Annotated in this window: 56 protein-coding genes and 2 tRNA genes (2 of these 58 running past the window's edge); 32 read left to right on the forward strand and 26 right to left on the reverse strand. The window is 61.5% G+C overall.

The features are described from left to right. Window positions 1-37, forward strand: partial view of an SHOCT domain-containing protein gene (locus V5N12_RS03255; protein WP_332897721.1) — the 3' portion only. 371 nt of this gene lie to the left of the window's left edge; the window shows 37 of its 408 coding nt (coding positions 372-408); its start codon lies off the left edge, out of view; the stop codon is at window positions 35-37. Here V5N12_RS03255 and V5N12_RS03260 read toward each other — a convergent pair whose 3' ends face one another. After that, window positions 38-997 (reverse strand): transcriptional regulator, encoded by a 960-nt coding sequence (locus V5N12_RS03260; RefSeq protein ID WP_332897722.1) that lies wholly within the window; start codon window positions 995-997, stop codon window positions 38-40. Between the two features lie 148 nt (window positions 998-1,145). On the opposite strand from V5N12_RS03260, the gene V5N12_RS03265 reads away from it, so the two are divergent. Further along, complete coding sequence (locus V5N12_RS03265) at window positions 1,146-2,408, forward strand: tRNA(Ile)(2)-agmatinylcytidine synthase (protein WP_332897723.1); 1,263 nt, start codon at window positions 1,146-1,148, stop codon at window positions 2,406-2,408. A 166-nt stretch (window positions 2,409-2,574) separates the two neighbouring features. After that, the gene (locus tag V5N12_RS03270) at window positions 2,575-2,808 is read left to right on the forward strand and encodes a DUF7511 domain-containing protein (RefSeq protein WP_332897724.1); all 234 of its coding nucleotides are present in this window, start codon (window positions 2,575-2,577) and stop codon (window positions 2,806-2,808) included. Between the two features lie 355 nt (window positions 2,809-3,163). Here the strand turns inward: V5N12_RS03270 and V5N12_RS03275 are convergent, their stop codons facing one another. Genes V5N12_RS03275 through V5N12_RS03285 form a run of 3 tightly spaced genes read right to left on the reverse strand, consistent with a single transcriptional unit; the run spans window position 3,164 to window position 5,941 of the window. Next, the gene (locus tag V5N12_RS03275) at window positions 3,164-3,856 is read right to left on the reverse strand and encodes a hypothetical protein (protein ID WP_332897725.1); all 693 of its coding nucleotides are present in this window, start codon (window positions 3,854-3,856) and stop codon (window positions 3,164-3,166) included. 46 nt (window positions 3,857-3,902) lie between these two features. Continuing rightward, window positions 3,903-4,985, reverse strand: coding sequence for a pyridoxal-phosphate dependent enzyme (locus V5N12_RS03280; RefSeq protein WP_332897726.1), 1,083 nt, complete (start codon window positions 4,983-4,985; stop codon window positions 3,903-3,905). Continuing rightward, complete coding sequence (locus V5N12_RS03285; protein ID WP_332897727.1) at window positions 4,985-5,941, reverse strand: succinylglutamate desuccinylase/aspartoacylase family protein; 957 nt, start codon at window positions 5,939-5,941, stop codon at window positions 4,985-4,987. The genes V5N12_RS03280 and V5N12_RS03285 overlap by 1 nt, the downstream gene beginning before the upstream one ends. An 87-nt stretch (window positions 5,942-6,028) precedes the next feature. On the opposite strand from V5N12_RS03285, the gene V5N12_RS03290 reads away from it, so the two are divergent. Next, window positions 6,029-6,286, forward strand: coding sequence for a DUF7536 family protein (locus tag V5N12_RS03290; RefSeq protein ID WP_332897728.1), 258 nt, complete (start codon window positions 6,029-6,031; stop codon window positions 6,284-6,286). On the opposite strand, the gene V5N12_RS03295 is transcribed toward V5N12_RS03290, so the two are convergent. Beyond that, window positions 6,262-7,491 carry a potassium channel family protein gene (locus V5N12_RS03295; protein ID WP_332897729.1) on the reverse strand — a complete coding sequence of 410 codons (1,230 nt, stop codon included), beginning with the start codon at window positions 7,489-7,491 and terminating at the stop codon, window positions 6,262-6,264. The two genes, V5N12_RS03290 and V5N12_RS03295, sit on opposite strands and share 25 nt — an antisense overlap. A 103-nt stretch (window positions 7,492-7,594) precedes the next feature. Here V5N12_RS03295 and citZ point away from each other — a divergent pair, with 103 nt between their 5' ends. The 3 genes from citZ (at window position 7,595) to ilvA (ending at window position 10,678) form a co-directional block, all read left to right on the forward strand. Further along, the gene (citZ, locus tag V5N12_RS03300) at window positions 7,595-8,737 is read left to right on the forward strand and encodes a citrate synthase (RefSeq protein ID WP_332897730.1); all 1,143 of its coding nucleotides are present in this window, start codon (window positions 7,595-7,597) and stop codon (window positions 8,735-8,737) included. Between the two features lie 60 nt (window positions 8,738-8,797). Next, complete coding sequence (locus tag V5N12_RS03305; RefSeq protein ID WP_332897731.1) at window positions 8,798-9,190, forward strand: gamma-glutamylcyclotransferase family protein; 393 nt, start codon at window positions 8,798-8,800, stop codon at window positions 9,188-9,190. Window positions 9,191-9,466: 276 nt separating this feature from the next. Next, window positions 9,467-10,678, forward strand: coding sequence for a threonine ammonia-lyase (gene ilvA / locus V5N12_RS03310; protein ID WP_332897732.1), 1,212 nt, complete (start codon window positions 9,467-9,469; stop codon window positions 10,676-10,678). Here ilvA and V5N12_RS03315 read toward each other — a convergent pair. Both V5N12_RS03315 and V5N12_RS03320 read right to left on the reverse strand, forming a co-directional pair. Further along, the gene (locus tag V5N12_RS03315) at window positions 10,654-11,616 is read right to left on the reverse strand and encodes a patatin-like phospholipase family protein (protein ID WP_332897733.1); all 963 of its coding nucleotides are present in this window, start codon (window positions 11,614-11,616) and stop codon (window positions 10,654-10,656) included. The two genes, ilvA and V5N12_RS03315, sit on opposite strands and share 25 nt — an antisense overlap. Beyond that, window positions 11,609-12,469: an SDR family NAD(P)-dependent oxidoreductase gene (locus V5N12_RS03320; RefSeq protein WP_332897734.1), complete on the reverse strand. Its 861-nt coding sequence runs from the start codon at window positions 12,467-12,469 to the stop codon at window positions 11,609-11,611. Before V5N12_RS03320 ends, V5N12_RS03315 begins: the two co-directional genes overlap by 8 nt. Before the next feature lie 94 nt (window positions 12,470-12,563). Here V5N12_RS03320 and V5N12_RS03325 point away from each other — a divergent pair, with 94 nt between their 5' ends. The 6 genes from V5N12_RS03325 to thsB all read left to right on the forward strand — a co-directional run bounded on the left by V5N12_RS03325 (window position 12,564) and on the right by thsB (window position 16,502). Continuing rightward, on the forward strand, window positions 12,564-12,944 hold the full coding sequence (locus tag V5N12_RS03325; protein ID WP_332897735.1) for a Rid family detoxifying hydrolase: 381 nt from the start codon (window positions 12,564-12,566) through the stop codon (window positions 12,942-12,944). A gap of 10 nt (window positions 12,945-12,954) precedes the next feature. After that, the gene (locus tag V5N12_RS03330) at window positions 12,955-13,161 is read left to right on the forward strand and encodes a hypothetical protein (protein WP_332897736.1); all 207 of its coding nucleotides are present in this window, start codon (window positions 12,955-12,957) and stop codon (window positions 13,159-13,161) included. A 29-nt stretch (window positions 13,162-13,190) separates the two neighbouring features. After that, window positions 13,191-13,272: transfer RNA gene (locus tag V5N12_RS03335), tRNA-Ser, on the forward strand. A gap of 514 nt (window positions 13,273-13,786) precedes the next feature. Next, complete coding sequence (locus V5N12_RS03340) at window positions 13,787-14,242, forward strand: hypothetical protein (RefSeq protein ID WP_332897737.1); 456 nt, start codon at window positions 13,787-13,789, stop codon at window positions 14,240-14,242. Window positions 14,243-14,287: 45 nt separating this feature from the next. Next, window positions 14,288-14,641: a DUF5518 domain-containing protein gene (locus V5N12_RS03345; RefSeq protein ID WP_332897738.1), complete on the forward strand. Its 354-nt coding sequence runs from the start codon at window positions 14,288-14,290 to the stop codon at window positions 14,639-14,641. A gap of 190 nt (window positions 14,642-14,831) precedes the next feature. Further along, window positions 14,832-16,502 carry a thermosome subunit beta gene (thsB, locus tag V5N12_RS03350; RefSeq protein ID WP_442904923.1) on the forward strand — a complete coding sequence of 557 codons (1,671 nt, stop codon included), beginning with the start codon at window positions 14,832-14,834 and terminating at the stop codon, window positions 16,500-16,502. Window positions 16,503-16,556: 54 nt separating this feature from the next. Here the strand turns inward: thsB and V5N12_RS03355 are convergent, their stop codons facing one another. Together V5N12_RS03355 and V5N12_RS03360 are read right to left on the reverse strand one after the other, a co-directional pair. Continuing rightward, the gene (locus V5N12_RS03355; protein ID WP_332897739.1) at window positions 16,557-18,110 is read right to left on the reverse strand and encodes a hypothetical protein; all 1,554 of its coding nucleotides are present in this window, start codon (window positions 18,108-18,110) and stop codon (window positions 16,557-16,559) included. Next, window positions 18,111-19,019: a DUF7537 family lipoprotein gene (locus tag V5N12_RS03360; protein WP_332897740.1), complete on the reverse strand. Its 909-nt coding sequence runs from the start codon at window positions 19,017-19,019 to the stop codon at window positions 18,111-18,113. Between the two features lie 132 nt (window positions 19,020-19,151). On the opposite strand from V5N12_RS03360, the gene V5N12_RS03365 reads away from it, so the two are divergent. Next, entirely contained in the window at window positions 19,152-20,147 is a 996-nt protein-coding gene (locus tag V5N12_RS03365) for an ornithine cyclodeaminase family protein (RefSeq protein ID WP_332897741.1), read from the forward strand. Window positions 20,148-20,162: 15 nt separating this feature from the next. Here V5N12_RS03365 and V5N12_RS03370 read toward each other — a convergent pair whose 3' ends face one another. The 9 genes from V5N12_RS03370 to lipA form a co-directional block, all read right to left on the reverse strand. Beyond that, on the reverse strand, window positions 20,163-20,459 hold the full coding sequence (locus V5N12_RS03370) for a DUF7535 family protein (protein ID WP_332897742.1): 297 nt from the start codon (window positions 20,457-20,459) through the stop codon (window positions 20,163-20,165). A 57-nt stretch (window positions 20,460-20,516) separates the two neighbouring features. Further along, window positions 20,517-23,345, reverse strand: coding sequence for a leucine--tRNA ligase (gene leuS / locus V5N12_RS03375; RefSeq protein ID WP_332897743.1), 2,829 nt, complete (start codon window positions 23,343-23,345; stop codon window positions 20,517-20,519). Window positions 23,346-23,450: 105 nt separating this feature from the next. After that, complete coding sequence (locus tag V5N12_RS03380) at window positions 23,451-23,876, reverse strand: Hsp20/alpha crystallin family protein (protein ID WP_332897744.1); 426 nt, start codon at window positions 23,874-23,876, stop codon at window positions 23,451-23,453. Window positions 23,877-23,956: 80 nt separating this feature from the next. Beyond that, entirely contained in the window at window positions 23,957-24,397 is a 441-nt protein-coding gene (locus V5N12_RS03385) for a hypothetical protein (RefSeq protein ID WP_332897745.1), read from the reverse strand. A gap of 82 nt (window positions 24,398-24,479) precedes the next feature. Continuing rightward, window positions 24,480-25,904, reverse strand: a complete 1,425-nt coding sequence (gene lpdA / locus V5N12_RS03390) for a dihydrolipoyl dehydrogenase (protein WP_332897746.1) — start codon at window positions 25,902-25,904, stop codon at window positions 24,480-24,482. Continuing rightward, window positions 25,904-27,382 (reverse strand): dihydrolipoamide acetyltransferase family protein, encoded by a 1,479-nt coding sequence (locus V5N12_RS03395; RefSeq protein ID WP_332897747.1) that lies wholly within the window; start codon window positions 27,380-27,382, stop codon window positions 25,904-25,906. The genes lpdA and V5N12_RS03395 overlap by 1 nt, the downstream gene beginning before the upstream one ends. Window position 27,383: 1 nt before the next feature. After that, entirely contained in the window at window positions 27,384-28,370 is a 987-nt protein-coding gene (locus V5N12_RS03400; protein ID WP_332897748.1) for an alpha-ketoacid dehydrogenase subunit beta, read from the reverse strand. Then, window positions 28,371-29,477, reverse strand: coding sequence for a pyruvate dehydrogenase (acetyl-transferring) E1 component subunit alpha (gene pdhA, locus V5N12_RS03405; RefSeq protein WP_332897749.1), 1,107 nt, complete (start codon window positions 29,475-29,477; stop codon window positions 28,371-28,373). A 263-nt stretch (window positions 29,478-29,740) separates the two neighbouring features. Next, window positions 29,741-30,679: a lipoyl synthase gene (gene lipA, locus V5N12_RS03410; RefSeq protein WP_332897750.1), complete on the reverse strand. Its 939-nt coding sequence runs from the start codon at window positions 30,677-30,679 to the stop codon at window positions 29,741-29,743. Between the two features lie 191 nt (window positions 30,680-30,870). On the opposite strand from lipA, the gene V5N12_RS03415 reads away from it, so the two are divergent. The 8 genes from V5N12_RS03415 (at window position 30,871) to pheT (ending at window position 41,841) form a co-directional block, all read left to right on the forward strand. Further along, window positions 30,871-32,292, forward strand: coding sequence for an MATE family efflux transporter (locus V5N12_RS03415; protein ID WP_332897751.1), 1,422 nt, complete (start codon window positions 30,871-30,873; stop codon window positions 32,290-32,292). 84 nt (window positions 32,293-32,376) lie between these two features. After that, a complete protein-coding gene (locus V5N12_RS03420) occupies window positions 32,377-34,719 on the forward strand; it encodes a DEAD/DEAH box helicase (RefSeq protein WP_332897752.1) in 2,343 nt (780 codons plus the stop codon). 69 nt (window positions 34,720-34,788) lie between these two features. Further along, complete coding sequence (locus tag V5N12_RS03425) at window positions 34,789-34,986, forward strand: hypothetical protein (protein WP_332897753.1); 198 nt, start codon at window positions 34,789-34,791, stop codon at window positions 34,984-34,986. A 45-nt stretch (window positions 34,987-35,031) separates the two neighbouring features. Then, window positions 35,032-35,751: a DUF91 domain-containing protein gene (locus V5N12_RS03430; RefSeq protein ID WP_332897754.1), complete on the forward strand. Its 720-nt coding sequence runs from the start codon at window positions 35,032-35,034 to the stop codon at window positions 35,749-35,751. 37 nt (window positions 35,752-35,788) lie between these two features. Beyond that, window positions 35,789-36,817, forward strand: a complete 1,029-nt coding sequence (gene endA, locus V5N12_RS03435) for a tRNA-intron lyase (protein ID WP_332897755.1) — start codon at window positions 35,789-35,791, stop codon at window positions 36,815-36,817. Continuing rightward, complete coding sequence (locus V5N12_RS03440) at window positions 36,814-38,346, forward strand: tryptophan--tRNA ligase (protein WP_332897756.1); 1,533 nt, start codon at window positions 36,814-36,816, stop codon at window positions 38,344-38,346. Before endA ends, V5N12_RS03440 begins: the two co-directional genes overlap by 4 nt. A 262-nt stretch (window positions 38,347-38,608) precedes the next feature. Further along, entirely contained in the window at window positions 38,609-40,114 is a 1,506-nt protein-coding gene (gene pheS / locus V5N12_RS03445; protein ID WP_332897757.1) for a phenylalanine--tRNA ligase subunit alpha, read from the forward strand. Further along, a complete protein-coding gene (gene pheT, locus V5N12_RS03450; RefSeq protein WP_332897758.1) occupies window positions 40,114-41,841 on the forward strand; it encodes a phenylalanine--tRNA ligase subunit beta in 1,728 nt (575 codons plus the stop codon). Before pheS ends, pheT begins: the two co-directional genes overlap by 1 nt. On the opposite strand, the gene V5N12_RS03455 is transcribed toward pheT, so the two are convergent. Beyond that, window positions 41,833-42,888: a quinone-dependent dihydroorotate dehydrogenase gene (locus V5N12_RS03455; protein ID WP_332897759.1), complete on the reverse strand. Its 1,056-nt coding sequence runs from the start codon at window positions 42,886-42,888 to the stop codon at window positions 41,833-41,835. The genes pheT and V5N12_RS03455 overlap by 9 nt on opposite strands. 212 nt (window positions 42,889-43,100) lie before the next feature. Between V5N12_RS03455 and V5N12_RS03460 the strand changes: the two genes are divergently transcribed. Then, the gene (locus tag V5N12_RS03460; protein ID WP_332900068.1) at window positions 43,101-43,472 is read left to right on the forward strand and encodes a Rieske (2Fe-2S) protein; all 372 of its coding nucleotides are present in this window, start codon (window positions 43,101-43,103) and stop codon (window positions 43,470-43,472) included. Here the strand turns inward: V5N12_RS03460 and V5N12_RS03465 are convergent. After that, window positions 43,469-43,738, reverse strand: coding sequence for a DUF2250 domain-containing protein (locus V5N12_RS03465; RefSeq protein WP_332897760.1), 270 nt, complete (start codon window positions 43,736-43,738; stop codon window positions 43,469-43,471). The two genes, V5N12_RS03460 and V5N12_RS03465, sit on opposite strands and share 4 nt — an antisense overlap. A 192-nt stretch (window positions 43,739-43,930) precedes the next feature. Between V5N12_RS03465 and V5N12_RS03470 the strand changes: the two genes are divergently transcribed. After that, entirely contained in the window at window positions 43,931-44,779 is an 849-nt protein-coding gene (locus tag V5N12_RS03470; RefSeq protein WP_332897761.1) for a hypothetical protein, read from the forward strand. Window positions 44,780-44,785: 6 nt separating this feature from the next. Here V5N12_RS03470 and V5N12_RS03475 read toward each other — a convergent pair whose 3' ends face one another. From V5N12_RS03475 to V5N12_RS03490, 4 genes are all read right to left on the reverse strand, one after another. Then, a complete protein-coding gene (locus V5N12_RS03475) occupies window positions 44,786-44,983 on the reverse strand; it encodes a hypothetical protein (protein ID WP_332897762.1) in 198 nt (65 codons plus the stop codon). Window positions 44,984-45,403: 420 nt separating this feature from the next. Further along, window positions 45,404-45,477 (reverse strand) — tRNA-Lys (locus V5N12_RS03480). A 58-nt stretch (window positions 45,478-45,535) separates the two neighbouring features. Continuing rightward, on the reverse strand, window positions 45,536-46,210 hold the full coding sequence (locus V5N12_RS03485) for a DUF7119 family protein (RefSeq protein ID WP_332897763.1): 675 nt from the start codon (window positions 46,208-46,210) through the stop codon (window positions 45,536-45,538). Window positions 46,211-46,289: 79 nt separating this feature from the next. Beyond that, a complete protein-coding gene (locus V5N12_RS03490; protein ID WP_332897764.1) occupies window positions 46,290-46,436 on the reverse strand; it encodes a hypothetical protein in 147 nt (48 codons plus the stop codon). A gap of 292 nt (window positions 46,437-46,728) precedes the next feature. Here V5N12_RS03490 and V5N12_RS03495 point away from each other — a divergent pair, with 292 nt between their 5' ends. The 3 genes from V5N12_RS03495 to V5N12_RS03505 all read left to right on the forward strand — a co-directional run bounded on the left by V5N12_RS03495 (window position 46,729) and on the right by V5N12_RS03505 (window position 49,167). Continuing rightward, the gene (locus V5N12_RS03495; protein ID WP_332897765.1) at window positions 46,729-47,055 is read left to right on the forward strand and encodes a hypothetical protein; all 327 of its coding nucleotides are present in this window, start codon (window positions 46,729-46,731) and stop codon (window positions 47,053-47,055) included. An 88-nt stretch (window positions 47,056-47,143) separates the two neighbouring features. After that, the gene (locus V5N12_RS03500) at window positions 47,144-48,892 is read left to right on the forward strand and encodes a nitrite/sulfite reductase (RefSeq protein ID WP_332897766.1); all 1,749 of its coding nucleotides are present in this window, start codon (window positions 47,144-47,146) and stop codon (window positions 48,890-48,892) included. Further along, window positions 48,892-49,167, forward strand: a complete 276-nt coding sequence (locus V5N12_RS03505) for a DUF6360 family protein (RefSeq protein WP_332897767.1) — start codon at window positions 48,892-48,894, stop codon at window positions 49,165-49,167. Before V5N12_RS03500 ends, V5N12_RS03505 begins: the two co-directional genes overlap by 1 nt. On the opposite strand, the gene V5N12_RS03510 is transcribed toward V5N12_RS03505, so the two are convergent. Beyond that, entirely contained in the window at window positions 49,164-49,553 is a 390-nt protein-coding gene (locus V5N12_RS03510; RefSeq protein ID WP_332897768.1) for a hypothetical protein, read from the reverse strand. The genes V5N12_RS03505 and V5N12_RS03510 overlap by 4 nt on opposite strands. 39 nt (window positions 49,554-49,592) lie before the next feature. After that, window positions 49,593-50,438 (reverse strand): aldo/keto reductase, encoded by an 846-nt coding sequence (locus tag V5N12_RS03515; protein ID WP_332897769.1) that lies wholly within the window; start codon window positions 50,436-50,438, stop codon window positions 49,593-49,595. Window positions 50,439-50,643: 205 nt separating this feature from the next. Here V5N12_RS03515 and V5N12_RS03520 point away from each other — a divergent pair, with 205 nt between their 5' ends. From V5N12_RS03520 to V5N12_RS03540, 5 genes are all read left to right on the forward strand, one after another. After that, window positions 50,644-52,248 carry a Na+/H+ antiporter NhaC family protein gene (locus tag V5N12_RS03520; RefSeq protein WP_332897770.1) on the forward strand — a complete coding sequence of 535 codons (1,605 nt, stop codon included), beginning with the start codon at window positions 50,644-50,646 and terminating at the stop codon, window positions 52,246-52,248. 134 nt (window positions 52,249-52,382) lie between these two features. Next, window positions 52,383-52,877 carry an Lrp/AsnC family transcriptional regulator gene (locus tag V5N12_RS03525; RefSeq protein WP_332897771.1) on the forward strand — a complete coding sequence of 165 codons (495 nt, stop codon included), beginning with the start codon at window positions 52,383-52,385 and terminating at the stop codon, window positions 52,875-52,877. A 189-nt stretch (window positions 52,878-53,066) separates the two neighbouring features. After that, the gene (locus V5N12_RS03530) at window positions 53,067-53,945 is read left to right on the forward strand and encodes a branched-chain amino acid ABC transporter permease (RefSeq protein ID WP_332897772.1); all 879 of its coding nucleotides are present in this window, start codon (window positions 53,067-53,069) and stop codon (window positions 53,943-53,945) included. Next, on the forward strand, window positions 53,942-54,973 hold the full coding sequence (locus V5N12_RS03535; protein ID WP_332897773.1) for a branched-chain amino acid ABC transporter permease: 1,032 nt from the start codon (window positions 53,942-53,944) through the stop codon (window positions 54,971-54,973). Before V5N12_RS03530 ends, V5N12_RS03535 begins: the two co-directional genes overlap by 4 nt. Then, window positions 54,970-55,399, forward strand: partial view of an ABC transporter ATP-binding protein gene (locus V5N12_RS03540; protein ID WP_332897774.1) — the 5' portion only. Its footprint extends 281 nt past the window's final position; the window shows 430 of its 711 coding nt (coding positions 1-430); the start codon lies at window positions 54,970-54,972; its stop codon lies off the right edge, out of view. The genes V5N12_RS03535 and V5N12_RS03540 overlap by 4 nt, the downstream gene beginning before the upstream one ends.

Raw genomic sequence — 55,399 nt, forward strand, 5'->3', positions numbered from 1 at the left:
AGACCGGGCCGCTGTCCGCGACCGGCTGAAAGAGTAGTTAGGCCTCAGAGCCAGAGCGTTTCGTGCGCTCGTAGATGAGGTCACGCAGGTCGTCGGGGTCGTCGATGCGCTCGATTTCTTGCTGTTCGATGATGGCCGTGTGTTTGACCGAATCGCGCTTTGCGCGGTCGACGACGTACACAGACCGGGTCTGGGTGACTTCACCGAGCGAACTCATGATGCGAGCGCGCTTCTCTGCGGTTTTCGTGAACGCAGAATGTCCGGTGAGGACGCGGTCTTCGCGGTTGTCCGTCTCGCTTACGGCCTTGAACGGGGCGCGGGCGGTCGGATGGACTTGGAAGCCAACCCGCGTGAGCGCGCTCACGAAGTGCGCGTCGTCGGGGTCTACGGACTCCTCTGCCTGCCGTTCCTCCTTCGCCAGCTCCTCTGCGAGCATCTCGACGGGTGTCGTGAGCGGCTGGTTGAACAGCTCCTCTAAGTGGGCGGCCACTTCGACGCTCGCATTCATGCCGTCTTCGTATTTCGACACCGTCCGTCGTGAGACGCCGAGTTCGGTGGCAAGCTGTCCGAGGCTCCACCCGCGCTCTTCGCGGGCGTCTGCGAGCACTTCCTCGTCGATGTTCACGTAGAGGCCGCCGGGGGCGGCGTAGATGAGCGGTGGGACACCTTCGACGAAGAAGTCCATCGCGGTGTCGGGGCTGATGACGGGGACGCCGTGGCGGAAGTAGACGACGCCCGGTTTCAAGTCTTCGTCGCGGGTTCGGAGGCCGAGGACGAGCGGTGTCGCGTCCAAGAACCGTCCGAGGCGGCGCATCTCGATGCCTGTGTGTGCGTCTAAGGCGTCGATGTTGCCGAGAATCTTGACCAGAATGAGGTCATCGTGCCGGCGGGCCGCCACGTCGAAGCTTTTCGGACGGATGGCACACCGGTCGCTCACCGTAAAGCCCGCATCGGCGAGCATTGCGGTCACGTTCTCGACCAGTGCTGACCGTGACATGGACTATAATAAGCTAGTCCTGCCATATATGCGTTGTGCCACCCGAAAACCCGCGCCTTCGGTCGATTCACCCGGTCTGTGGGGATAGATTCATATATTCAATCGTCGGGTCGAAACCGGGAAATTCGAGCGCCGGTAACCCCCTCGCGTGACGCTCGTTGGCCTCGACGACACCGATTCGAGAGAACGCGGGATGTGTACGACCTACGCCGCCGCCCGCATCGCCGCCCGCATCCGCGAGGCCGACGGGCACGTCGCTCGTCTCCTCCTCATCCGGCTGAACCCAGCCGTGAAACACAAAACACGCGGCAACGCCGCGCTCTGTATTCACACCGACTGTGCCCCCGAGACGGCCTTCGAGATTGCGCGAGAGGAAATTGAAGCGTCTGCAGAAACCGCAGACCCGCGCACGAATCCGGGGCTCGTGGTGTCTCCGACGGACACTGTCTCCGACGCCGTCACCCAGTTCGCTCGTGACGCCGTCACGGAGTTTCACGACATCGCAGACGCCCGCGAACTCATCGCGCAAGAAGGGTTTCTCGCTGCTGACTGGAAGCGCGGGCGCGGCCTCATCGGCGCGCTTGCCGCTGTCGGCGCGTGGGACGCCTTCTCTGAGTGGACCTACGAATACATCTCCTATCGCCCCCGCGAGCGGTGGGGAACCGAGCGCGACATCGACTACGACTCGGTGTTTGTGGCCGCGGAGACGGGCTATCCCGCAGTTTGGGACACGGTTGACGAAGTCGAAGGACAAGCCGTCTGTGTACCCCACACGCCCGGTCCCATCCTCCACGGGATTCGTGGCGACGACCCGGGGGCCGTCCGAGAGGTTGCTCACGCCATCGAGAGCGAACCCGTCGAGCAAACCGCGCTGTTCGTGACGAACCAGGGCACCGACGCACACCTCAAGCAGGGTACGATTTCTACTGCAAAAAACGGCCACGCGTACCGGCTTTCGGGTCGTGTCGCCACCCCACCGGAAACGCGGGAAGGGGGGCACGTTTTCTTCGAGATTGAATCCGACGGAGCGCGCCTCCAGTGTGCGGCGTTCGAGCCGACAAAGCGGTTCCGCGACCGCGTGCGCGCCCTCCGCGTCGGCGACGACCTCGTGGTGTGTGGCGAACTCAGCCGAGGCACGCTGAAACTCGAAAAGTTCGCCGTTCGCGGGTTGAAGACGACCGCGCTCGAAACCCCCGAATGCCCGACGTGTGGTTGCCGAATGAAGTCTGCAGGCGCAGATCAAGGCTATCGCTGTCGGGACTGTTCCACGAGCGCGCCGGGGAAGGTAGAAGTGTCGGTCGCGCGCAGCATCGAGCGCGGGTGGTACGAGGTGCCGCCGTGTGCACGGAGACATATCGCGAAACCGTTAGTTCGTGGTAGGTTCGAGTGGGAAACTCACGCAGAGCGCTGACGGCCTGCGTTTTTTGGTGTCTCTTTCACTGTATTGCAGACCGTTTCAGACCGTTCTCGTCTTTAGAACGGAATTAACGGTCTGCTTAGTCGGTGTATAGGTATGGTGGGAGGGCCACTTGGCTTTGGTACGCGTCGATGACCCGACGTGAACGGAGACCCCAACCATGAGCGGAAACGAATACGATCTCAGCAAGTCCGGATGGTCGAACGGCGCGAAAGCCCAGTCGTTTACCTCGCGCAACCGCTGGCCAGAGTTCGACCTCGATTACACGATTGAGTCGAACGGCCCACGCGAAGAGTGCACCGTGTACCCACGCGAGGCGAGCGAAGACGCGCTGATGACGCAATGGATTACGGCGTCCGAGGGGTCTTTCGTTGACCTAACGGACGCTCGCTGAGAGTTCCCCGGCTTCGGCCCTTCCCCCACGCCCGGCTCCCACGTCGGGCACACGCCGGAATCCCCTACCGGTTGCATCGCCCCGGCCGCGCCCCCACGCGGCTGTGAACTACCCAACGCGCACCCTACTGCGCTGCACCAAACCGCGTGCCGCGGTTTCGCGACGGCGTCGCCAAACGCCGTCGCTGTCTGCCATGCCACTGCACTGCTGGCGCGCTCGCCACCGCTCACCACGGTGGCGAGACGCCCGATCGTCCCCTTGGTCGGGCCTCGGCGGCTGCCACCGCCGCCACGGCCGTTCCATCCGTGGTTCGCGCCAGCAGGTACACACCTACACTTCCTGAGCAATAGCGTACTCACCAGTTTTCCGGGAGCCTGCGATAGGTTCGCCAGAGCAAACTGAAACCAGCGACGACCAATAGCAGGGAAACGAGGGCTTCAACCGAGTCACCAGAACTCGATTCTGCGCGACCCGTCCCCGCGAGCATGACGTAGCCGTCGTCCGTGCGGATGATATGATTCGCCGCCGGGAGCGACTCATCGGTTTTCAGGCTTCCGACGAGCAATGCATACCGCCCTCGAAGCGACAACTCATTGGGTTCGATAGCTGTCTCCTCGATAACTGTCCGTGCAGAGACGGGACGAAGGGTGACGGTTGCGGTACTCCCGGATAGCTCCACGCGTCGCTCGTAGTACGGCGTGTCACCACCGGCGTGATGGACGAATCGGTCGCGTGTATCCATGCCTCCCCACTCAAGATCGAATTCACGCGCTCCAGTTTCCAGTCGTTCGCGCTCGTAGGCACACAGCGGCGTCATCTGTGGTGCTGAGCACTCGACTTCGGGGAGTTCGCTGTCAGGTCTCGACTCGCCGACGGTGATTCGACCGTCGTCCGTACTCACTGGCTTGACCTCGTAGGTCGTGCTCGTCAAGTCGAGATTGAACACGCCGATGTAGAGGGGATTCGCCACGAGTAGCGCGCCGAGAAACAGCCGGAGAGTAATCGACTGTCGGGCCGAGGGCGACCAGCCGCGTGCGAGGACGCTCATACCGCTGCTTCTCAGGAGGCGAAAATAGCTATTCGCTTGTCATCTCTCACTGCATCTTCAGCCCGCTCCCCGTGAGCGGGACGACCACGTCGTCGCCGTCGTCGATAACGCCACGCGCACGGTAGACAGCGAGTGCGGCCGTCGCGCTCGCGCTTGTCGGTTCGACGTAGAAACCCGCGCGGTGGAGGCGGTCGAGTTCGGCGTTCGTCTCTTCGGCTTCGACGGCAATCGCGTCGCCGCCGGTGGCTTCGATTGCGGCGAGCAACTGGTCTTTGCGGGCGGGGTCGCGTATCTGAATCCCGTCTGCAACGTCGTTTTTGGCGTCTGTCGGGCCGTGACGTTCGTCTGCAATCGGGGCGAATCCGGCGGCCTGCGCGCCCAATAAACGTGGCATTTCAGTCGTCCAGCCCGCTTCAAGCAGGGCTTTAAAGCCGCGATACGCGCCCAAAAACAGCGTCCCGTGGCCGAGTGGTAACACGACCGCATCGGGCACGTCCCAGTCGCGCTGGGCGGCGAGTTCGAAAGCGACGGTTTGCGTTCCGGCGAAGAAGGCGGGGTTCCACGCGTGGCTCGCGTACCAGCCCTCGCCGCGTTCTGCCGCCTCGATGCAGGCGTCGGTGACGGCTTGTCGGTCGCCTTCGATGGGGACGACGGTCGCCCCGGCGCGTTCGATGGCACGGCGCTTTGCGGGTTTCACCGCTGCAGGGACGTAGATTTCCGCGTCGATGCCCGCGCGGGCGGCGTAGGTGGCGATTGCCGCGCCCGCGTTCCCCGAGGAGTCTTCGATGACGGTTTCGACGCCCAGTTGACTGGCCCACGAGAGCGTCGTCGTCGCGCCTCGGTCTTTGAAACTCCCCGTCGGAAAGACGTACTCAAGTTTGAACTGGGCGTTCCACTCTGCGGCATCCACGAGCGGCGTCCACCCCTCCCCGAGCGTGACCCGCGGCTCCATCGGCAGAAACTCCGAGAACGTCCAGAGGCCAGGGCGCGTATCGAGCGCAACCGGGTCGGGTGCAGGGCCGTCGGGCAACGGTCGGTCGGCAAAATCGAGGGCGTGGCCGCACGCACAGCGCCACGGCTCGTCAGGACTCGATTCGTAGGTTCGACCACAGAACGTGCAGGCGTACATCAGATTTCGTCGATATCGACGCCGACCGAGCAGACGTACTCGCCGGTTGCAACCTGCGGAAGGCGGCGGGTTCGCCAGAAGATGCCGTCGGTGTCGGCGTCGATGGTGTCCTTTTCGGTGCCGAACACGTCGGTGACGCGAAACAGCGTGTCGCCCGCTCGCACTCGGTCGCCGAGGTCTTTCTCGAAGCTCACGAGACCGCCGGAGGGCGCGCCAAACTGGCGAAAGCCACGCGCACGGGTCTGGGGCTCGATGTCCACGTCGCCGTCTAAGAAGCCGTAGTAGCGAAGCACGTTGTAGATGCCGCGGACGCCGAGGCCGATGCTCTGTTCGTCCCAGCCAACCGCGCCGCCGAGTTCGGGGTCGATGGTCGGGATGCCCTTATCGGGCGCAGCACGGGCGAGTTGGCCGTTCGGCCCTTTCTGGTCCAAAATGTGGCCACAGCCGAACACGCGGGCGAGTTCGAGGCACTCGTCGTGCATGTGGTGGCGACGGCCACAGCGGACGCGGGTTTCGTTTATCATCCGGCTGGTCGAGCCCTGGTGGAGGTCGAGCACATAGTCGGCGCGGCTCGCGATTTCGAAGGTGGCGGCGGCAATTCGCTCCGAGGAGGTGCCGTTTTTGTCACCGGGGTACGCCCGGTTCATCTTCGTGTCGTCGATTGGGTTTCTGTGCTGTGCGACCTGAAAACCGTGATAGTTGACGATGCCGACGAGGAGAATCGTGCCAGCGAGTTCGGTCGGGTCGAGCTGTGGAACGAGCGTTTTCAACACGCCAACGCCGTTCAGTTCGTCGCCGTCACTCGCCGCCTGAATATAGAGCGTGCTCCCCTCGGAAGCCCCGTTTATCACGGCGACAGGGAGCCGAAGCGGGCTGCCGTCGCGGAGTTCGCCAACGGCTAACCGACCGACGTCCATCTCACCGGGAGCGGCCTCTGCCGTGCCGAGGGTCGTCATTACCCCTAGACGGCAACCCCACGCTCTTTAGATGTTCGGTATGCGGGAAACCAACGTGGTTTTTGCTCTCGCACCCAAACTCCGTGTGTGACTGACGAACCGTCCCGCTCGCCGCGTGCGAACATGGTTGCCGCGCTCAACGTGCCACAGAACGCACGGCGTGGCTTTGGCTTCGCTCTCCTCGCCACGCTCGCCATCTTCGTGTTTTTCGTCCTTCTGCCGGGAACGTTCCGCTCGCCGCTGTTTTACCTCGCGTTAGGATTCGTCCTCGCCACGTCGCTCGGCGCGTTCGCCACGGTGATTCTAACACTCATCTCCGCCTACAGGCTGTCGAGAGAGTCCTGACCGGCGAGTTGCGCGAGGCGTTCTGCCCCAGTTCGCGTACCCTTTGCGATGAGCACGTCACCGACGTGGAGCGCCGTGAGCGGCCCCGGCGAGACGACCCACTCGTCAGGGACGCCGCGAGCGTCGTGGGTTTTGTTCCGGCGGTGGACGGCAATCACGCGCATTCCCGTCTCGGTTTTCACCATCTTATCGCGCAGCGTCACGCCGTCTAAGTCGCTTCCCTCGCCCACCGTCAGGCGGATGATGACCTCGTCGCTTTCGAGGACGGCCTGTTCGACCACGGGGTGGGTGCCAAGGCCGCGCAGGACGCCCTCGCTGATTTCGAGCGCGGCGTCGCTGATGACTTCCGTCGAGCGCGCGAGGTGGACGAGCCCGCGCAACTGGACGGGGTCGTCGACGCGACTGGCCGCCTGCAACACCCACGCCTCGAAGCGCGATTGGAGCGCGTCCACTTCGGCTTCTAATTCGACGACTTCCTCTGCGACTTCTGCGCTGTCGAAGAGCACGGAGCCGTAGGCTAAGTCCACGGCGAGTTCGGCCATGTTCTTCATCAGCACAATGGAGTCGACCGCGCGCTCTAAGTCCTCGATGCCGGGTTCCGGCGGGTTCGGTGGGACGTAGGCGCGGCCGCTCGCTTGCTCGTACACCCGTGAGACGCCGTCTTCCGGTCCGCGCAGCAACATCACGTCACCGGCTTCGAGTTTCGTTTCGTGGTCGGGATTCAGCAGCCAGTTGCCGCTGCGCCGGAGCGCGATGATGCGCACGCCGGTTTCGGTCTCGATGTTCTCACGGCCGAGCGATTTCCCGTCGAGTGCGGACTGGTCGGTGATGGTCACGCGCACGAGGGTTTCGACGGCCTCTGGAATCGCCGCCCGCATCGCGTCGGGCAACCCAATATCTTCTAAGACGATTTTGGCGATATCGCCCGCCGCGTCGCTGATTTTCTCGGCTGCGCCGACGACGCCGAGGACGGGCGCGAGCGCCTCTGCGTCTTCGGGGCTGCGTGCGGCCATGAGCAGGCTCATGCGCGCTTGCATCTGGAGAACGTCCATGCGTTCTTCTAAGACGAGCACCTCCTCTGCGACCTCGTCGCTGCCGAGCAACACCGCCGAGTAGGAGAGGTCGATGAGCAGTTCAGCGATGTCTTTCATTTCTGCTAAAACCTGCTTTACGCTGACCGGCTCATAGCCGACCTCATCGGACATACACGGCAGTTTACTGGCACCGGCAAAAAACGTTGCCCGGAGCCCGCGGCAGTATGCGGACGAACAATAATGTTTTTCCCGGCAGGTAAGCTAGTGTCACGGTATGTCTGACGAGCTCAAGAAAGGGCTAGAAGGTGTGCTTGTTGCAGAGTCGTCACTTTCGTTTATTGACGGCGACGCTGGCAAGCTCGTCTACCGTGGCTATACAATCGAGGATCTCGCTCGAAATACAAGCTACGAAGAAGTACTCTACCTCCTCTGGCACGGTGAGCTGCCGACAGAGGACGAACTCGCCGAGTTCGCTGACGCGATGGCCACCGAACGCGAGGTCACAGACGGCCTGCTCGCCGAGGTTCGGGAACTCGCAGAGCAGGACGAAGAGCCAATGGCGGCCCTCAGAACGCTCGTCTCCGCACTCTCCGCCTACGACCCCGACGCAAACGCCGACGTTGACCCGACCGACATTGACGCAAACCTCCGCAAGGCGCGACGCATCACTGCGAAGATTCCGACGCTCCTCGCGGCGTACACGCGCATCCGCAACGGGAACGACCCCGTTGCCCCGCGCCAAGACCTCTCGCACGCGGCGAACTTCCTCTACATGCTGAACGACGAGGAGCCAAACGACGTCTTAGAAGACGTGTTCGACCAGGCGCTCGTGCTCCACGCAGACCACGGCCTGAACGCCTCGACGTTCTCTGCGATGGTGACGGCTTCGACGCTCACCGACCTCCACAGCTCCATCACGAGCGCCGTGGGCACGCTCGCAGGCAGTCTCCACGGCGGCGCGAACGCGAACGTGATGAAGATGTTAGAAGAGGTCGACGCAAGCGGCAAAGAGCCCGGCCAGTGGGTCGAAGATGCCCTCGCTAACGGCCGTCGTGTCCCCGGCTTCGGTCACCGCGTCTACAACGTCAAAGACCCGCGTGCCAACATCCTCGGCGAGCAGTCTGAATCGCTCGGTGAGGCTGCAGGCGACATGAAATGGTACAACTACTCCGTCGCCATCGAGGAGTACGTGAGCGAGGAGAAGGGCCTCGCGCCGAACGTGGACTTCTACTCCGCGACGACGTACTACCAGATGGGCATCCCAATCGACATCTACACGCCAATCTTCGCCATGTCCCGGGCCGGTGGCTGGATTGCCCACGTCTTAGAGCAGTACGAGGACAACCGCCTCATCCGCCCACGCGCTCGCTACGTCGGCGCAGAAGACCGCACGGTCACACCGCTCGCAGAGCGATAAGGCTCCGTCAGTTCGCTTTTTTCCACAACGCGCAAGGCACCGAGTCGTGTAGCTCTGGCTATGGATGTGTTCGTCTATGGCACGCTGACCGACCCCGACACGGTCAGCGAGGTGGTCGCAAGCTACGAGTTCGTCTGTGACGCCCGGCTCGATGGGCTCCGGCGCGTCGAAGGTACCTACCCGACGCTCGCCCCCGCACCCGGCGACTCCGTCACTGGCAAGCTCTTACGAACCGCTGACATCCGCTCGCTCGACGCCTACGAGGGCGTCGAAAGCGGGCTGTACGTCCGGGTGGGTGTACCGTTCACCGACCACTCCGTCGCGGTGTACGTTGGTGATCCCGACCGCCTCGACGTTGCAGAATCGGTCGCGTGGCCCGGCGATGACTCGTTCGAAGCCCGCGTGCGACGCTACCTCGCGGAAAATGCGGTGCGCGTTCACGAAGTCGCGTAATCTGTCCGCCTGCGAGCATACAGGTGTCAGACACCACCCCGACTGACACCTGGCGCACGAGCGTCTGACAGCTGCTCGATAGCGGCGCAGTCTATCGATTTCACTTTCACTCCGCCTCCCAATTCTTTATATGCTCTCCCTGCTGTCATCCAGATGCAGTCATACGCTTTGGGACCGCGTCCCCCATCCCCTGGGAATGCTCAGTCCCTATCCCCCCTACTTTACCATCCGAGAGCCACAGGTAACGATTAATGCAGCGGGCAAGCAACCACCAGTATGCTCGAACTTGCTGACGTAATCGAGGCCCGAGAGCGGGTTGAGGCGGTCGCCCGCCACACACCGCTCGACTATTCTCACACCTTCTCCGATATCACCGGCGCGACGGTGCATCTCAAACTCGAAACCTTCCAGCGCACGGGGTCGTTCAAGATTCGTGGCGCGTCGAACCGCATTGCCACGCTTTCGCCCGAGGAACAGGCCGCCGGTGTCGTCACCGCGAGCGCCGGGAATCACGCACAGGGTGTCGCGCTCGCCGCCACGCGAAACGGCGTGGACGCGAAAATCGTGATGCCCGAATACGCCCCCATCTCGAAGGTCAAGGCGACGCGCGCCTACGGTGCGGAGGTCGTCCTCTACGGCAAAGACTACGACGAGGCCGCGGACAAAGCCCACCAAATTGAGTGCGAGGAGGGGCGGTGTTACGTCCACGCCTTCGACGACGAGAAGGTGATGGCCGGGCAGGGAACCATCGGCTTAGAAATCTACGACGACCTCCCCGAAGTCGATACTGTCGTGGTGGGCATCGGTGGCGGCGGTCTCATCGCCGGGATTGCGACCGCGCTCAAAGCCAAGAATCCAGACATTCGCGTCATTGGCGTGCAGGCAGAGGGGGCCTCAAGTGTCGCCCAATCGCTCGAAAAAGGTTCTGTCCAGCAGATAGACAGCGTTGATACCATCGCCGACGGCATCGCAACCCGGAGCGTCGGCCAGCAAACGTTCGAGGTCATCGAAGAGCGCGTGGACGAGGTCGTCACTGTCTCTGATTCCGAAATCGCCGTCGCGCTCATCTCGCTGCTCGAACGCGGCAAGACGCTCGTTGAAGGGGCAGGGGCCGTCCCGCTCGCCGCGCTGCTCTCTGAGAAGTTTGACTACGAGGAAGGGGAGGTAATCGTCCCCGCGCTGTGTGGCGGGAATATCGACTTGAACGTGCTCACGACGGTCATCATGCGCGGGCTGGTCGAAACGGGGCGCTACCTGAAGATTCGGACCGTGCTCAAAGACCGCCCCGGCGCGCTCGAACGCCTCATCGAGGTCATCGCCGCAGAGAAGGCGAACATCTACGCCATCCAGCACGACCGCACCTCGCGCGACCTCGCGATGAACGCCGCGGAGGTCGAAGTCGACTTAGAAACTCGCGGCCACGACCACGTCGCAGCGGTGCTCGCCGCGCTCGAAGCCAACGACTACGAAGTGGACGTACTTATCTGAGCGACGAACGACCGCCCGCGTTGTTCGCCGTGTTCGAGCAAGTCTTCTACGAACGCGGGCGAGCGGTCGAGTTTCGACGCGCTCGGGAGTTCTCGCTTCAACTCAATTTTCCGGGTTCTGACGGGTTTGTAGTGTTCTTTCGGGAGGTGCCCGTCTTCGACCCATTCGTTTACTCGGTGGATGAAGCGCAGCTCTTGGTTGAGCGAGATGTTACCGGCCAACTCGTTGCGCCGGTCGTGAATCTCGACCAGCGATTGAGGCTCGCCTTCGCGCACCTGCGGATTTATCTGGATGACCCAGATCTCGTCTGGCTTCTCACCGGCTCCGGTCATGAGGTCGTGAATCGGCGGGTTCTGGCTGAACAGGCCGTCCCAGTGAACGTGGCCGTTGATTTCGACCGCCGGAAACAGGGTTGGAATCGCCGTCGACGCGAGGATGGCGTCCTCGGTAATCGCCGCGTTCTCGAACGTCTCGAAGTCGCCCGCGTTCACATTTACGGTTCCGACGACGAAGTTTGGCTGGCTCTCGTCGTGGAGGTCTGGAATACGCTCGAAGTCGATGACCCGCCGGAGCGTCTCGCGGAGTTGGTCGTGACCCCAGTTTGCGAAGGGGTGTCTGTAGGGGCTGATTTCGGGGAGGGGGAGTCCGCTGTTGCTCGCGCGCGTCCACGAGACGACCGAGTTGTTGACCCACTGGTCGACACCGGGCGTCGCCGCGATGTCGGCCCAGACGGCGTCGATGAGTCGGCAGGCTTCTTCCGGGCCGTCGGTGAGCAGGCCGTACCACGCCGCGAGCGCGGAGATGGCTCCGCCCGAGGTTCCAGAGAACCCAGTGATTTCGATGTCCGGGCGTTCCTGCAGGATGCCTTTGAGAACGCCACCGGTGAACGCGGTGTGGCTTCCGCCGCCCTGACACGCAATGGCGACGCGCTTACTCATAGGTGTGTGTCATGCCGCCGTCCCAGCGCAGGTCGCCCCCATCGAGATGCTGGCCGTACTGCGAGAACCCGAACGTGAAGAGGTTCGCCACGTCTACCGGTTCCATCATCTCTTTTACGCGGCTGTGGCCGAGCATCACGTCTTCGACCACCTCGCGCTCGCTGATTCCCCGCTCACGGGCGGTGTCGGGGACTTGCTTCGTGACGAGTGGCGTTTTGACGTAGGCCGTCGAGACGCTGAAACTTCGAACCCTCCCCTCGCCCTCTGCGGCAATCGCCTGTGTCAGCCCGCGGAGGGCGAACTTCGTCATGATGTACACGGGTTTGTCTTGGGTGGCGACGTGCCCGTGGACCGATGCCATGTTGGCGATTGCGCCAACGCCGTCGTCGGCCTCGCGGATGTGCGGGAGGGAGCACTTCGTGAGCAAGAACGGCGCGCGAACCATCACGTTCTGCATGAGGTCGTAGGTCTCCATCGGGAACTTCTCGATGGGGTCTATGTGCTGTAGTCCGGCGATGTTCGCCACGTAGCGCAGTTGGCCCAACTCGGCGGCCGTCTCGACGAGCGCTTCGACCGCGGTGTCGTCGGTGAGATTCACGTCAGCGGTCTCGATGGGACCGGTCGCGCCCACTTGATCCGCGATTTTGACGGTCTCTGCGAGGCCGTCTTCGTCCATGTCGGTGGCGATGACGGTGAGGCCGTTTTTGGCGAGGGCGACGGCGGTGGCGCGGCCGATGCCGGAGGCCGCCCCGGTCACGATGGCGACCGACTCGTCGGTGAATCGCGGGTCTGTGAGGGTGAGAATCCGGTCTGCGGTCAGTTCGGGCGGCGAAAGCTCGTAGTCGTCTCCCATGTGTTCGTAGGTTCGTTGACACACCACGGGCTTCAACCTTCGCCGGGGGCGAGACTCCTGCAGTTTTATCACGCTCGGCGTTGGGTCTCGTGGTATGAAGAAAATCATCCACACCGACGAGGCTCCAGAAGCCGTCGGGGCGTACAGCCAGGCAACCACCAACGGGTCGCTCGTGTTCACCGCCGGGCAGATTCCTCTCACGCCCGACGGTGAGCTGCTGGATGACGAACCCATCGACGTACAGGCGCGTCAGTGCCTCGACAACCTGACCGCCGTCCTCGCGGAAGCGGGCGCGGAGATGAGCGACGTGCTCAAAGTCTCCGTCTTCTTAGACGACATCGACGACTTCGCGGAGATGAACGACACCTACGCCACGTACTTCGACGACGAGCCACCAGCACGGAGCGCCGTTGAGGTCGGCAGCCTGCCAAAGGGCGTCGGCGTCGAAATCGAAGCCATCGCCTCCGTGGAGTAACGACCACGCGATGCACCCCCGGACGAAGGCGAGCCTGCTGTGGGGCGTCGTTGGCGCACTCGCGTTTCTGGTGCTCGTCCAAGGGTACGAACTGCTCACCAGCCAGCCGGTTGACCTGCTGGTGAAAGGTGGGGTGGCGCTCCTCGTCTTCGTCGGGGCGTCGGTGCTAACAGCCCTCGCAGATCGCCGTCTCGCCGCCGGAAAAAGAAGGACTTAAACGCATCACGGGGATAGTCACGGACGCGAGCCAGGATGGCCGAACGGTAAGGCGCACGCCTGGAAAGCGTGTTCCCTTTCGGGATTCTGGGTTCAAATCCCAGTCCTGGCGTTTTCTGCAACGCAACACCTTTCAGCAGCGCGTCTTGTCGCGCTGCAACTTCGTTGCGTTGCGAAACGCTGATGATGGGATTTGAAAACGAGCGGGAGGTGAGCGACCGAAGGAAGCGAACGGGAGCGAGTGAGTCAAATCCCAGTCCTGGCGTTTTCATCGATTCAGAACTTGAGAGCGACGCGTGAGTCGCGTCGCTCTCTCGTGGCGATGAAAACGGGGACTGGAATTTGAGCGGGGGTTGCGCAAACATCGCTAACGCGAGTTCGCGCTGGCGGATTGCCTTCAAATTACGCTGAGCACAGACTCAGCGAGGCTCGCAAACCCAGAGGGTTTGTTCACTTCCGAAGCAATCACAGATTGCTTCGACGTTCGCGAAACCAGTGGTTTCGCTCACTCCCAGTCCTGGCGTTTTCTGCAACGCAACCCCTTCCAGCAGCGCGTCTTGTCGCTCCCTGCACTCACACCTGTTACCACTCCAACAGTTATGGCGCTCGTCTGAGAACCTTCGCGCATGGTTCCCTCTCTCCACTCGCTGTTTTTCGGGTCGAAACTGCCACGCTGGCCGTTCGTTGCCCTTTCGGCCTTCACTCTGTTCTCGTTCACGTTCGCGGCCTACGCCGTGGGCGTGTTCAGGGTCACCGGCGGCGTTGTGTTCATTCCGTACGACGCCGCAGTCGTCGCGGTACTCGCCGCGTTCGGTATCGGGTATGTTCGACGTGGGCTGTTGGTCTCGTGGATTTTCGCCTACGCTTGCCTGCTTGGATTTCATACAGACCATGGGTTTCTCGGCCTGTCACACCGCTCGCTTCCAAGCCGATTCGGGTCTTTCCTCCAACTCGATGGACTGGGCTACCTCGCCATCGAAGCGGTCATCTTGGGAACGCTTGCGTTTTTTGTCGGGCTGGCCATCAGCGCGGTCATCGGATTCGTCCGCCGCGAACGAGGTCCTGCGCCCAATTCACACTAACACATCATCCAATAGACTATTCTTTGCTCCCCGCCTATTGAGGGTATGGCAGAGCAGAATATTTGGGTCAATGCGCTCATCGGCGCGGTCGTCGCAGTCATTTTTTCGTGGATTCCCTTCTCGCCGGTGCTCGGCGGCGCCATCGCGGGCTATCTCCAGAAAGACGAGGGGCTGAAAGTCGGGGCGCTCTCGGGCGCGATTTCGGCGATTCCTATCATGGGCATCGCCTTCCTCTTTTTCGGCATCGTCTCGTTTTTCACCATCAGCGCCGGTGAGCCACGGGGCGGGCTTGCGGTTGGCCTCATCGTCTGGATCATCCTCTTTTTCGTCCTCCTCTACACCGTCGTGTTGAGCGCGGTTGGCGGCATCCTCGGCGTCTACATCGCACGGGAAGCATAGGCGAGCCGATTTCACTACTTAAACGAGCGAGTTAGACTGGTGTCATGTCGTGAGAACCATCCACACGACCGTGCGTTTGAGACGGCCCTATCGCGTGATTATCGGCTGTTTCGGGGCTCTGTGTCCCGATTCTACCCTCGCAAGAAAGCAAAAAAGTTATATAGAATCGCAATTATAGTCGTTCTTGATTATGAGTCAGCGAATGCAGGGTCAGCCGATGATCATTCTCGGCGAAGATTCCCAGCGCATGAAGGACCGCGACGCACAGGCACACAACATCCGCGCAGCCCGCGCAGTTGCTGACGCAGTACGCTCCACACTCGGCCCGAAAGGGATGGACAAAATGCTCGTCGACTCGATGGGCGACGTCACCATCACGAACGACGGCGTGACCATCCTCAAGGAGATGGACATCAACAACCCGACGGCCGAGATGATTATTGAGGTCGCAGAGACCCAAGAAGACGAGGCAGGAGACGGCACGACGACCGCCGTCGCCGTCACGGGTGAACTCCTCAAGAACGCAGAGGACCTCTTAGAGCAGGACATCCACCCAACGGCCATCATCAAGGGCTTCCACCTCGCAAGCCAGCAGGCACGCAAGGAAATCGACGACATCGCAGACCGCATCGACACTGACGACGAACAGCTCCTCCGAAAGGTCGCAGAGACCTCCATGACCGGCAAGGGCGCAGAACTCAACAAGGGCGTCCTCAGCCAGATCATCGTCGACGCCGTCCGTCAGGTCACGGTCGTAAACGACGAAGGCGAGAACGTCGTCGACCTCGACTTCATCAACATCGAGACCCAGACCGGCCGCGCAGCAGGCGAGTCCGAACTCCTCGTCGGTGGCGCAATCGACAAAGACCCTGTCCACGACTCGATGCCGAAAGAAGTCGCTGACGCGAACGTACTTCTCCTCAAGGAAGCCATCGAAATCGAAGAGGCCAACGTCGACACCGAGGTCTCCATCACCGACCCATCGCAGCTGCAGCAGTTCATCGACAACGAAGAAGCCCAGCTGAAAAAGAAGGTCGAGCAGATCAAGGACGTCGGCGCGAACGTCGTCTTCTGCCAGAAGGGCATCGACGACCTCGCCCAGCACTACCTCGCAAAGGAAGGCATCCTCGCTGTCCGCCGGACGAAGAAGTCCGACATCGAGTTCCTCAAGGAAGTGCTCGGCGGCTCCATCGTCTCCGACCTCGACAGCGTCGAGGAAGCAGACCTCGGCCACGGCTCCATCCGCCGTGACGAAGAAGACGAACTGTTCTACGTCGAAGGCGAGGGCGAGGCCCACGGCGTCACCCTCCTCCTTCGTGGCTCCACGAAACACGTCGTTGACGAACTCGAACGCGGCATCACCGACGCACTGGACGTCGTCGCACAGACTGTCTCCGACGGCCGCGTCCTCGCCGGTGGCGGCGCAATCGAAGTCGAACTCGCCTCCCGGCTCCGCGAGTACGCAGACTCCGTCAGCGGCCGCGAGCAGCTCGCCGTCGAAGCGTTCGCAGACGCACTCGAACTCGTACCACGCGTCCTCGCAGAGAACGCTGGTCTCGACTCCATCGACACGCTCGTCGACCTTCGTGCAGCCCACGAAGCCGGCGAGAAGCGCGCTGGCCTGAACGTCTTCTCCGGCGAAATCGAAGACACCTTCGAGGCAGGCATCGTCGAGCCAGCCCACGCGAAAGAGCAGGCAATCTCCAGTGCCACCGAGGCCGCGAACCTCGTCCTCAAAATTGACGACATCATCGCCGCTGGTGACCTCTCCACCAACAAGGGCGGCGACGAGGAGATGCCACCTGGCGGCGGTATGGGTGGCGGCATGGGCGGTATGGGCGGCATGGGCGGCATGATGTAAAAGCCGGCCAGTAACCCACCACCCACCACTGACTCTCGAATCGCTTTTTGATTTTTACGACGCTGACTCGGGAGTGGCGTCGCCGCCCTCACCCAGCGCCGTCTCGACCCACGACGGTCGCTCGACGGTCGTGTTCCCCACCTGTCCCACAGAATAGTACTGCCTGACGTAGTACGTCTCGCCGGCTCGCTGAATCGAATATTCGAGCGAGTAGCCAAGTATTGCACCGGAACGTGAGACGCCGATGCCGGCTGTGAGGTTGGAGACGTTCCGGTCGCCGGTCATCGCCGCGAAGGCGTCTCGGTCAGCGACCGAGTTGCCTTGCAGCACGTACACGATCCGATTGTCGCCTGACGGTGCCCCACCCCCGTGTACTGAAACGTTGTCGAAGGCAATGCTCGTGAGGAGCGTCTCGGTCTCGGCTTCAGAAAGCGGGTTGACCCGCCGTGTACGTGCTGGGTCTACCGGATTTCCTGACTCGTCGGTAACGAGTTCAACGGCGTTCGCTTGCCCATCTCTGTGGCGTTCGACTCGCACCGTCCCGTTCGCCCACGCTTCGTACTCGGTTTGCTCGGTCGAGTTGTTGACGTACACCGTTGTCCGGTAGTGGCCAGCGTCCACGCCGAGTTGACCGGTGAACCGCTCCGTCGTATGGCGTGACTGGTAGTCGGTTTTATTTTCGCGTACCTCTCTATGCCGGGAAATGTACAGCGATTGGTTTGCGCGCGCCGCCGCGTTCGCGGTGGCGATGGTAGATTCACCGCCTCCGTTCGCGCCGACGAGCCACTGGTTTTCGTCCCACCACAAGGGCTGTGAGACGGTTGTATTCCCCACGTTGCCGTACTCCACGCGCCGGTTGAACACGTGTTTCCCCTCCGGCTTGGAGACGACGTAGCGTAACTGATACGACCGGACGAAGCCGTCGTCGTCGACATTTGCTTTGAAAAACACGTCGCTCACATTCTCGACACCCGCCCACTCCTCAAAGGCAGCTTTGTCTTTGAATGTGACGCCACGAATCTGATACCCAGCCCCACTGCCCGACCGAACCGGTGAGGGACGGGAGATTTCGACCGACGAGAGCGGGACGCGAAGGGAGTTTGTCTGTTCTACGTTGGCGACCTCTACTGGCATTGTCGTCTCCAACTCCCGCGTTTTGTATCCGTCTTGGCTACTGAGCTTGTGGACGTTCCCGCCGTCCGACGCCCATTCGACGAACTCGCTGTTGTATGGGTTCACGGTCGACCTGTACTGTTTTATCACGTGGAACCGGTCTCTGTCAGCGCCGATGTACACCCACGCGGACCGTTCGTGTGTATCTCTTTCTCCCGTCTGCCCGCTCGGTCGTTGTTCGCTCGTTTCTATCCTGACGGTTATTGATTGCTCGTTTAACGCAGCTTCGTGGGCGGCGACGACGCGCTCTGCGTCAAACACGCCTTCTTCACCGATGCCGGGGACGATTTCCGTGGGCGTCGGCGTTGGCTCGTCGGTCGGTACATCCACGGGCGTCGCAGTGAAGCCCTGTGTCGAATCGTCGCCAAGGAAGCCGCTACACCCGGCGGTGACGAGCAACAGCACGACGGCGAGGGTGGCACCAAGACGCCGCATTCAGGTCGCCTCCGTCGCGGTGGCCGTCTCGGCGGTCGGTTCGTCCGTCTCGTTCACCTTCGAAATCCAGTCGGGTGCGTCGACCGTCGTGTTCCCCCAGTTCTCGTAGGTCACGGACTGTTCGACGTGGACCCGGCCTTGCTCGTCGGTGATTGTATAGGAGCTGTTGTAAGACCGGAGTGCCCCGTTCTCTGCGACGACGAGCGTGAGGTGTCCATCCGAAACCGTTTGGTCACCGCTGCCGATGAACTCCTCTGGCTTTTCGAATCCGTCTGCAGTGATGCGATACAGCTTCGTCGGAGAGTCCTGAATCTGCTCGACTGAGACGATGTTCATCGAGTAGAGGTGGTTCGTGAGGATACCTTCGTTGTCAATAATGTACAGCATGTTTCTCGGGTCGACCGGGTCGCCGTTTGGATTGCGTGGTATCTGATAGGTGCTGTTCTCTGCGTGGGTTCGGTTCGTGTAGATGCGCTCGCCGTCGGCGTAGTAGTGAAGCACATAGGCGTCGTTGTGTTCTCGTCTCGTTGCCTTAGAGCGCGTAGAGAACAGGTAGTGACTCTGATTCGCTACCCGTGCGTAGATAGTTCCGTCGTAGATGACCGTCTCCCCCTCGCAACTGAACGATTCGCCATCGGTGGCGTTGACCCGATGGCAGATGCGCGTCGCCGTCGTTGCTTCGTGAACTGTCACCGACTGAGTTGCGAGTGCTTTTTTGTGTGCTGAAAGGAGTGTGCTCACGCTTTCGATGCCGTTCTCGGTGACGCCGGGCGGGTAGGTCGGGTCTTCGGGCACGTCAAGTGGCGTCGCAGAAACGCTCTGTTTTGGGTCGTCACTCGTCAAGCCACTGCACCCAGCGGTGAGGAGAAGCGCACAACAGAGGAGGGTCGCGGGGAGGGACCTGTGCATTAGCTGAAACGATTCGACGCCGTGGAATAGGCTTTTTGGTCAGTCTCCAAAGGTGAATCTGGACGTTTCCTGCGTTCTCCCCCCGGAATCACGGAAAGATGGAACTAAGTTCCGGGCGCAAAAATCGCCACCATGGACACGTTACTCCTCAATCGGGAGGCCGTAGACGAGAACACGCAGATGCCTGAACTCATTCAGGCAATCGAGGACGCCTTCGCCGCCTACGAGCGCGGTGACGCCCAGATGCCCGCGAAATCATACATCGACCTGCCACAGTACAACGGCGACTTTCGGTCGATGCCCGCCTACATCGACGCGGGTGACTGGGACGCCGCGGGCATCAAGTGGGTGAACGTCCACCCCGACAACCGCGACAAGTTCGGCCTCCCAACCGTGATGGGGACGATGGTCTACTCTGACCCGGAAAACGCCTTCCCGCTCGCCATCATGGACGGGACGGAACTCACGATGAAGCGCACGGGCGCGGCCGCCGCCGTCGCCACCGACCACCTCGCCATCGAGGACGCCACCTCCATGGGTCTCGTCGGCGCGGGCGTCCAGTCCTACACGCAACTCGAAGCCATCAGCCAGATTCGCGACATCGAAACCGTCGTCATCTCCGACTTAGACGAGGAGGCCGTCGCCGCCTTCATCGATGCCTTCGACGACCGCTTCGACGTGCGCGCAGGCTCCATCGAGGAGGCCGCCCAGTGTGACATCCTTTCGACGGTCACGCCGGTCGAATCCCCAATCGTTTCCCGGGAGGCCGTTGGCGACCACACCCACATCAACGCGATGGGCGCAGACGCGGAGGGCAAACACGAACTCGCAGACGAGATTCTCTTAGACGCAAAGCTCGTCATCGACGACTACGACCAGACGACTCACTCGGGCGAAATCAACGTCCCGTTCCACGAGGGCGTCCTCACAGACGAGGACATCTACGGGCAGATTGGCGAAATCGTCGTCGGCAAAATCGAGGGTCGCACAGAAGAAGACGGCCTCACCGTCTTCGACTCAACCGGCCTCGCGATTCAGGACGTTGCCGCCGCTCACGTCGTCTACGAACATGCAGACGAAAACGACAACGGCTATCCGTTCGACCTCATCGGCACCGCACTCCACTAACCCCTCCTCAACTCCCTACCCAGTGCGTCCTTTTCGAACGCGCTCGCGCGCTCGAATCTGGTCGCGGACGTGGACGTTCACTTCTTCTTCAGACAGCATCCGCTCGCGCACGTAGCCAATCGCCCAGACGAGCGCGATAAACGGCGCAAGCGGGATGAGCAACACGACGAGCAGGCCGAACCAGATGAGCCCAAGCAGGCTCATCTCGGTGTTGCCGTGCATCCCCATCTCTGGTTTGACCGTTCGGTACACCTCTTTCAGGTCGCCGGTAAGCCCCGATTCGTCTGTGGTGGCAATCTCACTCTCGCTCATACTGTCCTAGACGCGCCGAGAAAGAATGAACGTAGGCCTACACTCAGCGAATCCGACTTATTCCAGATGGATCGCCGGACGGAACGGCTCTGCGTGGCGGGCTTTGTCCGCCGGGTCAACGGCGTCTTCGCCTTCGCGGTAAATCTCGATGTTCGCGTCGAACTCCGCGCCGAAGAAGCGCGCGGCGTCCTCGTACACCTCAAATTCGTCCAACTCGGCCATCGTGGCGAGCACGTCGTCGTTGCGTCCACGGACCACGTCTACGAGACTCTGCACTAGGTCATTGACCTGATTGCCCTTCTCGCGCAGGGACTCGTGTTGCATGACCTTGCCCATCACCTGGCCAATGTTCGTCCCCGTCTCGACGACCTCGTCGAAGACGGTGTACTTCCAGTCGGCGGCGGTGTAGATGCGAATCGTCTCCGGGTTCGAGTCCGTGACGTTGACGATGTCTTGGATGTCGTCGGTCAGCCGGGTGATTAGCTGTTCGCGCACTTCGGTTTCCGTGCGGACGAACTCGGATTCGACCTCCGGCCACGGTGACTCCTCGACCGACTTTCCGGTCAACTGCTCGTGCAGTTCGTTCGTGACGAACGGGACGATAGGCGCGAGCAGGCGCAGGCGGGTTTCGAGCACCTTCCGCAGCGTCCACGTCGCACCGGGGCGCTCCAGATTCGCGCGGCGACGGTACCAGCGCAGATTCTCCTCGAAGCTGTAGAAGGCGGCCTGACTCGCCGTTCGCGTCTCGAAGCGGTCGAGCGCCTCCGTCGTCGTCTCGACCGTGTCCTGCAGCTTTGCGAGCAGCCAGCGGTCGATGTGTTTCAGGTCTTTTTCGCCCTCGTCGCCGTCGATGAGCGCTTGGGCGCGCATCCAGAAGCGGTCTAACTGGTTGCGCGTGGACTCGACTTGCTCTGCGCGCCAGTCGTAGTCCTGCCACGGCTCTGCGGAGTTGAGCAAGAACAGGCGGACGGTGTCCGCGCCGTACTCTTCGATGGCCTCTGCGGGCAACACGACGTGGCCCTTAGAGGAGGACATCTTGTCTCCTTCGAGCAGTCCCATCCCCATGATGGTGATGCCCTGTGGCTGCTTTGGCTTCTCGAACAGCTCTGCGTGGTGGAACAGGTAGAACGTCAGGTGGTTCGAAATCAGGTCGTTGCCCGAACATCGGTAATCGACGGGATACCAGTAGTCCCACTCCTCGCGCAGGTCGAGTGCCTTCTCGTTGTCGCCCTCCCCGAGCAGTAAGGTGTCGAAGAACTCGCGGGTGAGTTCCTCTGGAGGCACGTCTTGGATGCGGTGGGCGATGGTGTAGTACGCCATGTAGATGGTCGAATCGGACAACGGCTCAATGACGAAGTCCGTGTCCCACGGCAGGCGGGTTCCCAGTCCGTAGTTGCGAATACACGGCCACTCGTTCAGCCAGTCGACCGTGTGCAGGTACTGTTCGCGGGTGTTTTCTGGAATCGCGTCCAAATCCGCGATGGCTTCTTTCGTTTTCTGTTTCCAGTCTTCGTCGTTGTAGCGCAGGAACCACGTGTCCTGTTTGGCAACTTCGACAACGCCGCCACACCGGCAGATAACCTCCTCTGAGAACTCGTACATCGCGTCGAAGGCACCCTGACTCTGGTAGTGGGCTTTCAGGTCGTCGCGGACGTGTTCGACGATTTCGCCCGCGTACTCGCCGTACATGTCATTCAATTTCCCGGCATGGAACTCGCGGTTGTAGACCTCCTTGGTCGCCTTCTCCAGTGCAGGGTCGTCCGAGGCCGTAATCCCGTGTTCTTCGACGGCGTCTTTGGCAGGGAACTCGCCGTACCCTTCGACTGTCAAAATGGCCCGCGGCTCGATGGCCTTGACGTCGGCGGGGTCGATGCCAAAGGCTTCCATCCGCGCGGTGTCGGCTTTCGCCTCTGCGAGTGCCACCCAGTCGTCCGGGCTGTGGGCCGGGACGGACATGACGACGCCCGTCGCGTTGTCGGTGTCCACGAAGTCTGCGGGCAGAATGAGGACTTCCTCGTCGGTCACGGGGTTCGTGACGAACGTGCCAATCAGGGCTTCGCCCGTCAGTTCCTCGGTGACCTCTACGTCGCGCTCTTGTAAGCGCAGTTTTTCGACTGCTTCGACCGAGACAATCCACTCCTCGCCGTCCACGGTGGCTCTGCGGTACTCGCCGTCCGGTTGGACGTAGGCGTTCGTGACGCCGTGAACCGTCTCCGGGCGCAGCGTCGCCATGGGCAACACGGTGTCGCCGTTGCGGAACTTGACCAGCGTGTACTCTTGGAACTCCGCAGTTTCACCCTCCAGCAAGTCGTGGGTCGTCACCGGGTTCTGCTCGTTCGTACAGAACTTGACCGGGTGGAGGCCCTTCTCCAACAACCCGCGCTCGCGCAGAGTCTCGTACTGCCACGTGATGAACTTCGAGTAGCGCTCGTCGTTCGTCGTGAATTCACGACGCCAGTCGATAGAGAGGCCGAGCGCCTTCATGTTCTTCTTGTAATGCTCTTCGATGAAGTAGCGGGCAAAGCCCATCGGCGTCTCCAGGTCCGAAAGCGTCTCCGCGGGGACGTTGTAGGTGTCGCGCAGGACGGAGAGCTGCTTCTCCTCGCCCTTCTTCAAGCGTTCGACGGCACCGATAATCGGCGTACCCGTGACGTGCCACCCGAGTGGGAACAGCACGTTGTCGCCCTGTTGGCGGCGATAGCGGGCGTACACGTCCGGGACGGTGTACGTCCGGGCGTGCCCGATGTGCATCCCGCCGCTCGGATACGGATACGCAACCGTGATGAACGTCGCCTCCTCTCGGTCGTCGGGGGTGGCTTCGTACAGGCCCTCCTCGGCCCACTGCTCGCGCCACTTCCCCTCGACTGCGCGGGGGTCGTAATCCATGTACTCTCGTTCAGGTGGCGAAGGTAAAAGAACTACCATACCTGACGCTCGCAGGTGTCTGATAGCCTCGCGGGCCCCACAGTGGGACCCGCAGAGAAAAACCGCTTAGTCGATGTTGATCTGCTTGCCTTTCGTCGCGCCAGCGACCTTCGGCAGCGTCACCGAGAGGACGCCGTTTTTGTACGACGCTTTCGCGTCGTCACCGTTTACGTCCTCTGGGAGGTGCAGCGAGCGGCGAACCGTGCGGTGGCGGCGCTCTTTTTTGACGTAGGTCGCGTCTTCTTCTTCCATCGACTCCTCGTGTTCGGCTTTGATCGACACGCGGTCACCGAGTACCGAGAGATGGATGTCTTCGCGGGTGAAGCCGGGGAGGTCTGCGGTGAGGACGAACTCCTCGTCGCGTTCCTCTACGTCGACCATAATCTGAGACATGCCCATCATGCCTTTTCCGGGCATATCTTCGAACTGGCGTCCCATGCGTTCAAACATCTCTTCGAGTTCGTCAAACGGGTTGTATTTTCGCATTGCCATTTGAAACCACCGGGTCTACCCCAAGACCCTCGGCTACTCTATACGTCAGACTGAGATTTAACGCTACTGCGTGTTCTCTCTCAGAGAGACCCTGCCCGCCGATTTCGCGCGCTGTGCCGCGCCCCGAGGAAGGCGTATGCCCCGCCCACACAGATGAGATACCAGAGCGGGAACCCAAAGGCGAGCAGCCCCACGCCCACCCCGAGTTCGCCAACCGCGACGACGCCAACCGCGAGCAGGGCGAGCACGCCCACCCCGACGAGTCCTGCGACCGCCGCCCACATGCGGGTCGCCGTCCGCTGGGTTAGGTCACCGCCGCGGCGTTCCGTCCGGCGTGCCAGTATCGCGTACGTCGCAAGCGTCGCCCCAACGGCGACGGTTAGTCCCACTGGAATCCCGACGAACAGCGACGGCCAGATGAGCGGGTCGAGCCACGCAGTCACGAGGAGGCCGCTCCCGAACCCAGCGACGAGACCGACAAACACGCCCAACGCGGCATGAAACAGGACAGTTCGCTCCATGAGTTAAGATTTGTCTGCTGAGTCGATATAGCGGCGCGTTGAGTATCACGCGGTGAGAATCGAGAGAAGAGACGGAGAACGCCTACCGATTCAGCGTGTGGATGGCCTCGCCGCGAGCGTTTGCGGCGGCTTCCATCACGGCTTCTGCGAGCGTCGGGTGGGTGTGAATCGTCGCGGTCAGGTCTTCTAACGTCGCGCCCATCTCAATGGCGAGCGCGAGTTCGGCAATCAGCTCTGAGGCCTCCGCCCCCACAATCTGGCCGCCAAGGATGAAGCCCGACTCCTCGTCTGCGACGACGCGGACGAAGCCATCACTGTGGCCGGTCGAGAGCGCGCGCCCGCTCGCCATGAACGGGAACTTGCCGACGGCAGGCTCGAAGCCGGCGTCTTTGGCCTCGTCTTGGGTCATGCCGACGGTTCCGACTTCGGGGTCGGTAAACACCGCGGCGGGGATGGCCTGATAGTCGAGCGCCGACGGCTCGCCCGCGATGACTTCGGCGGCGACGTGGCCCTCTTTCGAGGCCTTGTGGGCGAGCATCGGCTCACCGGCAACGTCGCCGATGGCGTAGATGTGACCCACGTCGGTGCGACACTGGTCGTCGGTCTGGAGGAAGCCCTTCTCGTCGGGTTCGAGGCCGGCGGCTTCGAGGTTGAGCGTGTCCGAGACCGGCTGGCGGCCAACGGCGACGAGCGTCTTGTCGGCTTTGAACTCCGAGGTTTCGCCGTCTTTGTTCTCGGTGACGACGGTCATTCCGTCTGCTTCTTTGCGCCACTCTTTGGCGGCCTCGCCGAAGTGGAACTCGATGCCGAGTTCCTCGGCTTTCTTTTTGACCACGCGGGCAACATCCGGTTCGTAGCCGGGCAGCGCGTCGTCAAGCATCTCGACGATGGTGACCTCGGTGCCGAGTTTGGCGAACACCGTCGAGAGTTCCATCCCGATGTAGCCCGCGCCGACGACGACGAGCTTCTCTGGAATCTCGTCAAGCGCGAGAGCGTCGCGCGAACTCAGCACGTGCTCGCCGTCGAACTCGAAGCCGGGAATCTGGAACGGCCGCGAGCCGGTCGCGATGATACACGAGTCGAATTCGATGGATTCTGAACCCTGTCCCTCGCCGCCGTGGGCGACGCGGACGGTGTTCTCGCCAGCGAACTCGGCGGTGCCCTGCATGAGGTTCACGCCGTTTGCTTTCATCAGCTTCTCGACGCCGCCGGTGAGTTGGTTCACGACGCCGTCTTTCCACGCGACCATGCCCTGCATGTCGACGACGGGGTCTGCGTGGATGCCCATGTCCTCTGCGTTTGCGGCGTTGTGCGCCACATCGGTTGCGGAGATGAGCGCCTTCGAGGGGATACACCCGTAGTTCAGGCAGGTTCCCCCGTAGGCGTCTTTTTCGACTATCGTCACGTCTAAGTCGAGTTGCCCGGCGCGGATGGCGGCCACGTAGCCGCCCGGTCCCGCACCGATAACCAATACGTCCGTCCCAGTTGCGATGTCTCCAACGACCATTATTCAAGTAGTAGTAGTGCGGGGTTTTCCAGATAGTTCTTGACCGTGTTGGCAAACTGTGCCGCGACCGCGCCGTCGATGATGCGGTGGTCAATCGAGAGCGAAATCGTCATGATGTGGCGCGGCACGACGTCGCCGTCGACCACACGGGGCTTTTCTTTGATTGCGCCGAGGCCGAGGATGGCGACTTCGGGGAAGTTGATGATTGGCGTCGCGTACTCGCCACCGATTGCGCCAAAGTTCGTGATGGTGAACGTCCCACCCTGCATGTCGCTGCGGGCAATCGAGCGGTCGCGTGCCTTTTCCACGAGGTCGTTCATCTCTTGGGACACCTGCAGCATGCCCTTCTGGTCTACGCCTTTCACGACGGGAACCATCAGGCCAGCGTCCGTCGCCACGGCCACGCCGATGTTGTAGTCCTTCTTGAGGACGATTTCCTCTGCCTCCTCGTCGAGCATGGAGTTCATGTACGGGAACTCCTTCAGCCCGGCCACGATGGCCTTCATGACGAACGGCATGTACGAGAGCTTGACACCGCGCTTTTCGGCCTCTTCTTTGAGGTCTGCGCGCATCGCCACGAGGTCGGTTACGTCGATTTCGTCGTGATGCGTGACGTGCGGGGCGGTGTACTTCGAACGCTCCATCTGCTTGCCAATGGTGCGGCGAATCCCGCGATACGGCACGCGCTCGTCCTCTTTGGACGTTTCCGCGATTGCGGCCACGTCCGCCTCCTTGGCGGCGGTTTGGGCCTCTGCGTACTCGCGGACGGCCTCGGGCGTCACGAACGACTGGCCTTCGCGTTTCTCGACTTCTGGCACGGCGTTCAGGTCGACGTCAAGTTCCTTCGCAAGCGTCCGCGTTGCGGGTGCAGCGAGCGTCTTCTCGCGGTCTGCTTTCTGCATCGAGACGGCCTGTGAACCACCTGCGGTCGATTCAGTGGTCTCTGGAGCGGGTTCCGACTCGACTTCAGGCTCCGGTTCGGCGGCCTGTGCGCCGTCATCGCCACCTTCTGCGGCGGTGCGAACGTCTTGGTCGGTCACGCGACCGCTCGGGCCTGAGCCGACGACTGTCGTGATGTCGACGCCGAGTTCGCGGGCGAGACGACGGGCGCTCGGGGCGGCGAAGATGCGGCCGCCTTTGGCAGACGATTCACCGTTCGAGGCGGCCTTTTCGGCTTCGACTGGTTCCTCTGTTTCCGGTTCTGCTTCTGTCTCCGCTTCGACTGGCGGTTCGTCTTCACCCTCCACGTTGAACGTGATGATGACGTTGCCAACCGGAACCATCTCGCCTGCCTCTGCGAGAATCTCTCTGACGGTTCCGTTTACGGGCGAGGGAATCTCGACAACTGCCTTGTCCGTCTCTGCTTCGGCAACCGGCATGTCTTCGGTGACGGTGTCACCCTCGGAGACGAGCCAGCTAACGATTTCTGCTTCCGTGAGTCCTTCCCCAACGTCGGGGAGCTTGAATTCGAATACCATCTTAGAACTCGTAGGCCTCTTTGATGCCTTCCTTGATACGGGCCACCTGTGGGAGGTAGTAGTTTTCGAGCGCGTAGAGCGGGAACGGCGTGTCGAACCCGGTGATGCGCTTTACCGGCGCTTCCTGATAGAGGAGGGCTTCTTCCTGAATCGTCGCGGCAATTTCGCCGCCGAGGCCGCCGGTGAGCGGGGCCTCGTGGACGACGGCCGCGCGGCCGGTCTTCTTGAATGATTCGATGATTGCCTCGTCGTCGAGCGGCGAGAGCGTCCGGAGGTCGATGACCTCCACGTCGATGCCTTCTTCAGACAGCTCGTCTGCGGCTTCGAGCGTTGGTCGGGTCATCGCACCCCACGTGAACACGGACACGTCCGTCCCCTCGCGGCGGGTGGCGGCCTTTCCGAGTGGTACGGTGTACGTCTCGTTTGGCACTTCCTCGCGGAAGGCGCGGTAGATGAGCTTTGGCTCTAAGAAGATGACCGGGTCGGGGTCGCGGATGGCGCTTGCGAGCAGCCCCTTCGTGTCGTACGGCGTCGAAGGCACGACGACCTTCAGGCCGGGTTCGTGCGAGAAGAACGCTTCTTTCGACTCAGAGTGGTGTTCTGGCGCGCGGATGCCGCCACCGTAGGGCGCACGAACCACCATCGGGCAGGTGTACCGGCCGCGACTCCGGGTGCGGAGGCGGGCGGCGTGGCTCACAATCTGGTCGAAGGCGGGATAGATGAACCCAAGAAACTGGATTTCGGGAACTGGCTTCATGCCGTAGGCGGCCATGCCGATGGCCGACCCGACGATACCGGATTCTGCGAGCGGCGTGTCGATGACGCGGTCGTCACCGAACTCGGCCCACAGGCCTTGGGTGGCGCGGAAGACGCCGCCGTTTTTCCCGACGTCCTCGCCCATCACGATGACATCGTCGTCGCGTTCCATTTCGCCTTTCAGCCCGTCGCGGACCGCCTGTACAAGCGTGAGATTTTGCGTATCGCTCATTTATTCCTCCAAGAGTTTTTCGTCGCCGTACATTTCGCGGAGCTGTTCGAAGTCCTCCCACTGGGCACGGACGCGAGCGGGCATCTCCTCGAAAACGTGGGAGAAGATTTCGTCGGGTGATGGCCGCGGGACGGCCTCTGCCTCGGCGATGGCCTCTGCCACGTCGTCTTCGATTTCCTGCTCGATGGCCTCAACTTTCTCGTCGTCCAGCAGTCCCTCGCCGCGGAGGTACTTCTCTAAGCGTGGAATCGGGTCTTTTTTCTTCCAGTGTTCGACCTCGTCGTCGTCGCGGTAGACGGTCGGGTCGTCGGCCGTGGTGTGCGCCCCGAAGCGGTACTGGACGGCCTCGATGAGCGTCGGGCGAAGTTTGCCCTGTGGGTCTTTTGCCTTGTCCACGGCGTCTTTCGTGACCTTGTAGACGGCGAGCGGGTCCATGCCGTCAACTTGGACGCCCTCAAAGCCGTAGGCAACGGCCTTCTGGGCAATGGTTTTCGCCGCGGTCTGGCGTTCGCGGGGCACCGAAATCGCCCACTGGTTGTTGTTACAGAAGAAGATGTTCGGCGTGTTGAAGACGCCCGCGAAGTTGAGGCCTTCGTGGAAGTCGCCTTCGCTCGTCGCGCCGTCACCGAAGTAACAGATGAACGCCTTGTTCTCGCCTTTGAGCTTCGAGGCCCACGCGGCACCGGTGGCGTGGAGCACCTGCGTCGCAATCGGGACGGAGGCGGTGAAGATGTTCACATCTTCCGGCGGTTTGTTGCCGTCTTCGTGACCCATCCAGTAGAGGAGGGTCTGTTTGAGTGGAAGGCCGCGAATGAGTGCGGCACCGTGTTCGCGGTAGGAGGGGAACATCCAGTCTTCGTCTTCGAGCGCCATGACGCTGCCAATCTGGGCTCCTTCCTGCCCCGAGAGTGGGGGGTAGGTTCCCATCCGGCCTTGGCGCTGGAGACTGACCGCCCGCTGGTCGAATCGACGTGCGAGTGTCATGTTCTGGTACATGCTCACGAGCGTCTCGTCGTCGAGGTCGGGGACGGTTGCACCTTCTAAGACGTTGCCCTCATCGTCGAGAATCTGTACCTGGTCGCTGGGGTCACGCTGAAGCGTGCTCACGGTCGAACCCACCTTCCTGACATGAGCAAAAAGTCATCATCCTTGGTTAAAGTGTTTTCGTAAATCCCTTTGGGTAACTCCTATTCTTGCCGGACTTTCTTAGAGAAACGTCCATTTTGGGCGAGAATAGTGGAATTATAACTCAACATCGTGGATTGTTACTGGACACTTCTGGTCGAATATGAAATTTGATGAAGAATCGAGTGACCCACTGGTTTGCCAGTGCGTCACTCACGCAAGACTCGTGGGTGAAACCAGCCGACTCAGGCCGACTGTGACGCCGCCCGCGCCTCTTCGCGTGCCTGCTCTACGGTCTTGCCTTCGCGCAGGATGGCATCGACGAACAGCTCGCCAGCCTTGTACGAAGACCGAACCATCGGCCCGCTGGCACAGTAGAGGAAGCCGAGTTCGTCTTCTGCCACCTGCCGCCAGACGTCGAACCGGTCTGGGTGGACGAACTCGGACACATCGAGGTGGCGACGCGACGGCTGGAGATACTGGCCGAGCGTGACGATGTCCACGTCCGACTCCCGGAGGTCAGAGAGCGTCTGGTACACCTCGTGGTCGTACTCGCCAACGCCGAGCATGATGCTCGTCTTCGTGTAAATGTTCGACTCGTCTGCGACCTGTTCGAGCACCGAGAGGCTCTGGTCGTAGGCCGCCCGCTTGTCCCGAACCGGCCACTGGAGGCGTTCGCACGTCTCGATGTTGTGGGCGATGACGTCCGGGTTCGCGTCGATGATTTTTCGCACTAACTCGGGTTCGCCCTGGAAATCGGGAATCAGCACTTCGACGAGGATGCCCGGGTCGCGGCGCTTGATTTCGCGGATGGTTTCGGCGAAGTGGCCCGCACCCTGGTCGGGGAGGTCGTCGCGGTCGACTGAGGTGAGCACGACGTAGTCTAGGCCAATCTCGGCGATAGCTTCTGCCACGTTCGCGGGTTCGTCCTCGTCGAGCGGTTCCATCCCGCCGGTCTGTACGTCACAAAAGTTACAGCCCCGCGAACAACGGTCGCCCATCAGCATGAACGTCGCCGTGCCCGGCCCGTTGCGACCACTCCAGCAGTCGCCAAGATTCGGGCAACTGGCCTCCTCGCACACGGTGTGGAGGTTGTGCTCGCGCAGGGTTTGCTTGATTTTGGTGAACTGCTGGCCGGATGGCGGGCGCATCTTCAGCCAGTCAGGCTTCCGCGAGCGACTCATACGCAAATGTCTGGAGACACGGGAACAAAAAGCTAAGGTAACCCCAATTTGTCGCACAAGCGTCGCGCCCTTACTGTACCAATGTGCGTCACGGTGTACGGTTTTGCGCACGAGTGGTATGGTATTCTTCCCCACGAGAATTCCTGACAAATATATGTATCTGGGGCAATAATTGTACTATATCTTTCAGAATGTGGCGTCCAAACTTTGAGCTCTCTCCGGCCGATATCACCGATGGGCCATTACTCCGCGCGTTGCTGGTTCTCTCGACTCCGCTACTGGTTCAGAATTTCGTGCAGGTAGTCGTCCAAATCGTTGACCTCATCTTCCTCGGTCGGTTGAGCGGTGACGCCGTCGCTGCGGTGGGACTCGTCGCGCCTGCGGTGGCGCTGTTGTTCGCCATTTCTATCTTCATCCCCTACGTTGGGACGCAGATTCGCGTCTCTCAACGCATCGGTGGCGACAACCTCACTGGCGCACGCCAGTCGTTCGGCTCTGGCATCTACATCACTCTTGGAATGGGCGTCGTACTCGGCGCACTCGCCTTTCTCGCCGCCCGCCCGCTCACCGCCCTTCTCGTGAGTACGAACCCACTGAGCGTGGATGGAGCGGTTCCGGCGATGGCCGCGGTGTATCTCGGTGTCATCGCACTCGGCCTCCCGCTCATCGCGCTCGGCGACACGCTCGAAGCCGGACTCGTCGCATGGGGTGACTCGCGCGCGTCGCTCTGGATGAACCTCACGTCGGTCGTCGTGAACATCGTTCTCGACCCGCTGCTCATCTTTGGCTACGGCCCACTCGAAGGGCTTGGCGTGGCGGGTGCGGCGCTTGCCACCGTCATTGGCTACACAACTGGAATGGCCCTTGGCCTCGTACTCATCCTCCGCGGCCGAAACGGTGGCATGCTCTCTGCGCAGTCGTTCGTGTTCGACGTGGCGGAACTGCGCTCCATCTTCAGCGTGGGGCTTCCGACGGCCGTCCAACAGAGCGCGAACCAGATTGTGCGCCTCATCATCGTCGTCGTCGTCTTCGCCGTTGGCGGCGTCGCGGGTATCGCCGCCTACGTTGTCGGGGCGCGCGTGGCGAGCGTCGCGTTCATCCCCGCACAGGGCCTGCAACAAGCCGCTCAGAGCATCGTCGGGCAGAACCTCGGCGCGAAGAAAGTAGAGCGAGCGAAGCAGACGACGTGGCTCGGCGTCCAACTCGCCGCCGGTGGGCTCGCGCTCATCGGACTGGTCCAGTGGCTGTTTCCAGCCACGCTCACGACGCTGTTCGTCCCCGAACTCTCAGTAGAAGGCCTCGCGCTCTCGATCGAGTACCTGCGCATCCTCGCCTACGGCTATCCTGCGCTGGGGGCGATCTACCTGTTTCAGGCAGGATTCAACGGCGCAAGCCGGACGAAAGTCAGCATGTACGCCTCGCTCATCCAGTACTGGGGCGTGCGCCTCCCCATCGCCGCCGTTGGCGGCCTCGTCCTCTCGTTTGGCATGGACGCCGTGTTCTGGGCGGTGACGCTCTCTAACATCACCGCCGCCGTTGGCCTCGGCGTCTATTTCTATCACTCGTCGAGCACGGGCATGTTCACCCGGGCGAGTGCAAGCGCGGCCGACTAGGAAACGCCTTTTGGCAGGGCGACTAAGGTGCTACCAGATGGCGGTCTCTCTCACGTTCCCTACTCGCATTGTGAGGTGTCTCGCGTGAAAGTCGCAGAGGCAATCCCGCAGTTCGAAGCCGTGTTCCCGTTCGAGGAGTTCAACCAGATGCAACGCGAGGCGTTGCCCGCGATTTTACACCGCGAGGAGAACCTCGTCGCGAGCGCGCCCACGGCGAGTGGCAAAACCGCGCTTGCCGAACTCGCAATCTGTAAAGCTCTCGCAGACGGCGGGAAGGCGCTGTTCATCGCGCCGCTTCGCGCGCTCACCAACGAGAAAGAGTCCGAGTGGGAACGCTTCGAAGACCTCGGCTACTCCGTCTACGTCGTCACCGGCGAACGGGACCTGAACTCCCGGCGGGCAGAGCGCGCCGACATCCTCGTGATGACCCCCGAGAAGACGGACTCGGCCACCCGCAAACACGACTCGCCGCGCTACTCGTTTATCACCGACGTGACCTGCTGTATCATCGACGAGGTACACCTGCTCGACTCAGACCGCAGAGGCAGCGTTCTCGAAGTCACCGTCTCGCGCCTCCGTCGGCTGTGTAATCCGCGCATCGTCGCGCTCTCTGCGACCATGCCGAACATCCAAGACGTGGCCGATTGGCTCGGTGCCGTTCCCGAAACCACCCTTGAGTTCGACGACGCCTACCGCCCGGTTGACCTCCACGCAGACGTCCAGACGTACACCCACGGAGACAACTCCTTTGCGGACAAGTATCGCAGACTCTACCGCGCCATCGACCTCGCAGAACCGCACATCAGAGACGGCGGACAGGCGCTTGTCTTCGTGGCCAGCCGCCAAGACACGGTGCAGGCGGCGAAAAAAGCCCGCGACGAACTCGCAGAACGCGACATCCCGATTGGCGCACGCGGCGACTACGACTTTCATACCGACGCCCAGAAACTCCAGAACAACACGCTCAAAAATTCGGTGACAGACGGCGTTGCATTCCACCACGCAGGACTCTCGAAAGAGGACAAGGACGCCGTCGAACAGTGGTTTCGCGAGGGCAAAATCCAACTCCTCTTCTCCACGTCCACGCTCGCGTGGGGGGTGAACCTTCCCGCCAGATGTGTCGTCATCCGCGACACGAAACTCCACGACCCGCTCGAAGGCGAGGTGGACATGAGCCCGCTCGACGTGCTCCAGATGCTCGGACGCGCCGGGCGACCGGGCTACGACGACGTGGGCTACGGCTGGGTGGTGTGTGACCGTTCTGAGGCCGATAAGTACCGCAAACTGCTCCGCGAGGGCAAGGAAATCGAGTCCCGACTCGCAGACGATTTGGATGCTCACCTGAACGCGGAAATCTCGATGGGCACGCTGCGCGACTTAGACGACGTGATGAGCTGGCTCGACACCACCTTCTACGCCGTTCGCGCTCGCTCGAAACCAGAGGAGTATGACTTCGCGGGCCTCCGCGACCGCGTGCGCGACGCACTCTCGGGCCTCGTCTCTCGGGGGTTCGTCGAGATGGACGACAATCTGGGCGTCGATGGGACGGGCCTCGGCGTGCTCGCCTCGAAGTTCTATCTCAGACTTGCCACCGCAGAACGCTTCAAACGCCTCGCCGACCGCGACTTCGTGGACGAGGCCGCGATTCTCGAAACCGTCGCGTGCGCCGCCGAGTTCGACAGCGTGAGCGCGCGCCAGTCCGAGCGCGACGCCATCAACGCTATCCTCGTCGGCCAGAACACGCCAGACAGCATGGAACCCGGCCAGCGCAAAGTGCTCGCCATCTTGCGAGCCAGCATGAACGGCGGGACGCCGCCGGAACTCCGCTCTGATGCGTGGGTCATCCAACAAAACGCCCGCCGCCTGCTCGCGGCGATGCAGTCGTTCTTAGAACGCTTCGACACCGCAGAAACCGCGAACCTCGCCCGCCGCGTCGAAGCCCGCGTGGAAACCGGGATTTCGAGCGCCGCCGTTGGCCTCACCGCCATCGACGGCGTCGGCTCGGGGCGTGCGCACAAACTCGCTGGAGAGGGCATCGAAACGCCAGAAGACGTGCGCGCCGCAGGTGTAGACGGCCTCATCGACGCCGGTCTCTCTGAGGGTGTTGCAGAGCGCGTCTTCAAAGCCGCCCGCAAACTCCCGAGCGTCGAACTCGACTGGGGTACGTTCCCTGAAACCATCTCGACGGGGCAAAACGACATGCGCGAAGTCCACGTCAAAAACGTCGGCAAGGGCGCGCGCGCCGGGCTTCGAGTGACGGGTAACGACACGGAAGTTTCTGCGAAGGCGTCGTATCTTGGCGAGGACACGCTGCTCGTTCCCGTTTTCGGCGGCAACTTCGAGGAAATCGAGTACTCCGTCCACATCGCGTTCCCCGACCTGCCGCTCCTGCCACAGGTTGAGCGAAAAACCGTCCGCGTGAACTGAGCAGTTTCTTCGGCGGCACGCTGACTACCAAGATTCACAGTTAAGTCAATTGAGTAATTATTTTGCCCAATGGACGATTCGGACACGATTCGGGTTGCCAAGACCAATCAGACACGGGGAGTCATCTTCGCGGTCAGTCTGATCGTCATCGGAATACTTGGCAGCACTCACGTACCCGGATTGGCTCCGTTCTTCTGGGGACTCGGTGGCCTCGGACTGTTCGTCTCAGGAGTCTACTTCATTCGGAGCTTCCCGCGCCCAGAGTAACTTCGCCACTCAATTTTTTATACGAACACGCAACCAGTCCGGGCCATGCCCGACTCGATTCGCGTCCTCGCTGGCGACTGTACGATGAGCGTCGAAGGTACCCGCGAACAGACCGCTCGCGGCCACGTCGTGGTGATTGCAAAGCCCGACAATACGCTCCTCATCCACGACGCCGACGGCTACCAGCCCGTCGCGTGGCTCACCCGCGCCGATTCCCTGTCGATGAGCGAGTCTGCCATCATCGCAACCGACGGCGATCAGTCCCTGACCGTCACCATCCACGACGAGTATTCAGAGGCTCGCGTTCCGGCGAGCGAAGCGGGAACGCCGGTCGGCACCTGTCCCGCGTGCGAAGAAACACTCGTCGAAACCCGAAAATTCGTCTCGTGTCTTGGGTGTGATGCATCCTATGGCCTGCCCCAGCACGCAGACATACTTGACGAACAGTGCGACGACTGTGGCCTGCCAAAAATGTGCGCCACCCACGGACAGGCATTCGAGCTCTGTATCGACCGCTCGTGTGAGTCGCTCGACGGGCTGATTCAAGCCGAGTTCGACGGGAACTGGCAGTGTCCGGAGTGCGGCGGCGACCTGAACATCCTCCGACGAGGAAGCCTCATCGCCGGATGTGAAAACTATCCAGAGTGCGAGACCGGCTTTGCGTTCCCGACCGGTCTCCACGCGGGCAACTGTCCGTGTGGCCTGCCCCAATTCGAAACGGCGTCGGGTCATCGGTGTCTCGACGCCACCTGTGACGCGGTCTGACCGCAGGCCCTTTGTCGTCAGCCGCCAGCAAATAGGCATGAACGGCACGTTCGAAGACGGCGTCGTCCACGTTGGCGGGAACGCCCGCCAGCAGTACTACGACGCCCGTGGTTACGGCCGCCCGCTCGGGGGCAACGAGGTCGAACTCGACCCCGTCGAAGCGGCGCACCTGCTCTTTCGCGGCGACCTTGACACGGTCGATGGGATGGACTTTCAGGCGTTTTTCTCCCACGTCACCGGCGACGGCTTCGCCGTCCGCTTTCAGGTCTACCGCGACCTCCGCGACCGCGGCTTCTATCTCTCTCCCGCACGCGAGGGCTGGGTCGAACCGACCGACGACGAGGATTTCGTAGTCTTCCCTCGCGGCAACGGCCCGTGGAACGACGAGATAGCGTACCGTATCCGCGCCGTTGGCGAGCGCCAACGCGTTCCCGCGGCTTCTTTGGGAACTCTCGTCCTCGCCGTGGTAGACGAGGAGGGTGAAATCACCTACTTCGACACCGACGAACTCAACATCGACGGCAGTTCGACGTTTGACCTCCCCGCCTGCTCGGGCACGCTCATCGACGACCGCGTCGTCGTCTGGGAGCCGCCGAGCGACCTCTACGCGTCAGCGTTCTACGGCCAGCCACTCGGTGGTCGTCGGATGGAAGACGGCCCGGTGCAACTCTCGCTGCTCGAAGCCGCCTACCTCGCTGCCAACGGGACGCTCTCAGTCGAAGGAGGCGTTGACGCAATCGTTGAGCGCGGCCGCGAAGCCGAAGGCGACCGATTCGACCGTCGCCTGACGGTGTACACCGAACTGCGCGACCGGGACGTCGTCCCCAAAACGGGCTTCAAATTCGGCGCTGACTTCCGGACCTACGCCGAGGTGGAGTCGGTCTCCGACCTGAGCCACTCCGAGTACCTGATTCGCGTGCTCGAACGCGACCACGCCTTCGCCCTGCGCGAGTTGGCGCTCGACGTGCGACTCGCCCACGGGGTCAGAAAACGAATGGTTTTTGCGCTGACGGATGCGAACGACGGAACAGAGACCTGGTTGTCAGTAGGTCGACTCACACCATGACACGCGATACAGACCACAACACGGGAGCAGCGGGCGAGACAGATGCGACGACGCTCGACCCGTGGGGTTCGTCGACCATCGCTGACTACCGCAAACTGTTCGAGGAGTTCGGCATCGAGGAGTTCGACGATTTGCTTGCCGACGTGGAGAATCCACATTACCTGATGCGACGGGGCGTCATCTTCGGCCACCGCGACTATCGGGCCGTCCTCGACGCGATGGCCGCGGGCAAGCCAACCGCTGCGCTCTCGGGATTCATGCCAACGGGCGACCCCCACATCGGCCACAAACTCGTTTTCGACGAAATCATCTGGCATCAACAGCAGGGCGCGGACGCCTACGCCCTGATTGCCGACTTGGAAGCCCACGCCGCCCGCGGCCTCTCGTGGGAAGAAATCGATGAACACGCCCGCGACTACCTACTGAGCCTGCTCGCGCTCGGCTTCGACCCTGAAGCAGGCGAACTGTATCGTCAATCAGAGAACCGCGGGCTGCAGGATCTCGCGTTCGAACTCGGCATCAAGGCCAACTTCTCCGAACTGGAGAACATCTACGGCTTCGACGGTGAGACGGACGTTTCGCATATGCAGAGCGTCGTGACGCAAATGGCAGACATTCTCTACCCGCAACTCGACGAACCGAAGCCGACGGTCATTCCCGTGGGTCCGGACCAAGACCCCCACGTTCGCCTCGCCCGTGACCTCGCCGCCCGGATGCGTTATTTCGGCGTCACCAAAGCGTTCGCCAGTTTCGAAGCCAGTGGTGACGAACTCGAACTGCTCGGGGCGGCCCACGGCGCGCTCTCGGCCGACGACGGTGACACTGTCCGGTGTGAGGACGCCGCTGCATGGCTCCGCGAACACGGGAACCCCGACGACGACGGCTTCGGCAGCGTCGTCGCCAAACTCGACTCTGCCGGGAAAGAGCCGCTCGAACCACGGGTTCGGTTCGTTGACCGCAACGCCACCAAAGAGGCGTTCGAGGCGCTCATCGAAGCCGTCGAGGGCGAAAAACGCGTCTACGACGAACACATCGACTCGTTCGACCTCACCCGCGAGGAGGCAGAGGCGTTGGCCCGAGAGGTCGAACTCGACAACGGCGGCTACGGCTTCTACGCGCCGTCCTCGATTTATCACCGCTTCATGACCGGCCTCACCGGCGGGAAGATGTCCTCCTCGATTCCGGCGAGTCACATCAGCCTGCTCGACGACCCACAGGACGGCTACGACAAGGTGAAATCCGCGACGACGGGCGGCCGCTCGACGGCCGAAGAACAGCGCCGACTCGGCGGCGAGGCCGACAAGTGTCCCGTCTACGAACTGTACGCCTACCTGCTCGCCGCGGACGACGACGCCTTCGCGAAGAAGGTGTACGACGAGTGCGTCGGCGGCGAGCGACTCTGTGGCGGCTGTAAAGAGCAGGCAGCAGAGCTGATGAAGGAGTTCTTAGAAGACCATCAAGAAAAGCGCGCAGAGGTCGAACACCTCCTCGAAGACGCGGACATCGAACTCGTCTCGTCGCGTCGCTGAGTCGCCGTTCAATATCTGCGGTTCGCGCTCTGCAGCAATGTCCGGAACGCTTTTTAGCGAATCCGCTCGTATCACCGGATATGGCATCCGAACCCACGCCTGTGTTGACCGGCGACGACTCTCGTGTGACCCCCGGGTTCGGCTTTTTTCGGTTCTGAATAGCGCGGCGGTGGAATCCGGCTTTCGGGCCAGAGGAAACCGGCGTGAGCGCATCCGGAACCGCTAACTGACTTGCTCGCAGTGTACGCGACAACACCAAATAATGAAACTACCCGAACCACAGGTCGCGGTCTTAGAGGCCGCGTCCGCCACAGACGTACAGACATTCTCCCGACTGGCAGAGGCCACCGACCTCCCCGCAGAGACGGTCGCCGGAGCCGCCTTCGCGCTCGAAGCCGAGGGCCTCATCACCGTCACAGAAGAAACAGACGAGACCGTCACCATCACCGACGAAGGGCTTGAGTACGCCGAGGACGGCCTCCCCGAAGTCCGCCTCTATGAGGCTGCACTCGAACAGGGCGCAGCCGAGCAAGCCGTCGAGATGGGGCGCATCATCGGCGCGTCCGGCCTTGGCGGCCCGCAGGTCAACATCGCGCTCTCGAATTTCGCGCGCAAAGGCTACGGCTCGATAGACAGCGGCGCGGTCTCGGTGAACCCTGACGCAGACCCTGACTCAGACCCAGAAGCGACCGCCCTCGCCGCCCTCGTCGCAGGTAATTCCGTCGAAGACAGCGACGTTCTCTCTCAGCTCTCTCGTCGCGACCTCGTCGAAGTCGCAGAATCGACCATCCGCTCTGTCCGCCTCACCGACGCTGGCGTCGATGCCCTGATGGCAGGGGTCGAAGTGGCAGAAACCGTTGGTCGGCTCACCACCGAGATGCTCACTTCCGGCGACTGGCAGGACGTCGAGTTCGCCGAATACAACGTCGAAGCCGACGCAGAGGAGTACCGCGGCGGCAAAGAACACATCCTCCGCCAGACGGCAAACCGCGTCAAAGACGTGCTCGTCGGCATGGGCTTCCAGGAGATGGAAGGCCCGCACGCGGACAGCGAGTTCTGGATTAACGACTGTCTGTTCATGCCCCAAGACCACCCGGCGCGCACCCACTGGGACCAGTTCGCCCTCGACGTGCCGCCGATGGACGACCTCCCCGAAGCCCTGCTCGAACGGGTGCACGACGCTCATCTCTACGGTGCGGGCGAGGACGGCGAGGGGTACCACTCGCCGTGGACCGAGGACGTCGCCCGCTCAATCGACCTCCGCGGGCACACCACCTCGCTCTCGATGCGGTATCTCTCCGGTCACGAGGTCGGGGAACTCGAAAAGCCGTCTCGGCACTTCTCCGTCGAGAAGGTGTACCGCAACGACACGCTCGATCCGACCCACCTGCTCGAATTCTACCAAATCGAGGGCTGGGTCATGGCTGACGACCTCTCGGTGCGCGACCTGATGGGAACGTTCACCGAGTTCTACGAGCAGTTCGGCATCACCGACTTGGAGTTCAAACCGCACTACAACCCCTATACGGAACCGAGCTTCGAGCTGTTCGGCCGCCACCCCGAGACCGGCGAAATCATCGAAATCGGGAACAGTGGCATCTTCCGCCGCGAAGTGCTCGACCCCCTCGGCGTCGAGTGCGATGTGATGGCGTGGGGGCTTGCCTTAGAGCGGTTGCTCATGTTGATGCACGGCTTCGAAGACATCCGCGACGTACACGGCACGCTGTGTGACCTCGACCTGCTGCGGAACGTGGAGGTAGTCTACTAATGCCCGTTGTTGACGTTGACCCAGATGAACTGCGCCGGCTCACCGGCCACGACGAAAAGAGCGACGACGAACTCAAAACCGACCTGTTCGGCCTCGGCCTCGAATTCGAGGGCGAAACCGACGACGGCGAGTTCCAACTGGAGTTCGCCCCGGACCGCTTAGACCGTCTCTCGGTCGAGGGCGTCGCCCGGTCGCTTCGCTACCAGTACGGCGACGACCGCGGCGTCTACATCCCCCGGACGAACGACGCGGACTGGTCGATTGTCGTAGACGAATCGGTGCCCGACGAACGCCCCTACGTGACCGGCGCAATCGTCCGTGGCGTGAACCTCTCAGATGAGGGGCTCGAATCGCTCATCCAGCTCCAAGAAAAACTCCACGCGACGATGGGACGCAAGCGCGCCAAAGGCGCAATCGGCGTCCACGACCTGACCATGCTCAAGGGCGCGAAAGCGACCGACGAAGCGGGTGAGCAGTGTATCACGTACAAGGGCGTTGACCCCGACGGCGTCACCTTCGTCGCTCTCGATTCAGACCAGGAACTCACCCCGCGCGAAGTGCTCACGGAACACGAAACGGGCACGAAGTACGCAGACCTCGTGGAAGGCCTCGACAAATTCCCGGCCATCTACGACGATATCGGCCTGTTCTCGTTCCCGCCGGTCATCAACGGCCGCCGCACGGAGGTTTCGACCGACTCGCGCGACCTGTTCATCGAACTCACGGGCACGGACCAGTGGACAATCGACCGGATGTGTAACATCATCTGCTACGCACTCGATGCCCGCGGGGGGACTGTCGAGCAGGTCACGGTCGAGTATCCAGACCGCGAACTCACGCGCCCCGACTTCGAGGTGGAGACGAAAACCGTCACTCACGAGCGCATCGAAAAGCTGCTCGGCCTCGACTTCGAGGAGAAAGAAATCGTTGACTTGCTCGAACGCGCCGGCCTCGACGCCGAAGTCGAGACCGTCGGTGACGACGAACTCGCCTACGAGGTGTCCGTCCCGCCGTACCGCGTGGACGTACTCCACCCGCTCGACATCGTGGACGACATCGGGCGGGCCTACGGCTTCAACGACCTCGAACCGACGTACCCTGATGTGTCGACCGTCGGCGGCCTCCACGAGCGCTCGCGGCTCGAAACCGCCGCGCGCGACACGCTCGTCGGGCTTGGTTTCCAAGACCTGCTCAACTTCCACATGACGAGCGAGGTCGAAAACTTCGAGCGGATGGGGATTTCGCCCGATGACGACGGCCTCGGCGCGGAAACTCCGGTGACCATCACCGAACCGTACAGCGAGGAGTACACCATGCTTCGGACGTGGAACCTCCCGTCGCTCATGATGGTCTTAGAGAACAACACCCACCGGGCGTACCCGCAGGACTTGGCTGAAATCGGCTTCGTCGCCCACCGCGACGACTCGCTGAACACCCGCGTCGCGGAAGCGCGGCACGTCGCCGCCGTCCTCGCGCGCAACGACGTGTCCTACGAGGACGCGAAAGCCCGCCTGCAGGCGCTCTGTCGCGCCTTCGACGTGGAACTCGAAACCCCAGCAACGCAGCATCCGTCGTTCATCGCCGGGCGCACCGCCGCGGTCGTCGTAGACGGCGAGGAAGCCGGCGTCATCGGCGAGGTACATCCGGAAGTGCTCGTCGAACACGGCGTCGAACTGCCCGTCGTCGGTTTCGAGTTCGACCTGAGCGCGCTGCAGTACTCAAGGTAAATCCGCACCGACGGCGTCTTCGACGCTGTCGTAACCGTCTTCTTCGAGCAGTTTCAGCAGGCCCTTGTTGATGTCTCGGGCGAGAGAGGGGCCGTGATAAATGAGCCCAGTGTAGAGTTGGAGGACGCTCGCGCCCGCTTTGATTTTCTCATACGCCCCGCGCGCTGAGTCGATGCCGCCGACGCCGACGACGGGTTTGTCCGTGCGTTTTGCGACGAAGCGAATCATCTCCGTGGCGCGGCCTTCGATTGGCTTTCCAGACAAGCCGCCGGTCTGGGCGCTGTTCGCGTTCTGGAGGTGCGCCGGGCGGTCGGTTGAGGTGTTGGTCGCGATGACGCCGGCTAAGTCCAGTTCATCGACGACAGCGAGGGCGTCTTCGACGGCGGCGTTCGTGAGATTCGGCGAGAGTTTCACGAGCAGCGGGCTCGCGCCGGCGTCTTGAAGCGTACGAAAAATGCGTTCGAGCGGCTCGCGATTCTGGAGTTCGCGCAGCCCCGGTGTGTTCGGGCTGGAGACGTTCACCACGAAGTAGTCGCCGCCGTTTTTGACACGCTCGTAGGTGTACAGATAGTCCTCGGCGGCGTCTTCGAGCGGGGTCGATTTCGACTTCCCGATATTGATGCCGAGCGGGAAGTCCACGTCCACGTCTGCGAGGCGGTCGCCAATCAGGTCTGCGCCCTCGTTGTTGAACCCCATGCGGTTGACGAGCGCCTCGTCTTCGGGCAGGCGGAACATGCGCGGTTTCGGATTGCCGGGTTGGCGTTCTGCGGTGACGCCGCCGACTTCGACGTGACTGAAACCGAGGCCAGCGAGCGCGCCGGGAATCTCTGCGTTCTTGTCGAATCCGGCGGCCACGCCAACCGGATTCTCGAACTGCTGATTGAACGCCCGCACCCGGAGACGGTCGTCGTTGACCGTGTAGGCGCGACGCATCGCGCTCATGATCGGCGTGCCATCGACCGCCCCGAGCAGCCGGTGGACCATCCCGTGGGCCGTCTCCGGGGGCAACCGGAACAGCACGGGTTTGGCCGCGTTGTACAGTCTCATTGTGTCACGAAGCGGAGGCCACGTCGATAAAGCCCGTGGATGTGCCGAGGGCGGTGCATTGAAGGGAGCGCTGTGCGCAGGTTTGGTATGCCTCGCGGAACGCACCTTTGCGCTCTTTCCGACCTCTCAGAAACCGACTCGTACCTGTTCACCGTGCGCGTGAATTGGATGGGAGTGAGCAAATTCGGAGAAATTGCGAACGTCGTCGGGGGCTGAGATTTTCCGGTGGGAAATCGAGCGGTTCCGACGGTAGCGAAGAGGAAGTCATCCTCGTCAATCTCGCAGACTGCGTCGCGGCGTGGAAGAACTTCTGCCAGCACGAAACCGACCAACGGCTCGACCGCGGGACGGGCGCGGCTATCCGTGACGGTGAGCTTATCTGCCCCAAACACGGCTCGATGTTCGACGGCTGTTCTGGGCACTGCGACAACGGCAAAGCCGCAGGCTCGACGCTCGTGGAGGTAGAAATAACGGTCGAAGATGGCGACGTGTATCTCACGGATGCAAAATGTCGGTTCGTCCGCGAGGGTGGCATCGACGACGGAGACGACATGCCCTCGTCGTCCTCGCACCTCTCGTTTTAAGCCTCGTCGCTCGCTGGCGTGAGCGTCGTCGGGTCGAGTGCACCTTCGAGATAGTCGATTCCTCGCTCGGTGATGCGATAGACGACCTCGTCGCTGATTGCTTCGAGCAGGCCGTAGGCACAGAGCACCTCGATGCGCTGTTCGACGTATTTCAAGTGCATGCCAAGCCGATTGGCGATGAGCGGTGCGTAGTCCGGGCGCTCGCGCCGGAGATAGTCCAGAATCCTGTGGTCAGCGGAGTGCATCCATGCTGCTCGCTGGGTCATTGTAGCCATCGATACCCTTAGGAGTTATGCGACTCGGTAGCATATAACACTATCTCCGGCGTGCGCCGTGTTGGCTCGGTCTGCGAGGCGGCTGTGGGCTGTCCCCCGCAGATAGCCGTGCTGGCTTCCGGTTTGGGGACTTCGCGATACTCATTAGTAACCGTTATACGGCGTCCGTTCGACGCTTCAGGCATGCAACGACGCGCCGCGGCCATATTTGCAGTGTTCTTCGTCGTTGCCGGTGCGGGGGCCTACGGGCTCATCGCAACGGCCGAACAGCCGCACATCAAACTGGATAGCCCCACGTACGGCATGAACGACACGGTCACGGTCGGCGACCGAACGTACACGGTGACGAAAATCGCCCTCGAAGAGTCGGGCGGCGGCGGGCACGGCGGCGGCGGTGGTGCCAGCTACGCCGGTGAACTCCAGTGGACGAACCAGTCTGCGGAATACACCGCGGAGTTAGCGAACAACTCGACCGTTCCGTACAACGACGGGACGTACCGCGTCCTCGTCCCGAACGGCACGAACGTCTCCTCGTTCGCGCTCCACCAGGAGTTCAACGTCACCCAGCGGCTGGCCGCTGACCCTGCCGTGGACAACGAAACCATCACCCGCAACGGCGAGCGCTACGTCGTCTACTCGGAAAACGAGAGCCTCCGACTGCTCTCTGAGTACCTCCCCGACCCGGACACCCAAGAGTTCCAGACCGGTGACCAAATCCAGTACCAGAACAACTCGACCACCGTCAAGAGCGTGTCTTCGAGTGGGGTAACCGTCGATTGGTTCGCGCCGAAAACCAACACCATCGAACTCTCCCAAGGGGGTAACGTGACCCTCTCCGGTGAGTCCTACGTCGCGAACTTCGTCTCAGAAGAGGAAGTGCAACTCTCGCCAAACTATGACGAGTTCGCCGCACAAGAGCACGAAATCACCGAGTTCGAAGACACCATCAACGGACTTTGGGGCGTCACCATCTTGAGCCTCCTCTCGGTCATCTTCATGGTTACCTTCGCGTACCTCCCGAACAAAGGCTAATCCGGTCTACGCTTTTCTTCCTGCCCACACGAACCCTGCGCCGAGAGCCGCCGCCACGAGCGCCCCACCCACCTGTATCCCCGCGGCAAGCGCGCTCGCTTTGGTCGTCCACGGCATTCCCGCGATGGTTGCGAGACTCACGAGGATGAGAAAGACACCAGTCGCCGTCAAAAGAAGTGAGAGTGTGGAAGCGACGAGTTTCATGCCTGTTTCTGTGTTCGGTTTTGAGATAAAGGTGAGCCAAACGCGGAGCGTTTGGCGAACGACGCGGGACGTGTCCCGCGGAAGTGAGCACACGCGAAGCGTGTGCGAGCCTCGATGCGGCAAAGCCGCATCGGCGGTGAGCCCGAGAGAACGAACGACGACGACGCGATCTGTGCCCGCTGGATTTGAACGCCAGTCGCAGACAAGCTGCTCCTTCGTTCAAATCCTTTCAGCGTCGAAACAGCACTCGCTCGCGGAGTTGCTCGCGAGAGAATGTAACGGGCTGGGAGATAACCGCTGGATTTGAACTTCGGTCGCAGACAAGCTGCTCCCTAGTTCAAATCCCTTCATAGCGTTTTCCGACTCACGGGATGGCTCGCACACGCTGCGCGGTGCTCGCCGTATTGTTCGTCGTAAAAGCGGGCTGGAAGGGATTTGAACCCCTGGCCGTCTGGTTAAAAGCCAGACGCTCTGCCTAACTGAGCTACCAGCCCTGTACTTCCATCTACCGGTGGTTAGTGGTAAACCTTTACGATTCCGTCTGCGGGTTTGCTACTCGTCACCCCACACAGTATCGAGTGCCTCAGCGACGATGTCGCCGGGTTCGACGCCTTGGTTTGAGGCTTTCCGACGGAGTTCGCGGTAGGCGTCCATCGGCAGTGAAAGGGTGACTTCGCCGGGATGGACGCCCTGTTCCGCGAGGGCGGCTTCGATGCTCTCGCCGTTGTTGATGGCGCTCGCGGTGGCGCGCACCTGCCGGACGGTGAGGTCGTTGTCGAGGACGGCCCACGCCAGCAGGAAACGCGATTCGCCTCGGACGCGGGCGATGTGTTTGGCGGCGGTCGGAGCGATTTCGCCTTGGGCGACGTGACGGCGGATGGCCCGCGGGAGGTCATGGACGCGCGCCCACTTGCGGATGAAGGAGACAGTGACGCCGCCGTCAGCGCGGGCGGCTGCGGCTTTGTAGGAGCCTTCACCGCGCACGAGGGCGGCGCAGGCGGCCGCGCCTTCGAGCATGTAGACGTAGTCTTCGTCGCCGATGGTGTTGTTTGCGAAGTCGCGCACCGTTTGGGCGGCGGCGGCGAGGCTTTCTGGGTCGTCGGGGTCGAAGCGGGCGGCTTCCTGTGCGCGTTCGCCGGTGACCGACGGGTCGCCGCGGATGACGGGTTCACCGACGGGCGACTCGCGGCCTGCACCTATCTCGTCGCGTCGCCGCGGCTCTCTCATAGGACGCCGTAGGAGGATGGAACGTAAAAATCTGCGCGTGGCGTGCACGGTCTGCACACAGCTATCGACGGCCGTGTCGTCAGTCGTCTGCGGCTTCGCGTTGCTCTGAGAGTTTCTCCCAGATTTCGGTGCAGCCACTCCCATCTTCGAGGTCGTCTAAGTGGCTCGCATCGTGGTCGTTTGCTTGTTCTGAATCGGTGTCTGTGTTCGGTGTCTGGTTACTCAAGTGGTGTCCCTCCGTTCGATTGAGGCGCGCTCTGCGTCGAGAGATGAGAACGCGCCGGTGTCGGGGTTCGCTGACCTATCACCTCGTAGAAGCCTAACTCAAATAAGCCCGCGCTCACCTGAAAGTCTGACCCACAAAACCGCTTGTCGGCAACATCGCCCGCTTTCTGCGACGCCAAAGCTGTGCGACAATAACGCGCCTGCGTGCGGTTTTCGTCGTTCTGTCTGTCACCACAGCCGGGGAACGTTGCTCGGGCCGGTGGGCTTTGGGTCGTTCGGGGGTAAGCACGGGTATGACAGTCGCCATCCACACGCTCGACGACGGGGCGTGGATAAGCGTAAACGACGCCCGCAGAGTCAGCGTGAGCGACCTCTGGTTGCTCGCCCGACACGACGTGTGCGCCTGTGAGGTGGCCGATTTCCTCGCAGAGGCGTTCGTCAGCGTCTCCGTCGCAGACGGCGACATCGCCGCGAAAATCGCGGGTCGCTGTATCCTGTGTGGCGAAGAAAGCGTCACCGATTGGGTGACCGTGGGCCGAGTCGTAGACGGGGAGTTTCACGGCGTCGTCCCCGAAAGTGTGCACATTCCTCGGCTTCGCCACCGAAAGTCGGCCCGATAAAAGAGGCAATATTCCCCTCAATTAGGCAGACGCGGGGATGATTGACGGCACGCTTGGGCGTATATGAACCTAGGACAACTAGCCAGATATGCCAACCAAAGTCGAGGGCTGGAAAGACGAGACCTACGGTCTCGAAATTCGAGACCACCTCGAACGATTCGCCGAGGAGGGCTTCGAAGCCATCCCTGAAGACGAACACGACGCGTGGTTCGAACGCTTCAAATGGTGGGGACTGTACCACCAGCGCTCCGGCCAAGAGAGCTACTTCATGATGCGCGTCGGCGTCCCGATGGGCCGGCTCACGCCAGAACAGCTTCGCGTCGTCGGAGAGATTGCACAGGACTACGCAACCGGTCCCGCCGACAACCCCGAGTGGCCCGGCGCGGTCTGTGACTGGACGACCCGCCAGTCGATTCAACTCCACTGGATTCAACTCGAAGATATCCCGGACATCTTCGCTCGACTCGAAGCAGTCGGCCTCTCGACCATCCAAGCTTGCGGTGACTCGTGGCGCAACATCGTCGGCAGCCCGGTCGCAGGCCGCGACGCAGACGAGCACGTAGACGTCTGGCCCCTCGTTCAAGAACTCAACGAGGAGTTCAAAGGCAACGAAGCCTACTCGAACCTCCCGCGCAAGTGGAAGGTGTCCGTGACCGGCGACACACGGGGAGCCGGCCAGGGTGACATCAACGACCTCGCCTTCGAACCCGCGACCAAAGAAATCGACGGCGAGGAAGTCACCGGCTTCAACGTCCGCGTCGGCGGCGGACTCGCACGCAAAGAGCCGCGCATCGCCCGCGACATCGACGTGTTCTGTCGCCCCGAGGAGATGACCGACGTGTCGGCCGGTATCTCCGCGCTGTTTCGCGACCACGGCGACCGCGACAACCGCTTCAACGCCCGCATCAAGTTCCTCATGGACGAGTGGGGGCCAGAGAAGTTCCGCAGCGTGCTCCAAGACGACTACATCGATTACGAACTCGAAACCGCGGGCGACGACCTGCGCCACGAGTACGACTACAACGCCGGGCGAAACGACGCGCCGGGCGACTACATCGGCGTCCACGAACAGAGCGACGGCCAGTACTTCGTCGGCCTCTACGTCCTCGTTGGCCGCCAAGATGCAGCAGACGTCATCGAACTCGCAGATCTCGCTGAGGAGTACGGCTCTGAGATGATTGGCCTCACCCAGCGCCAGAACATCATCGTCGCAGACATCGCAGAAGAAGACCTCGACGACTTCCTCGCAGAGCCACTCTTAGAGGAGTACTCGCCAGACCCACACCCGTTCATGCGCGGGTCGATTGCGTGTACGGGAACCGAGTACTGCTCGCTCTCCATCGTGGAGACGAAAAACCGGATGGTGCGCTACGGCCGCTGGCTGCGCGACAACGTCGAGTTGCCAGAGGGGCTCACCGACTTCCACATCCACCTCTCTGGCTGTACCGCCTCGTGCGCCCAGCCACAGATTGCGGACATCAGCCTTCGGGGCATGAAGACGCGCAAGGACGGCGACCCCGTCGAAGCGTTCGACATCGGCCTCGGCGGCGGTCTCGGTGAGAACCCGCAGTTCGCAGAGTGGGTCGAGATGCGCGTCGCCGCAGACGAGGTGCCGGGCTACATCAAGAACCTCCTGCAGGTGTACGAAGCCCAGCGCGAAGAGGGCCAGAGCTTCCGCGACTTCATCGCCGCGAAGGACGAAGACGACCTCCAAGGCCTCGCTGAACCGGAGGAAACCTCGTACGAAGACCCATTCATGCACAACACGAAGATGACGTGGTACCCGTACGCAGAAGACGACGCAATGGACGCCTCGCCAGCGCCAGCAAACGACTGATGGCAGACCGACTCATGACGGTCAACGCGTACACCACGCTTGACCTCGTAGACGGCGAGGCGAAAGGCCACGGCTTCACCGAGGAAGCATTTGCGACGCTCAACGTCACTTCGCCGAGAAAAAATCCAGACCACGTCTCACTCCAACTCGAACTCGACCCGACGGAACTCGACACCCTCGCGCCGCACGCCGATTCGGTGCGACTGTCGCCAGAGCAGGCTCGCAAACTCGCCGCAGACCTCGAAAAACACGCGAAGAACGTCGAACAGGCCTAGCTTCTCGGTTTCGCGTTTTCCCGCCAGTATGACTGTAACTCGCGCTCGCTGACGTGGTCTACGCCACCAGCGAGTTCTCGACACACCCGCTGCTCGAACCCATCTGCGTCCGCGAGAAAGCCCCGCTTGAACTCCTCTACGAGTTCGTACGTCCATTTGTCGCCAACCACGCCCGCAGGGAGCTGGTGGTCGCGCAGTTCATCTGCGAACTCGGTGTAGCCCGCCTCCCGAAGGACGCGCTCTGCGGTGGCAAACCGATCCATCGCGTGGCCGATGCCGTGGTGAAATTCGAGAAACTTTCCGTAGGCACGATACAGGTGTTCGATACCGAGTTGGAGTTCGTGTAAGGCTGCCTTCTCCGCTGGATCGAGGTCGTGTTGGGCCATGCTAGACATACGGCCGCACGGGGAAAAAGGATTTCTCGGTTACACGTCGAGGCGCGCCACTTCGTCGGCAGCAAGGGTGATGCCGGAGGCGGCGACGTTCTCTTCTAAATGCGTCAGACTGGAGGTGCCCGGAATCGGGAGCATGACCGGCGAGTGCTGAAGCAACCACGCGAGGGCAATCTGATAGCGCGTGGCGCTGTGGGTCGCGGCGATCTCGTCGAGCATCTCGCCCGTCTTGCCGAGGTCGCCCGCGCCGAGCGGGAACCACGGGATGAAGCCGATGTCTTCGTCCTCGCACACCGAGAGGACGTCCTCTGATTCGCGCTCTTTGATGGAGTATCGGTTCTGGACCGTGGCGATGTCCACCAGCTCGCGGGCGGTCTCTAACTGCTCTACGCTCACGTTGCTGAGCCCGACGTGGCGAATCACGCCCTCGTCTTTGAGTTCTGCGAGTGTTTCCACCGAGTCTTCGAACGGCGTGTCCGGGTCGGGGCGGTGGAACTGATAGAGGTCAATCGCGTCGAGACCGAGGCGGTCGAGGCTGGTGAGGTGGGCGTTCCTGAGGTAGTCGGGGTCGCCACACGGTTTCCAGTCGGTCTCTCGGTTGCGAAGCAGGCCGCCTTTCGTCGCAATCACGAGATCGTCCGCGTAGGGCGTGAGTGCCTCACGGATGAGTCGCTCACTGGTTCCCGGGCCGTAGGAGTCTGCGGTGTCGATGAAGTTTACGCCCAGTTCGACTGCGGTTTGGAGTACTTCCTTTGCGTTCGCGACGTCCTCTGGCTCACCGATGATGCCGTCGCCGGTGATGCGCATCGCGCCGAAGCCGAGCCGGTTGACGGTAAGTTCGCCACCGATGTCGAAGGTGTCGCTCTGATTGGAGACCATCGCCGTACCTTCGGATGCCACACAGAAAGGGGTTCGTCTGGCGGCATCGAGAGCCCGACGGCTCTTGAAACTGAACAGTTGCTCGCCCTCTCCGAGCAGTATCGGCTGACCGTCCACTGCTGTCCAGCACGTGGTAAATATTGGCACTAATTAGTTAAAAAATTGGCAAAAATATTTTATTGCATGATATGTGAAGGCATAGAACATGGCTCCACACTTCGGGATACTATCCCTCGCACCACCACTTCTCGCCATTGCGCTGGCGATTATCACCCGACGGGCGATGCTCTCGCTGTTCGTCGGCGTGTGGATTGGTGCGGTCATTTACGCTGGAAACATCGGTGTCGCCCAAACGTTCGAGTGGATTGTAAACGCAATCGGAGCGAGTACGTTTAACGCAACGATTCTCGTGTTCGTGATGTTACTCGGGGCGGGTATCGCGCTCATCTGGAAGCTAGGGGGCGCACACGCCATCACCAAATTCGCAACGCGCCGCATCAACTCTCACCGAAAAATCGGCATCTCGACCTGGCTGCTCGGCATTCTCTGGTGCTTCGACGACTACGCCAACAACGCCATCGTCGGCAGTTCGATGAAGAATCTCGCAGACGAACTCAAGATGTCGCGCGAAAAACTCGCCTACATCCTGGACTCGACTGCCGCACCCGTTGCGACAATCGGGATTTCGAGCTGGGTTGCCTTCGAAATCGGCCTCATCGAAACCCAGTATCAAGAACTCGGCATCGCAGACCAGACGCCGTCTGCCGCAGCAACGTTCATCCAGAGCATTCCGTACAACATGTACTCCATTCTCGCGGTGGTGATGGTCGGCATCATCGTCATCTCGGGGCGGGACTTCGGTGAGATGCTCACCGCCGAAAATCGGGCGGTGAAAACGGGCAACGTCATCCGCGAGGACGCAAATGCGCTGCAGAACATCAAAGAAGAGTTGGGCGAACCCGTCACCGAGGACGCCCCGCTTCGCGTGTTCGCACTGCCGGTGTTCGCCCTCGTTGCGACCGTCATCGGCGGTGCGGTGATGATGGGATATGCACCCGACCGAACGTTCATCGAGATGGTCAACAACACCGCCGTTGCGACCGCGCTCGTCTGGGGGTCGTTCGCCATGGTTTCGACCGCCATCCTCCTCGCACTCAGCGAAGGGCTCATGTCCATCTCCGAGTCGATGGAGACCGTCTTAGACGGCTTCGGGACGATGCTCCCTGCGATAAGCATTCTCGTGCTCGCCTGGTCGATTGGCTCCGTTGCTTCTGCGCTCGGCACCGGTGCGTACGTCACCCAGTACGCAACCGGCGTCGTCTCGCCGGTGATGGTTCCCGTCGTCGTGTTCTTCACCTCGGCGTTCATCGCCTTCGCCATCGGTACTTCGTGGGGGACGATGTCGATTATGACGCCAATCGTGATTCCACTCGCGTGGTCGATTGGCAGTAACGACCCACATTTCCTCGCCGTCGCCGTCGGTGCGATGTTCAGCGGTGCGGTGTTCGGTGACAACTGCTCGCCCATCTCTGACACCACCGTCCTCGCCTCGACGTTCGCGGGGTCAGACCACATCGACCACGTCCGCACGCAGATGTACTACGCGTTTACGGTGCTCATCGCCACGGGCGTGATTTACGTCCTGTACGGCATCACGAACCTCAGCCCGCTCATCTTGCTCCCACTCGGCGTCGTGACGCTCGTCGTGCTGGTGTACGGCTTCTCCGAATTCGACGCCCGGCGCAAGGACATCTCCGCGAAGCCCGGTGCTTCAAGTGGTTTGCGAACCGGACTGACGAGCGACGACTGACCACACTGCGACCGCCGCGATTTTTCCGCAGTTTCTGCGTCTCATTGGTCACTGTCCGGAATCATCAGTTGACTGACGTTCCTCACCAGGGCTAAACACAGAACAATCATTACGGAATGTTCCGAATGCAGTCTATGGACGAGAAGGATATTCGGATTCTCAAAGCAATCGGGACGCTCGGCTCTGGCAGTCCAGACAGGATTACAGACGAGACGGGAATCCCGAAATCGACCGTTCACTATCGGCTCAAAAAACTCCAAGAAGACGGCATCATCGAGAACGAAGTGTTCGACATCAACTTCAAGAAAGCAGGCCTTGGCTTGACCCTCATCACCGAGGTGTGGGCGGAGTACGATTCCGGGTATCACAAGACCGTAGGCGAGAAGTTGGGGGAGATAAACGGGGTCAATCAGGTCTATTTCACGCTTGGCGACACGGACTTCATTCTCGTCTCACACCTCATGTCGCGTGAGATGGTCGAAGAGCTCATCGAGGCCTTCGAGGACGTAGACGAAATCGACAGAACGAGTTCGACGTTCGTCATCACGACGCTGAAAAACGAGCCAAACCCGTTCAACGACTACGATATCGAGAAACTGATGACGAAACTCTTACCGGAGATGGACTGACACTCGACGAGCCGGTTCAGAGTAGCGTCGTTTAGCGAACACTGCGGTCTGCTTGTTGCTGAGCGCGCCTCAGTGGCGCAATTGCTGGTCATCTTGAAACCAACAAGCGCACGCCAGCACGGAGTTTTATTCTTTGTTAGGAGTGAACACAAAACAAGGTTTTTATCCTTCTTCTGCAAAGGGCGTAATATGGTCGACCTACTCTTGGTTATCCAACAAATTTTTAACGGGATTTTGTTTGGTGGCCAACTTGCATTGGTGGCGGTTGGACTCACACTCATTTGGGGTGTGACTCGTATCCTCAACTTCGCCCACGGTGCAATGTTTATGATGGGTGGTTACGCCGGCTTTCTCACCTTCGAGCTAACGGGCAACGCACTGTTGGCGCTTCCGGGCGCGGTTCTCGTCGTGTTCGTCCTCGGCATGGTGACGGAGTTCGGGGTAGTCCGCCGCCTTCGGGACAGAGATAACGCTGAATTCGCCGCCATCATCGGGACGTTCGGCTTGGCAGTGGTTCTAGAAAACATCATCAGAGGCTCGCCACTGGGCTCTACTCGACGAACGCTTCCCACCATCGTGCCGGGCGTGTGGGAAGTCGGACCGTTTTTCTTCGTGGCAGAACAGGTGTATCTGTTCATCGTCGCGCTCGCCGCACTCGGCGTGCTCTTTGCGGTTATCAAATATACGCGCCTCGGCATGGCGATGCGCGCGGTTGCCCAAGACCAGAACACGGCAAAGCTCATGGGCGTTCGCTCTGATCGCATCTACGCCATCACCTTCGGCATCAGTGCGGCGCTTGCCGGACTCGCGGGCGCGTTGCTCGCCCCGATTTTCAACATCTACCCCTCTGTGGGCTGGCAACCGTTCTTGCTCGCGTTCATCGTGGTTATCATCGGCGGCCTCGGCAGCGTCCGTGGCACGCTGATTGCGGCGTTGCTCATCGGCGTCCTCCGCAGTGTGAGCCTCACGTTCACGTCGAGCCAGCAGACCTCGATGTTGCTCTTTCTCGCGATGATTGTGATTCTGATTGTGAAGCCAACCGGCATCGGAGGCGTGATCGACGGATGAGCCTCGCAGAGTCGCTTCGCCTGACGCTTTCACGGACGCAAACCCGACTCAGCGAAGACCTGCTCGGGCCGAAAGGCGTTATCTTCGCACTCGGCGTTCTGTTCGCGCTCGGCGCGCCGTTCTTCCTCCGCCAGTTCCATTTGAGTGTAACGCTCCAGATTCTCATCTTCATCCTCGCAGTTTCCAGTTGGAACCTGCTTGCTGGCTACTTCGGCATGTTCAGTTTCACGCACGCGGCGCTCTACGGCGTCGGCGCGTACGCAACGGTCATCTGCGCCGCTGAGTTCGGCATTCCACCGGTGCTGGCGCTCGTCATCGGCGGGTTGGTTGCGGGGTTGTTCAGTCTCCCGATTACGATTCCGTCGCTCCGACTCAGCGGGTCGTATCTCGCAATGGTGACGCTCGCATTCGCCGAAATCATTCACCTTGCGGTTATCACGTTCCGCGACGTGACCAACGGGCCAACGGGCTACACCGGCTTCGCGCCGATGTTCGGCGGCGACCGGATTGTCTTCTATTACTTCGTGTTGGTGCTCGTCCTCGCACTGCTTCTCGTGCAGTACGCCCTGCTCGTCTCTCGATTCGGACTGATTGCACGGGCGATTCGTGAGGCAGAGGATGCCGCACAGATGCTTGGCAACGACACCTACCGCCACAAGCTCGTCGGCTTCTTCATCGGCTCTGCGCTCGCCGGTGTCGCCGGGGGTCTGCAGGCGTACAACATCCTCATCATCTCCCCGCCGATGCTCGAACTCAACCAGATGATTCAGTTCATGGCAATGAGCATCATCGGCGGGCTCGGGACGTTCAGCGGCGCAATCGTTGGCGTCATCGCCGTTGTCGGCGTCGCGGAGTTGCTCCGGGGCGTTATCGAACAGCGCCTGCTCATCTGGGGGCTGTTGTTGATGTTGGTTATCCTGTTTTTCCCCAGCGGACTCGCGGGCAGTGCCACGCAACGCGATATCCTCAAACAGCAGTTCGACGGATTCACTGACCGCTTTAGCGACACGGAGGAGCGCGACAAATGACTGCACTACTCGAAATTGACGGACTGAAAAAGTCGTTTGGCGGCCTCGTCGCCGTAGACGGGCTGGACTTCGAAATCGAACGCGGCGAAATCGTCGGCCTCATCGGCCCGAACGGGAGCGGGAAGACGACGACGTTCAACCTCACCACGGGATTCCTTTCGGCTGACGACGGACGCATCGTGTTCGACGGCACCGACATCACGTCGAGTTCGACCCACGAAATCGCAACGCTCGGCCTTGGCCGGACGTTTCAGGAGACGAAGCCGTTTGGCAAACTCACCGTGTTCGAGAACATGCTCGTCCCCCAATCGCCGCTCTCTGGCGAGGAAAAACTCCAACACGCACGCAAATTATTGGACGACTTAGAACTCACCCGGGTTGCCGACAGCCACGGCGAGGATCTGAGTGGTGGGCAGAAGAAACTGC

It is taken from the genome of Haladaptatus sp. CMSO5, assembly GCF_036689885.1.
Classification (GTDB): domain Archaea; phylum Halobacteriota; class Halobacteria; order Halobacteriales; family Halococcaceae; genus QDMS2.

What these genes read in the sequence shown, in the direction of transcription:
- V5N12_RS03260 (WP_332897722.1), bottom strand. Translation starts at nt 997, where the DNA reads ATGTCACGGTCAGCACTGGTCGAGAACGTGACCGCAATGCTCGCCGAT.
- V5N12_RS03270 (WP_332897724.1), top strand. Translation starts at nt 2,575, where the DNA reads ATGAGCGGAAACGAATACGATCTCAGCAAGTCCGGATGGTCGAACGGC.
- V5N12_RS03275 (WP_332897725.1), bottom strand. Translation starts at nt 3,856, where the DNA reads ATGAGCGTCCTCGCACGCGGCTGGTCGCCCTCGGCCCGACAGTCGATT.
- V5N12_RS03280 (WP_332897726.1), bottom strand. Translation starts at nt 4,985, where the DNA reads ATGTACGCCTGCACGTTCTGTGGTCGAACCTACGAATCGAGTCCTGAC.
- V5N12_RS03285 (WP_332897727.1), bottom strand. Translation starts at nt 5,941, where the DNA reads ATGACGACCCTCGGCACGGCAGAGGCCGCTCCCGGTGAGATGGACGTC.
- V5N12_RS03295 (WP_332897729.1), bottom strand. Translation starts at nt 7,491, where the DNA reads ATGTCCGATGAGGTCGGCTATGAGCCGGTCAGCGTAAAGCAGGTTTTA.
- citZ (WP_332897730.1), top strand. Translation starts at nt 7,595, where the DNA reads ATGTCTGACGAGCTCAAGAAAGGGCTAGAAGGTGTGCTTGTTGCAGAG.
- V5N12_RS03305 (WP_332897731.1), top strand. Translation starts at nt 8,798, where the DNA reads ATGGATGTGTTCGTCTATGGCACGCTGACCGACCCCGACACGGTCAGC.
- ilvA (WP_332897732.1), top strand. Translation starts at nt 9,467, where the DNA reads ATGCTCGAACTTGCTGACGTAATCGAGGCCCGAGAGCGGGTTGAGGCG.
- V5N12_RS03315 (WP_332897733.1), bottom strand. Translation starts at nt 11,616, where the DNA reads ATGAGTAAGCGCGTCGCCATTGCGTGTCAGGGCGGCGGAAGCCACACC.
- V5N12_RS03320 (WP_332897734.1), bottom strand. Translation starts at nt 12,469, where the DNA reads ATGGGAGACGACTACGAGCTTTCGCCGCCCGAACTGACCGCAGACCGG.
- V5N12_RS03325 (WP_332897735.1), top strand. Translation starts at nt 12,564, where the DNA reads ATGAAGAAAATCATCCACACCGACGAGGCTCCAGAAGCCGTCGGGGCG.
- V5N12_RS03330 (WP_332897736.1), top strand. Translation starts at nt 12,955, where the DNA reads ATGCACCCCCGGACGAAGGCGAGCCTGCTGTGGGGCGTCGTTGGCGCA.
- V5N12_RS03340 (WP_332897737.1), top strand. Translation starts at nt 13,787, where the DNA reads ATGGTTCCCTCTCTCCACTCGCTGTTTTTCGGGTCGAAACTGCCACGC.
- V5N12_RS03345 (WP_332897738.1), top strand. Translation starts at nt 14,288, where the DNA reads ATGGCAGAGCAGAATATTTGGGTCAATGCGCTCATCGGCGCGGTCGTC.
- thsB (WP_442904923.1), top strand. Translation starts at nt 14,832, where the DNA reads ATGAGTCAGCGAATGCAGGGTCAGCCGATGATCATTCTCGGCGAAGAT.
- V5N12_RS03355 (WP_332897739.1), bottom strand. Translation starts at nt 18,110, where the DNA reads ATGCGGCGTCTTGGTGCCACCCTCGCCGTCGTGCTGTTGCTCGTCACC.
- V5N12_RS03360 (WP_332897740.1), bottom strand. Translation starts at nt 19,019, where the DNA reads ATGCACAGGTCCCTCCCCGCGACCCTCCTCTGTTGTGCGCTTCTCCTC.
- V5N12_RS03365 (WP_332897741.1), top strand. Translation starts at nt 19,152, where the DNA reads ATGGACACGTTACTCCTCAATCGGGAGGCCGTAGACGAGAACACGCAG.
- V5N12_RS03370 (WP_332897742.1), bottom strand. Translation starts at nt 20,459, where the DNA reads ATGAGCGAGAGTGAGATTGCCACCACAGACGAATCGGGGCTTACCGGC.
- leuS (WP_332897743.1), bottom strand. Translation starts at nt 23,345, where the DNA reads ATGGATTACGACCCCCGCGCAGTCGAGGGGAAGTGGCGCGAGCAGTGG.
- V5N12_RS03380 (WP_332897744.1), bottom strand. Translation starts at nt 23,876, where the DNA reads ATGGCAATGCGAAAATACAACCCGTTTGACGAACTCGAAGAGATGTTT.
- V5N12_RS03385 (WP_332897745.1), bottom strand. Translation starts at nt 24,397, where the DNA reads ATGGAGCGAACTGTCCTGTTTCATGCCGCGTTGGGCGTGTTTGTCGGT.
- lpdA (WP_332897746.1), bottom strand. Translation starts at nt 25,904, where the DNA reads ATGGTCGTTGGAGACATCGCAACTGGGACGGACGTATTGGTTATCGGT.
- V5N12_RS03395 (WP_332897747.1), bottom strand. Translation starts at nt 27,382, where the DNA reads ATGGTATTCGAATTCAAGCTCCCCGACGTTGGGGAAGGACTCACGGAA.
- V5N12_RS03400 (WP_332897748.1), bottom strand. Translation starts at nt 28,370, where the DNA reads ATGAGCGATACGCAAAATCTCACGCTTGTACAGGCGGTCCGCGACGGG.
- lipA (WP_332897750.1), bottom strand. Translation starts at nt 30,679, where the DNA reads ATGAGTCGCTCGCGGAAGCCTGACTGGCTGAAGATGCGCCCGCCATCC.
- V5N12_RS03415 (WP_332897751.1), top strand. Translation starts at nt 30,871, where the DNA reads ATGTGGCGTCCAAACTTTGAGCTCTCTCCGGCCGATATCACCGATGGG.
- V5N12_RS03425 (WP_332897753.1), top strand. Translation starts at nt 34,789, where the DNA reads ATGGACGATTCGGACACGATTCGGGTTGCCAAGACCAATCAGACACGG.
- V5N12_RS03430 (WP_332897754.1), top strand. Translation starts at nt 35,032, where the DNA reads ATGCCCGACTCGATTCGCGTCCTCGCTGGCGACTGTACGATGAGCGTC.
- endA (WP_332897755.1), top strand. Translation starts at nt 35,789, where the DNA reads ATGAACGGCACGTTCGAAGACGGCGTCGTCCACGTTGGCGGGAACGCC.
- V5N12_RS03440 (WP_332897756.1), top strand. Translation starts at nt 36,814, where the DNA reads ATGACACGCGATACAGACCACAACACGGGAGCAGCGGGCGAGACAGAT.
- pheS (WP_332897757.1), top strand. Translation starts at nt 38,609, where the DNA reads ATGAAACTACCCGAACCACAGGTCGCGGTCTTAGAGGCCGCGTCCGCC.
- pheT (WP_332897758.1), top strand. Translation starts at nt 40,114, where the DNA reads ATGCCCGTTGTTGACGTTGACCCAGATGAACTGCGCCGGCTCACCGGC.
- V5N12_RS03455 (WP_332897759.1), bottom strand. Translation starts at nt 42,888, where the DNA reads ATGAGACTGTACAACGCGGCCAAACCCGTGCTGTTCCGGTTGCCCCCG.
- V5N12_RS03465 (WP_332897760.1), bottom strand. Translation starts at nt 43,738, where the DNA reads ATGACCCAGCGAGCAGCATGGATGCACTCCGCTGACCACAGGATTCTG.
- V5N12_RS03470 (WP_332897761.1), top strand. Translation starts at nt 43,931, where the DNA reads ATGCAACGACGCGCCGCGGCCATATTTGCAGTGTTCTTCGTCGTTGCC.
- V5N12_RS03475 (WP_332897762.1), bottom strand. Translation starts at nt 44,983, where the DNA reads ATGAAACTCGTCGCTTCCACACTCTCACTTCTTTTGACGGCGACTGGT.
- V5N12_RS03485 (WP_332897763.1), bottom strand. Translation starts at nt 46,210, where the DNA reads ATGAGAGAGCCGCGGCGACGCGACGAGATAGGTGCAGGCCGCGAGTCG.
- V5N12_RS03495 (WP_332897765.1), top strand. Translation starts at nt 46,729, where the DNA reads ATGACAGTCGCCATCCACACGCTCGACGACGGGGCGTGGATAAGCGTA.
- V5N12_RS03500 (WP_332897766.1), top strand. Translation starts at nt 47,144, where the DNA reads ATGCCAACCAAAGTCGAGGGCTGGAAAGACGAGACCTACGGTCTCGAA.
- V5N12_RS03505 (WP_332897767.1), top strand. Translation starts at nt 48,892, where the DNA reads ATGGCAGACCGACTCATGACGGTCAACGCGTACACCACGCTTGACCTC.
- V5N12_RS03510 (WP_332897768.1), bottom strand. Translation starts at nt 49,553, where the DNA reads ATGGCCCAACACGACCTCGATCCAGCGGAGAAGGCAGCCTTACACGAA.
- V5N12_RS03515 (WP_332897769.1), bottom strand. Translation starts at nt 50,438, where the DNA reads ATGGTCTCCAATCAGAGCGACACCTTCGACATCGGTGGCGAACTTACC.
- V5N12_RS03520 (WP_332897770.1), top strand. Translation starts at nt 50,644, where the DNA reads ATGGCTCCACACTTCGGGATACTATCCCTCGCACCACCACTTCTCGCC.
- V5N12_RS03525 (WP_332897771.1), top strand. Translation starts at nt 52,383, where the DNA reads ATGGACGAGAAGGATATTCGGATTCTCAAAGCAATCGGGACGCTCGGC.
- V5N12_RS03530 (WP_332897772.1), top strand. Translation starts at nt 53,067, where the DNA reads ATGGTCGACCTACTCTTGGTTATCCAACAAATTTTTAACGGGATTTTG.
- V5N12_RS03535 (WP_332897773.1), top strand. Translation starts at nt 53,942, where the DNA reads ATGAGCCTCGCAGAGTCGCTTCGCCTGACGCTTTCACGGACGCAAACC.